48 protein-coding genes and 1 tRNA gene (2 of these 49 only partly in view) are annotated in these 57,671 nt (G+C 70.1%); 13 read left to right on the top strand and 36 right to left on the bottom strand.

Annotated elements, in window-relative coordinates; all coding sequences use genetic code 11:
* Positions 1–547: the 5' portion of a GTPase Era gene (era, locus tag ACFYPC_RS07755; protein WP_388672437.1), read on the bottom strand. Its footprint begins 413 nt before the window's first position; only the first 547 of its 960 coding nucleotides appear in the window; it begins with the start codon at positions 545–547; its stop codon lies beyond the left edge, outside the window.
* A 219-nt stretch (positions 548–766) separates the two neighbouring features.
* On the opposite strand from era, the gene ACFYPC_RS07750 reads away from it, so the two are divergent.
* Positions 767–1,105, top strand: coding sequence for a P-II family nitrogen regulator (locus ACFYPC_RS07750; RefSeq protein ID WP_388672435.1), 339 nt, complete (start codon positions 767–769; stop codon positions 1,103–1,105).
* A gap of 115 nt (positions 1,106–1,220) precedes the next feature.
* Here ACFYPC_RS07750 and ACFYPC_RS07745 read toward each other — a convergent pair whose 3' ends face one another.
* From ACFYPC_RS07745 to ACFYPC_RS07735, 3 genes are all read right to left on the bottom strand, one after another.
* Positions 1,221–1,697 (bottom strand): hypothetical protein, encoded by a 477-nt coding sequence (locus tag ACFYPC_RS07745; protein ID WP_388672432.1) that lies wholly within the window; start codon positions 1,695–1,697, stop codon positions 1,221–1,223.
* Positions 1,698–1,993: 296 nt separating this feature from the next.
* On the bottom strand, positions 1,994–2,347 hold the full coding sequence (locus ACFYPC_RS07740; RefSeq protein ID WP_388672429.1) for a cytidine deaminase: 354 nt from the start codon (positions 2,345–2,347) through the stop codon (positions 1,994–1,996).
* A 123-nt stretch (positions 2,348–2,470) separates the two neighbouring features.
* Positions 2,471–3,292: a helix-turn-helix transcriptional regulator gene (locus tag ACFYPC_RS07735; protein WP_388673382.1), complete on the bottom strand. Its 822-nt coding sequence runs from the start codon at positions 3,290–3,292 to the stop codon at positions 2,471–2,473.
* Between the two features lie 148 nt (positions 3,293–3,440).
* Between ACFYPC_RS07735 and ACFYPC_RS07730 the strand changes: the two genes are divergently transcribed.
* Entirely contained in the window at positions 3,441–4,892 is a 1,452-nt protein-coding gene (locus ACFYPC_RS07730; RefSeq protein WP_388672426.1) for an MFS transporter, read from the top strand.
* Here the strand turns inward: ACFYPC_RS07730 and ACFYPC_RS07725 are convergent.
* From ACFYPC_RS07725 to ACFYPC_RS07705, 5 genes are all read right to left on the bottom strand, one after another.
* Positions 4,854–5,213, bottom strand: coding sequence for an MmcQ/YjbR family DNA-binding protein (locus tag ACFYPC_RS07725; protein ID WP_388672423.1), 360 nt, complete (start codon positions 5,211–5,213; stop codon positions 4,854–4,856). The two genes, ACFYPC_RS07730 and ACFYPC_RS07725, sit on opposite strands and share 39 nt — an antisense overlap.
* Entirely contained in the window at positions 5,210–6,514 is a 1,305-nt protein-coding gene (locus tag ACFYPC_RS07720) for a hemolysin family protein (RefSeq protein WP_388672420.1), read from the bottom strand. The genes ACFYPC_RS07725 and ACFYPC_RS07720 overlap by 4 nt, the downstream gene beginning before the upstream one ends.
* Positions 6,511–7,008 (bottom strand): rRNA maturation RNase YbeY, encoded by a 498-nt coding sequence (gene ybeY, locus ACFYPC_RS07715; protein ID WP_388672417.1) that lies wholly within the window; start codon positions 7,006–7,008, stop codon positions 6,511–6,513. Before ybeY ends, ACFYPC_RS07720 begins: the two co-directional genes overlap by 4 nt.
* Positions 7,009–7,021: 13 nt before the next feature.
* Positions 7,022–8,080, bottom strand: coding sequence for a PhoH family protein (locus ACFYPC_RS07710; RefSeq protein WP_388672414.1), 1,059 nt, complete (start codon positions 8,078–8,080; stop codon positions 7,022–7,024).
* A 134-nt stretch (positions 8,081–8,214) separates the two neighbouring features.
* On the bottom strand, positions 8,215–9,009 hold the full coding sequence (locus tag ACFYPC_RS07705) for an IclR family transcriptional regulator (protein ID WP_388672411.1): 795 nt from the start codon (positions 9,007–9,009) through the stop codon (positions 8,215–8,217).
* 107 nt (positions 9,010–9,116) lie between these two features.
* Between ACFYPC_RS07705 and ACFYPC_RS07700 the strand changes: the two genes are divergently transcribed.
* From ACFYPC_RS07700 to ACFYPC_RS07690, 3 genes are all read left to right on the top strand, one after another.
* Complete coding sequence (locus tag ACFYPC_RS07700; RefSeq protein ID WP_388672408.1) at positions 9,117–10,085, top strand: 5-dehydro-4-deoxyglucarate dehydratase; 969 nt, start codon at positions 9,117–9,119, stop codon at positions 10,083–10,085.
* On the top strand, positions 10,082–11,377 hold the full coding sequence (locus tag ACFYPC_RS07695; RefSeq protein ID WP_388672405.1) for a glucarate dehydratase family protein: 1,296 nt from the start codon (positions 10,082–10,084) through the stop codon (positions 11,375–11,377). Before ACFYPC_RS07700 ends, ACFYPC_RS07695 begins: the two co-directional genes overlap by 4 nt.
* A 188-nt stretch (positions 11,378–11,565) precedes the next feature.
* Positions 11,566–12,675 (top strand): carbohydrate kinase family protein, encoded by a 1,110-nt coding sequence (locus ACFYPC_RS07690; protein ID WP_388672402.1) that lies wholly within the window; start codon positions 11,566–11,568, stop codon positions 12,673–12,675.
* Between the two features lie 212 nt (positions 12,676–12,887).
* Here the strand turns inward: ACFYPC_RS07690 and ACFYPC_RS07685 are convergent, their stop codons facing one another.
* The 10 genes from ACFYPC_RS07685 to hrcA all read right to left on the bottom strand — a co-directional run bounded on the left by ACFYPC_RS07685 (position 12,888) and on the right by hrcA (position 24,117).
* Positions 12,888–13,880 (bottom strand): adenosine deaminase, encoded by a 993-nt coding sequence (locus ACFYPC_RS07685; protein WP_388672399.1) that lies wholly within the window; start codon positions 13,878–13,880, stop codon positions 12,888–12,890.
* A gap of 55 nt (positions 13,881–13,935) precedes the next feature.
* Positions 13,936–14,841: a ribonuclease Z gene (locus ACFYPC_RS07680; RefSeq protein WP_388672396.1), complete on the bottom strand. Its 906-nt coding sequence runs from the start codon at positions 14,839–14,841 to the stop codon at positions 13,936–13,938.
* Positions 14,842–14,847: 6 nt separating this feature from the next.
* Entirely contained in the window at positions 14,848–15,174 is a 327-nt protein-coding gene (locus ACFYPC_RS07675) for a histidine triad nucleotide-binding protein (RefSeq protein WP_388673380.1), read from the bottom strand.
* Between the two features lie 302 nt (positions 15,175–15,476).
* Positions 15,477–18,689, bottom strand: coding sequence for a S41 family peptidase (locus tag ACFYPC_RS07670; RefSeq protein WP_388672394.1), 3,213 nt, complete (start codon positions 18,687–18,689; stop codon positions 15,477–15,479).
* 97 nt (positions 18,690–18,786) lie between these two features.
* Positions 18,787–19,296, bottom strand: a complete 510-nt coding sequence (locus ACFYPC_RS07665; protein ID WP_388672392.1) for a hypothetical protein — start codon at positions 19,294–19,296, stop codon at positions 18,787–18,789.
* A gap of 238 nt (positions 19,297–19,534) precedes the next feature.
* A complete protein-coding gene (locus ACFYPC_RS07660; RefSeq protein WP_388672389.1) occupies positions 19,535–19,927 on the bottom strand; it encodes a VOC family protein in 393 nt (130 codons plus the stop codon).
* Between the two features lie 70 nt (positions 19,928–19,997).
* Positions 19,998–20,735 carry a 16S rRNA (uracil(1498)-N(3))-methyltransferase gene (locus ACFYPC_RS07655; RefSeq protein WP_388672385.1) on the bottom strand — a complete coding sequence of 246 codons (738 nt, stop codon included), beginning with the start codon at positions 20,733–20,735 and terminating at the stop codon, positions 19,998–20,000.
* Complete coding sequence (locus tag ACFYPC_RS07650) at positions 20,732–21,826, bottom strand: nitronate monooxygenase (protein WP_388672382.1); 1,095 nt, start codon at positions 21,824–21,826, stop codon at positions 20,732–20,734. Before ACFYPC_RS07650 ends, ACFYPC_RS07655 begins: the two co-directional genes overlap by 4 nt.
* A gap of 134 nt (positions 21,827–21,960) precedes the next feature.
* Positions 21,961–23,100: a molecular chaperone DnaJ gene (gene dnaJ / locus ACFYPC_RS07645; RefSeq protein WP_388672379.1), complete on the bottom strand. Its 1,140-nt coding sequence runs from the start codon at positions 23,098–23,100 to the stop codon at positions 21,961–21,963.
* Positions 23,101–24,117 (bottom strand): heat-inducible transcriptional repressor HrcA, encoded by a 1,017-nt coding sequence (gene hrcA, locus ACFYPC_RS07640; RefSeq protein WP_384392481.1) that lies wholly within the window; start codon positions 24,115–24,117, stop codon positions 23,101–23,103.
* A gap of 181 nt (positions 24,118–24,298) precedes the next feature.
* On the opposite strand from hrcA, the gene ACFYPC_RS07635 reads away from it, so the two are divergent.
* Both ACFYPC_RS07635 and ACFYPC_RS07630 read left to right on the top strand, forming a co-directional pair.
* On the top strand, positions 24,299–25,087 hold the full coding sequence (locus ACFYPC_RS07635; protein ID WP_388672376.1) for an MBL fold metallo-hydrolase: 789 nt from the start codon (positions 24,299–24,301) through the stop codon (positions 25,085–25,087).
* 45 nt (positions 25,088–25,132) lie between these two features.
* Positions 25,133–25,933: a DUF3097 domain-containing protein gene (locus tag ACFYPC_RS07630; protein WP_388672373.1), complete on the top strand. Its 801-nt coding sequence runs from the start codon at positions 25,133–25,135 to the stop codon at positions 25,931–25,933.
* Between the two features lie 206 nt (positions 25,934–26,139).
* On the opposite strand, the gene hemW is transcribed toward ACFYPC_RS07630, so the two are convergent.
* Both hemW and ACFYPC_RS07620 read right to left on the bottom strand, forming a co-directional pair.
* Complete coding sequence (gene hemW / locus ACFYPC_RS07625; RefSeq protein WP_388672370.1) at positions 26,140–27,372, bottom strand: radical SAM family heme chaperone HemW; 1,233 nt, start codon at positions 27,370–27,372, stop codon at positions 26,140–26,142.
* Between the two features lie 124 nt (positions 27,373–27,496).
* Positions 27,497–29,554, bottom strand: a complete 2,058-nt coding sequence (locus ACFYPC_RS07620) for a SpoIIE family protein phosphatase (RefSeq protein WP_388672367.1) — start codon at positions 29,552–29,554, stop codon at positions 27,497–27,499.
* A 192-nt stretch (positions 29,555–29,746) separates the two neighbouring features.
* On the opposite strand from ACFYPC_RS07620, the gene ACFYPC_RS07615 reads away from it, so the two are divergent.
* A complete protein-coding gene (locus ACFYPC_RS07615) occupies positions 29,747–33,904 on the top strand; it encodes a HAMP domain-containing protein (protein WP_388673378.1) in 4,158 nt (1,385 codons plus the stop codon).
* Between the two features lie 12 nt (positions 33,905–33,916).
* Positions 33,917–34,501: a two-component system response regulator gene (locus tag ACFYPC_RS07610; protein ID WP_388672364.1), complete on the top strand. Its 585-nt coding sequence runs from the start codon at positions 33,917–33,919 to the stop codon at positions 34,499–34,501.
* A 21-nt stretch (positions 34,502–34,522) separates the two neighbouring features.
* Here the strand turns inward: ACFYPC_RS07610 and ACFYPC_RS07605 are convergent, their stop codons facing one another.
* Positions 34,523–36,397, bottom strand: coding sequence for an AMP-dependent synthetase/ligase (locus ACFYPC_RS07605; protein ID WP_388672361.1), 1,875 nt, complete (start codon positions 36,395–36,397; stop codon positions 34,523–34,525).
* 218 nt (positions 36,398–36,615) lie between these two features.
* Positions 36,616–38,484 carry a translation elongation factor 4 gene (lepA, locus tag ACFYPC_RS07600; RefSeq protein ID WP_388672358.1) on the bottom strand — a complete coding sequence of 623 codons (1,869 nt, stop codon included), beginning with the start codon at positions 38,482–38,484 and terminating at the stop codon, positions 36,616–36,618.
* A gap of 223 nt (positions 38,485–38,707) precedes the next feature.
* Here lepA and rpsT point away from each other — a divergent pair, with 223 nt between their 5' ends.
* Positions 38,708–38,974 carry a 30S ribosomal protein S20 gene (gene rpsT, locus ACFYPC_RS07595; protein WP_121403109.1) on the top strand — a complete coding sequence of 89 codons (267 nt, stop codon included), beginning with the start codon at positions 38,708–38,710 and terminating at the stop codon, positions 38,972–38,974.
* Between the two features lie 421 nt (positions 38,975–39,395).
* Here rpsT and holA read toward each other — a convergent pair whose 3' ends face one another.
* The 8 genes from holA to leuS form a co-directional block, all read right to left on the bottom strand.
* Complete coding sequence (gene holA, locus ACFYPC_RS07590; protein ID WP_388672353.1) at positions 39,396–40,382, bottom strand: DNA polymerase III subunit delta; 987 nt, start codon at positions 40,380–40,382, stop codon at positions 39,396–39,398.
* 105 nt (positions 40,383–40,487) lie between these two features.
* Entirely contained in the window at positions 40,488–40,733 is a 246-nt protein-coding gene (locus ACFYPC_RS07585) for a hypothetical protein (protein ID WP_388672350.1), read from the bottom strand.
* A gap of 122 nt (positions 40,734–40,855) precedes the next feature.
* Positions 40,856–41,716, bottom strand: a complete 861-nt coding sequence (locus tag ACFYPC_RS07580) for an arylamine N-acetyltransferase (RefSeq protein WP_388672347.1) — start codon at positions 41,714–41,716, stop codon at positions 40,856–40,858.
* 4 nt (positions 41,717–41,720) lie between these two features.
* Entirely contained in the window at positions 41,721–44,429 is a 2,709-nt protein-coding gene (locus ACFYPC_RS07575) for a ComEC/Rec2 family competence protein (protein WP_388672343.1), read from the bottom strand.
* A gap of 122 nt (positions 44,430–44,551) precedes the next feature.
* Entirely contained in the window at positions 44,552–45,697 is a 1,146-nt protein-coding gene (locus ACFYPC_RS07570; protein ID WP_388673376.1) for a helix-hairpin-helix domain-containing protein, read from the bottom strand.
* Positions 45,698–46,069: 372 nt separating this feature from the next.
* On the bottom strand, positions 46,070–46,915 hold the full coding sequence (locus ACFYPC_RS07565) for a DegV family protein (RefSeq protein ID WP_388672340.1): 846 nt from the start codon (positions 46,913–46,915) through the stop codon (positions 46,070–46,072).
* Between the two features lie 72 nt (positions 46,916–46,987).
* Positions 46,988–47,719: a hypothetical protein gene (locus ACFYPC_RS07560; RefSeq protein WP_388672337.1), complete on the bottom strand. Its 732-nt coding sequence runs from the start codon at positions 47,717–47,719 to the stop codon at positions 46,988–46,990.
* Between the two features lie 156 nt (positions 47,720–47,875).
* Positions 47,876–50,764, bottom strand: a complete 2,889-nt coding sequence (leuS, locus tag ACFYPC_RS07555; RefSeq protein WP_388672334.1) for a leucine--tRNA ligase — start codon at positions 50,762–50,764, stop codon at positions 47,876–47,878.
* Between the two features lie 417 nt (positions 50,765–51,181).
* Here leuS and ACFYPC_RS07550 point away from each other — a divergent pair, with 417 nt between their 5' ends.
* Both ACFYPC_RS07550 and ACFYPC_RS07545 read left to right on the top strand, forming a co-directional pair.
* Positions 51,182–52,489, top strand: coding sequence for a cytochrome b/b6 domain-containing protein (locus tag ACFYPC_RS07550; protein ID WP_388672331.1), 1,308 nt, complete (start codon positions 51,182–51,184; stop codon positions 52,487–52,489).
* Positions 52,486–54,105: an NADH-ubiquinone oxidoreductase-F iron-sulfur binding region domain-containing protein gene (locus ACFYPC_RS07545; RefSeq protein WP_388672328.1), complete on the top strand. Its 1,620-nt coding sequence runs from the start codon at positions 52,486–52,488 to the stop codon at positions 54,103–54,105. Before ACFYPC_RS07550 ends, ACFYPC_RS07545 begins: the two co-directional genes overlap by 4 nt.
* A 68-nt stretch (positions 54,106–54,173) precedes the next feature.
* On the opposite strand, the gene ACFYPC_RS07540 is transcribed toward ACFYPC_RS07545, so the two are convergent.
* A tRNA-Ala gene (locus tag ACFYPC_RS07540) sits at positions 54,174–54,246 on the bottom strand.
* A gap of 148 nt (positions 54,247–54,394) precedes the next feature.
* Here ACFYPC_RS07540 and ACFYPC_RS07535 point away from each other — a divergent pair.
* Complete coding sequence (locus tag ACFYPC_RS07535) at positions 54,395–55,576, top strand: glycosyltransferase 87 family protein (protein ID WP_388672325.1); 1,182 nt, start codon at positions 54,395–54,397, stop codon at positions 55,574–55,576.
* On the opposite strand, the gene ACFYPC_RS07530 is transcribed toward ACFYPC_RS07535, so the two are convergent.
* From ACFYPC_RS07530 to ACFYPC_RS07515, 4 genes are all read right to left on the bottom strand, one after another.
* Positions 55,545–55,778, bottom strand: coding sequence for a hypothetical protein (locus ACFYPC_RS07530; RefSeq protein ID WP_010986886.1), 234 nt, complete (start codon positions 55,776–55,778; stop codon positions 55,545–55,547). The genes ACFYPC_RS07535 and ACFYPC_RS07530 overlap by 32 nt on opposite strands.
* A 3-nt stretch (positions 55,779–55,781) precedes the next feature.
* The gene (locus tag ACFYPC_RS07525) at positions 55,782–55,955 is read right to left on the bottom strand and encodes a hypothetical protein (protein WP_388672321.1); all 174 of its coding nucleotides are present in this window, start codon (positions 55,953–55,955) and stop codon (positions 55,782–55,784) included.
* Between the two features lie 471 nt (positions 55,956–56,426).
* Entirely contained in the window at positions 56,427–57,560 is a 1,134-nt protein-coding gene (locus tag ACFYPC_RS07520) for a C40 family peptidase (RefSeq protein WP_388672318.1), read from the bottom strand.
* Positions 57,561–57,660: 100 nt separating this feature from the next.
* On the bottom strand, positions 57,661–57,671 hold the 3' end of the coding sequence (locus tag ACFYPC_RS07515; protein WP_388672315.1) for an RNA polymerase sigma factor. Its footprint extends 526 nt past the window's final position; the window shows 11 of its 537 coding nt (coding positions 527–537); the start codon falls outside the window, past its right edge — the gene reads right to left on this strand; the stop codon is at positions 57,661–57,663.

The following is a 57,671-nucleotide window of genomic DNA, read 5'->3' as shown; positions in this document are numbered from 1 at the left end:
CCAGCAGACCCACCTGCTCGTCCGCGACCGCCGACACCGGCACGATCTCCGCCCACTCGAACCCGAGCTCCGTACCGAGCTGGTCGATGGCGATGAGCTGTTCGGCGAGCGTCTTGCCGTCCACCAGGTCGGTCTTCGTGACGATCGCGATCTTCGGCGTCTTCTTGATGGACGCCAGTTCCTTCGCGATGAACCGGTCACCGGGGCCGAGCTTCTCGTTCGCCGGCAGGCAGAAGCCGATGACGTCGACCTCGGCCCAGGTGGTCCGCACGATGTCGTTCAACCGCTCACCGAGCAGCGTGCGCGGCTTGTGGAGCCCGGGGGTGTCCACCAGGATCAGCTGCGCGTCGGCCCGGTGCACGATGCCCCGCACCGTGTGCCGCGTCGTCTGCGGCTGGTTCGCGGTGATCGCCACCTTCTGGCCGACCAGAGCATTCGTGAGCGTGGACTTGCCCGCGTTGGGGCGGCCCACGAAGCAGGCGAAGCCGGCGCGGTGGATGGCCTCGGACGGCTCGGATGACTCGGTACGAACACTCATGGCGCCCATTGTCCCTGATCATCGGAGCCCCGCCGTACGACAGTCGCAAGCGGCGACGGTCAGGGACACCGCCGTGCGGCTCCGGAAAGCCCCACGCCCACCACGAGCACACCCGCCCGGACCTTACGGCGCACGCCCGGGACGGCCTACGATCACGAGGTCCCGGGCCACGGCGCCCCGGTCTCGCCATCTCTCCCCGCCCCACCGCCCAGAAGGTCAAGGCCAGGCATGAAGCTCATCACCGCGATCGTCAAGCCGTACCGCCTCGACGAGGTCAAGACCGCTCTCCAGGAACTCGGCGTGCACGGTCTGACCGTCACTGAGGCCAGCGGATACGGGCGCCAGCGCGGCCACACCGAGGTGTACCGCGGCGCCGAGTACCAGGTCGACCTCGTCCCCAAGATCCGTATCGAGGTCGTCGTCGACGACGCCGACTCCGAGGCGGTCCTCGACGCGGTCGTGCAGGCCGCGCGGACCGGGAAGATCGGCGACGGCAAGGTTTGGGTGGTTCCGGTGGAGACGGTGGTGCGGGTACGGACGGACGAGCGCGGCCCCGACGCGCTCTGAGGCGTCCCCCGACACCTCTGGACGCACCAAGACCGGTGCCGCTGCGCGCGGGCGGCACCGGTCTTTCGCGCACGTGGGGTTACTCGGCTACTCGGTTACTCGTAACTCCTTGGTCCTACTCGAACACGAACGGCCCCGGGGACTGCGGCCCGCCCGCCGTGCAGGAGATGGTGATCCCGAAGACCACGATCTGCAGGGAGCCTCCGTACGCCTCCAGGCTGTCACCGGAGGCGACCGTGCCGTCCAGGGGGCCCACCGTGACCCCGCCGCCCGCCGGGATGGCGGGGTTCTTCGTGCCGGTGAAGACGGTGGTGCCGCCGCTCGCCTTCACCAGGGTCAGCGTGGAGCTGGCCGAGTCCTGGGCCACGGCGAGCGGGGTGGTGATCTCGGTGGAGCTGAGGGTGACTGTCGCCGACGTGCCGGTCTGTGTGGCCGTGAGAGTGGCCGCACCGCTGCCGCCGATACTGCAGGTCGCGGCGATGGTGGCCGTCTGTGGGGTGACGGCCGCGGCGGTCGGCGCGAAGGCCAGACCGGTCGCGGCGAGGGTGCCGGCGGCTATCGCCGCGGCACTTCCGAGTCGCATGCGTGTCATCGGATTCCCTTCCCTTGTACGGGAATTGCCATGTGGGGATGGTGGGACGGTGCCGTTTTGCGCCGGGCACACGGACGCGTCACCGGTACGCCGGTGAGGGTGTGGAGTTGATGAGTGCGGGGGTCGATCCGCGAGCGGCACAACGTATCTGACGGCCCGTTGGAACTAGCGGTTCCATTGAGGCGCGAGCGGCTGGGCAGCGCAAGGGACTCCCCTGGATTTGCTCCAGGGGTCAGCAAAAGTGGCCGAAGTTACCCCGGGTAAGTCTCTTTTTCGCCCCCTGGAGGGACTGATTCTCAGCCCGCCGCAACCCTCACCCGCACAACCCCGTCAAGCCCGGCCACCAGCACCGGCGTCCCGGCCCCGCCGAGATCCCGTACGGCCGCCAGATCCTCCGCGGCCGCCGACTCCGCCTCGGTCACCACCGCCGCCGCCTCCAACGACTTCGCCCCCGACGCCACAGCCATGGCCACGGCCGTCCGCAGCGCGCTCAGCCGCAACGAGGGCAGTTCCACGCTCCCGGCGACATACGTACGCCCCGTCTCGTCCCGCACGGCCGCCCCCTCGGGCACTCCGTTGCGGGCCCGAGCCGAGCGGGCGAGGGTGACGATCTTGCGGTCCTCGGGATCGAGGGCGGAGTTCTCGGTCATGGACGGAGCTTATCGAGCCCCCGACCACCGGTCCCATGCAGCTGCCTGCCGGGGCTTGTCCGGCAGTTCCAAGAGGACCTAAGCCCTGTCGCCAAATTCCCGCCTGCCCCGCGACGACAGGCCCTAGCCCGCCACCGGGTACATCGACCCCCGCCGCCCCTCCGGTGAGGACAGCCACTCCAGCTTCGCCGCGGTGTTCTCCTCCGGCAGCGGTGTGTGCAGGACGACGGTGAGATCAGGCCGCGCGGGCACCTTCATCGCGGTGGACTCGACGGCGAGCAGCCCGACCACCGGATGGTCGAGTTCCTTGCGGATCTGCCCCGCGTCCTGGATGTCCCGCCGCTCCCACAGCGCGACGAACTCGGCACTGGCCGCCTGCAGCCGGGCCAGCAGTTCCTGGAACCCCTCGTCGTCGGGGGCGGCGGCACAGGAGGCGCGGAACTGGGCGACCACCGTGTGAGCATTCCGCTCCCAGGTGCGGGAACGCCCCCGGTAGAGCGAGTCGGTGAAGAAGTCGACGATGCAGTTCTGGGTGTTCTCGGGGCGCATGCCGAGGACCACAGCGGCGGCGTCGTTGTACATCACGCAGTTGTAGTACTGGTCCATGATGTGCGCCGGATACGGCATCCACGTGTCGATCAGCCGCCGCAGCCCGTCGCGCATGTCCCGCACCTCGGGGGCCACTTCGGGCGCGGGCGGGTTCAGCCCGGCGAGCACGTACAGATGGCGCCGCTCGGCGTTGCTCAGCCGCAACACCCGGGACACCGCGTCGAGGACCTGCGGCGAGACGGAGATGTCCCGCCCCTGCTCCAGCCACTGGTACCAGGACGCGCCGACACCCGCGAGCACGGCCACCTCCTCGCGGCGCAGGCCGGGCGTACGGCGCCGGGCCCCGCCGTCCGGCAGACCCGCCTCGGCCGGGGTGACCCGCGCACGGCGGCTCATCAGGAACTCGCGCAACTCACTCAGCCGGTGCGTCTTGAGTGCCGCGTCTTCAGCCACGTACGAATCCCCCTACTGGCGACTGGTGGTGCGACCACCAGCATAAGTTCCCGCTCCCCACGGTTATTCCGGCCGCGGGAAGCTCTGGCCCATGCCGACCGACACCACCTCAAGTCCCGTAAAAAACCCGCAGCAGCCTGCTCGCGACACCCGCCTGTCGACCCGCGACAAGCTTGTCCTCTTCGTCCTCTGCGCGGCCCAGTTCATGGTCGCGCTCGACTTCTCCGTGCTGAACGTGGCGCTGCCCGCGCTCGGTGCGGACCTGGGCATGAGCCAGTCCGCCCTGCAGTGGGCGGTCACCGCCTTCGCGCTGCCGTCAGGCGGATTCCTGCTCCTTTTCGGCCGCATCGGCGATCTGTACGGGCGCCGCAGGCTGTTCCTGACCGGCCTCGCCCTGTTCGGATCGGCCTCGCTGCTCGCGACCGTCGCCTGGGACCCGGCGTCCTTCCTGACCGCGCGGGCGCTGCAAGGTCTTGGCGCGGCGGCGATCGTGCCGACGGGCATGTCGCTGCTGACGACGACGTTCCCGGAGGGCCCGGCGCGCGACCGCGCCCTGGGCATCTCCGGCACGCTCCTCTCGCTCGGCTTCACGGTCGGCATGGTGGCGGGCGGCGTCCTGACCGACGTACTGAGCTGGCGCTCCACGATGGGCCTGCTCACGGTCTTCGCGCTGATCGTGCTGCCGCTGGCGCCCGGCCTGCTGCCGGAGTCCCGCACGCCGGACCGGCCGCGCCTGGACATCCCGGGTGCCGTCACCGTCACCGGCGGCCTGCTGGCCCTGATCTACTCGCTCTCCACGGCGGCCGAGCGCGGCTTCGGCGGCGCCGACGTCATCACGGCCCTCGTCGCGGGCGTCGCGCTGCTCGCCGCCTTCGTCTACGTCGAGTCGCGCGCCGCGGCTCCGCTGGTCAGCCTGCCCATGCTCCGTCGCCGCACGGTGGCGTGGGGCAACCTGGGCGGCCTGGTCACGTTCTCGATGATGTCGACGGTGGTCTTCGTGCTGACCCTGTATCTACAGGAGACCCTGGGGCTCTCGGCGTTCGAGACGGGCCTGGTCTTCGGCGTGCAGGGCATCCTGTCGGTGGTCGCCGGGATGTACGCCCCGAAGGTCATCGGCCGCTACGGCGCCCGCCGTACGCTGGTGGGCTCGCTGGCGGGCCAGGGTGTCCTCACCGGCGCGCTGCTCGGCCTCGGCGCGGGCGGCTGGTCGGTCTGGCTGGCCACCGGGGCGGTCTCGCTGGCCAGCATGTGCCACCTCGGCGCGATCATCTCGTACGGCCTGACCGTCACCTCGGGCGTCCCCGACGAGGAACAGGGCCTGGCCACCGGCCTGGTGACCTCCACCCAGCAGGTAGGCCTCACCCTCGGCATCCCGCTCCTCGGCGTCCTGGCCACCACCTCCACCGACCTCCTGTCCGGCGTCCACACGGTGCTGTACCTGGACACCGCGATCGTGCTGGTGGCGGCCGTGCTGGTGGCGACGGGGCTGCGCCGGCCGCGTACCTCAGGGGCGGTCGAGGCGGAGGCGCTCGGCCTTCGGTAGACCGGCGACGACCAGGTCGTACGAGTCCTCGATGAGCTCCCGGACCAGTCGGTCCGGGAGTTCGCCGTCCACCGTCACCGTGTTCCAGTGCCGCTTGTTCATGTGCCAGCCGGGGACGATCAGCCCCGGATACTCCCCGCGCAGCCGGACCGCGTCGTCCGGATCGCACTTGAGATTGACGGTCAACGGCCGCGCCCCCAGGTTCGTCAGCGCGAACAGCTTCCCCAACACCTTGAAGACCGAGGTGTCCGGATTGAACGGGAAGTCCTCGACGCTCGCGTTGAAGGACAGACAGAAGGCGCGCAGCCGTTGCGGAGTCACTCCGGCTTCTCCTCCTCGGCGGGATCCGCCGGGTCCACCGGCTCGACCAGCACCGTGACGATCTTGTTCCGGCGGCCGGCCGCGGCCTCCGCCGTCAGCCGCAGCTCCCGCCCGTCGGGCAGCTCGACCACTGCCGACGCCCCGGCGATCGGAACGCGCCCGAGGGCTTTCGCGAGCAGCCCGCCGACCGTCTCCACGTCCTCGTCGTCGTACGCCTCGAAGCCGTACAGCTCGCCGAGGTCGCCGATGTCGAGGCGGGCGGTGACGCGGTAGCGGTCGTCGCCGAGCTCCTGGACCGGCGGCAGCTCACGGTCGTACTCGTCGGTGATCTCGCCGACGATCTCCTCAAGGATGTCCTCGATGGTGACGATGCCGGCCGTGCCGCCGTACTCGTCGATGACGACGGCGACGTGGTTGCGCTCCTGCTGCATCTCGCGCAGCAGGTCGCCCGCGTTCTTGGTGTCGGGCACGAAGGTGGCGGGCCGCATGGCCGTCGACACCAGCTCGCTCTCGGCGTCGCGGCTGATGTGCGTCTTGCGGACGAGGTCCTTCAGATACACCATCCCGACGATGTCGTCCTCGCTCTCCCCGGTGACGGGAATGCGCGAGAAACCGGAGCGCAGCGCCAGGGTGAGCGCCTGCCGGATGGTCTTGTACCGCTCGATGACGACGAGGTCCGTCCGCGGCACCATCACTTCCCGTACGAGGGTGTCGCCGAGCTCGAAGACGGAGTGCACCATGCGGCGCTCCTCGTCCTCGATGAGGGACTCCTTCTCCGCGAGGTCGACCAGCGCGCGCAGCTCGGCCTCGGAGGCGAACGGGCCGCGCCTAAAGCCCTTGCCGGGCGTGAGCGCGTTGCCGATGAGGATGAGCAGCGACGGGATCGGGCCCATGATCCGCGCAAGCGGAAGCAGCACGTACGCCGCCGCCGTCGCCGTGTTCAGCGGGTGCTGGCGGCCGATGGTGCGGGGCGAGACGCCGACCGCGACGTACGAGACGAGGACCATCACGCCGATGGCGACCGTCAGGGCCTCCCAGGTCGCGTCGAACTGCTGGAGGCACGCGTACGTGACGAGCGCGGCGGCGGCCATCTCGCAGGCGACGCGCACCAGCAGCGCGACGTTCAGATAGCGCGTCGGATCGGCGGCGATCCGGGCGAGCTTCGCGCTGCCGCGCCGCCCGGACCGTACGGCCTCCTCCGCGCGGAAGCTGGAGACGCGCGCGAGGCCCGCCTCCGCGCAGGCGGCGAGCCAGGCGACGACGACCAACAGGATGGCGCCGGCGACGAGTTGGGGACTCATGACACGGTGGGGGCCGGCGAGGGACCCGACATGCCCTTGTCCGCGCGCCAGCCGTCCACGATGGCCGCCTGGAGACCGAACATCTCGGCCTTCTCGTCGGCCTCCTCATGGTCGTACCCGAGCAGGTGCAGCACTCCGTGGACGGTCAGGAGCTGGAGCTCCTCGTCCATGGAGTGCTGCGTCTCGGCTTCCTTGCCCTGCCGCTCGGCGACCTCCGGGCAGAGCACGATGTCACCGAGCAGACCCTGCGGCGGTTCGTCGTCGTCCTTGGACGGCGGCCGCAGCTCGTCCATGGGGAACGACATGACGTCCGTCGCCCCCGGCAGGTCCATCCACTGGATGTGGAGCTGCTCCATGGCGTCGGCGTCCACGACGATCACCGAGAGCTCGGAGAGCGGGTGGATGCGCATCCGCGCGAGCGCGTAGCGGGCGATGTCGAGGATCGCCTGCTCGTCGACCTCGGTTCCGGACTCGTTGTTGACGTCGATCGACATGGCGCTGTGGTGTCTACTTCCCTCTGTGAGCGCGGCCCTTTTGCGTGCCGTTCTCGGTGCCGTGCTCGCTGTCGTACTTCTCGTACGCGTCGACGATACGGCCGACCAGCTTGTGCCGTACGACATCGCTCGACGTGAGCCGCGAGAAGTGCACCTCCGGGAGACCCTCCAGGATGTCCTGGACCTGCCGGAGCCCGGACTTCGTGCCGCTCGGCAGGTCGACCTGCGTCACGTCACCGGTGATCACGATCTTCGACTCGAACCCGAGCCGGGTAAGGAACATCTTCATCTGCTCGGGGCTCGTGTTCTGGGCCTCGTCCAGGATGATAAAAGCATCATTGAGGGTTCTTCCGCGCATATAAGCCAGCGGCGCGACCTCGATCGTCCCCGCCGCCATCAGGCGCGGGATCGAGTCGGGGTCGAGCATGTCGTGCAGCGCGTCGTACAGGGGGCGCAGGTAGGGGTCGATCTTGTCGTAGAGCGTGCCCGGGAGGAATCCGAGGCGCTCGCCCGCCTCCACCGCGGGGCGGGTGAGGATGATCCGGCTGACCTGCTTGGCCTGGAGCGCCTGGACGGCCTTGGCCATGGCGAGATACGTCTTGCCGGTACCGGCGGGGCCGATGCCGAACACGATCGTGTTCTTGTCGATGGCGTCGACGTAGCGCTTCTGGTTGAGCGTCTTGGGGCGGATGGTGCGGCCGCGCGAGGACAGGATGTTCTGCGTGAGGACATCGGCCGGGGTCTCCGGGCCGTCGCCCTCGCCGTTCTCGCTGGCTCTGAGCATCGCGATCGAGCGTTCCACGGCGTCCTCCGTCATCGGTTGCCCGGTGCGGAGCACCAGCATCATCTCGTCGAACAGGCGCTGGACGAGGGCGACTTCACCGGCGTCGCCGACCGCGTTGATCTCATTGCCCCGGACATGGATGTCGGCCGCCGGGAAGGCCTTCTCGATCACTCGCAGGAGGGCGTCGCCGGATCCCAGCACGGTGACCATGGGGTGGCTCGCGGGGACCGTGAAACGCGCTCGTGCCTGCCCCTGTGTGGGGGTCTGTGCTGTGGGTGTATGAGTCATGGGCCGGCTCTTAGGCCTGCTTTTCCTCCTCGATCGGCACGCTTGCCACGGGGGCAGCCTTGCGATTCCAAGAGTACGACTCCGCACTGACAAGTCCGTAGGAGTTTTCGCCGTGACGTGCGGCGGCGTCGTCGTCAGCGCCAGTGCGGGGCGCCCGCTCCCCCGCCGGGAGCCGCCGCCTCGATCTTGGCCCGGATCTCGCGCATGACCGTGATGATCCGGTCCTCGTGGGCGGGGTTCAGCCGGACGACGGGGACCGAGCAGCTGATGGCGTCCTGGGCGGGGACGTCGTACCGCAGCGCGAAGCCGAAGCCGACGATGCCGAGGACGCCCTCCTCCCGGTCGATCGAGTAGCCACGGGCGCGGGTACCGGCGAGGTCCGCCGCCAGGGCGTCACGGTGGATGTGGGTGTGCGGGGTGGCGGGGGCGTAGGGGCCCTCGGGCAGGTCTTCGTCGGGGCGTTCGGCCAGCAGGGCCTTGCCCAGGGCGCCCACATGGGCGGGGAGCCGGCGGCCGACCCGGCTGATGGTGCGCAGGTACTCGTGCGATTCGCGGGTGGCGAGGTAGGCGACGTCCGTGCCGTCGAGGCGTCCCATGTGGATCGTCTCGCCGAGTGCCTGCGAGGCCTCGTCGAGGTAGGGGCGTACGGCGCGCACGCGCGGGTCCGAGTCCAGGTAGCTGGTGCCCGTCAGCAGGGCGTGGATCCCGATTCCGTACAGCGAGCCGGTGACGTCGGTGCGCACCCAGCCCCGGCCGATCAGGGTCTGGAGCAGCGCGTACATCGAGCTGCGGGGCACCCCGAGTGCGTCCGCGAGCTCCTGAAGACGCGCCGGGCGGTCGCCGCGCTGGGCCAGTAGTTCCAGCAACCCGACCGTGCGCGCGGCGGACTTCACCTCGCGTACTCCGCGCTCGTCAGTGGGTTCGGGCATGTGCAGATCGTAAGCGTGTGGGCCGGAACCATTGACGGCACTGGTTCGCGTACCTAATCTCCATCTTCATACGTAGACAACATCTACATACGGAGATGGTGGCCCGGATGACCCCGGACTTGCAGAGAGAGGCCGTCGTGGAGCGGCTGCGCGACGGGATGGCACGCGGTGTGCTGTCGTTCCCGCTCACCAGCTTCCACCGCGACGGCTCCCTGGACCTCGACGGCTTCCGGACGCATGTGGCGGCGCAGATCGACGCCGGTCCCGGCGCGGTCTTCCCGGCCTGCGGCACCGGCGAGTTCTTCTCGCTGGACGAGGACGAGTACCGGGAGGTCGTCACCGCGACGGTCGAGGTGGCGGCGGGACGCGTGCCCGTCGTCGCGGGGATCGGGTACGGCTGGGCCCAGGCCGCCCGGTTCGCGCGCATCGCGGAGGAGGCCGGCGCCGACGCGCTGCTCGTCCTGCCGCACTACCTTGTCGCGGCACCGCAGGAGGGCCTCGTCGCGCAGGTGGAGCAGATCGCCGTACGTACCCGGCTGCCGCTCATCGTCTACCAGCGCGGCCAGGTCGCCTTCAGCGTCGAGTCGTTGAAGCGCCTCACCGGCGTCCCCGGCGTCATCGGGCTCAAGGACGGCCACAGCGACCTCGACCGGCTGCAGCGCATCACGCTCTCCGCACCCGAGGGGTTCCTGTTCTTCAACGGGGCGGCCACCGCGGAGATCCAGGCCCGCGCGTACGCCGCCGTCGGCGTGCCTGCGTACTCGTCGGCCGTGCACGCGTTCGCGCCCGAGATCGCCGACGCGTTCTTCGCGGCTCACCGGGACGGTGACGACGACGCCATGAACCGGCTGCTGCGCGACTTCTACATCCCCTTCGTGGAACTCCGCGACCGCCGGACGGGATACGCCGTCTCACTGGTGAAGGCGGCCGCCCGACTGCGCGGCCGTCCGGTGGGCCCGGTCCGCGCCCCGCTCACCGACCCGTCGTCGGCAGACCTGGCCGACCTGGAGAAGCTGCTCGCCACCGGACTGGCCCTCGTCCCCACCCCCGCTGCCTCCGCAGGAGCCGCTCTGTGACCCACGACCTCACCATCACAGACGTCCGGCTGACGCCCATCCTGGTAGCCGACCCGCCGCTGCTCAACACGCAGGGCGTGCACCAGCCGTACACCCCCCGGCTGATCGTGGAGGTCGTCACGGCGGACGGCGTGACGGGTGTCGGCGAGACCTACGGCGACAGCAAGTACCTGGAACTCGCCCGCCCCTTCGCCGGGAAACTGGTGGGCCGCCAAGTCTCCGACCTGAACGGGCTGTTCACCGTCGCCGACGAGGTGGCCGTCGACCAGGGGCGGGTCGACCACCAGATCGACGTCGGCGGGCTGCGCGGCGTCCAGAGCGCCGACAAACTGCGCCTGTCCGTGGTCTCCGGCTTCGAGGTGGCCTGCCTGGACGCGCTCGGCAAGTCGCTCGGGCTGCCGGTGCACGCGCTGCTCGGCGGCAAGGTCCGGGACGCCGTGGAGTACAGCGCCTACCTCTTCTACAAGTGGGCCGAGCACCCCGCGGGGGTCGCGAGCGAGAAGGACGACTGGGGTGCGGCCGTCGACCCGGCGGGAGTCGTCGAGCAGGCGCGGAAGTTCACCGAGCGGTACGGGTTCACCTCGTTCAAGCTCAAGGGCGGTGTCTTCCCGCCCGCCGAGGAGATCGCCGCCGTGCGGGCCCTCGCCGAGGCCTTTCCCGGACACCCGCTCCGCCTGGACCCCAACGGTGCCTGGTCCGTGGAGACTTCACTGAAGGTCGCCGAGGAACTGGGTGACGTACTCGAATACCTGGAGGACCCGGCGCTCGGCACACCCGCCATGGCTGAGGTGGCGGCGCACACTTCCGTCCCCCTCGCCACCAACATGTGTGTGACGACCTTCGCGGAGATCCAGGAAGCCTTCACGAAGGGGGCCGTGCAGGTCGTCCTGTCCGACCACCACTACTGGGGCGGGCTGCGCAACACGCGTGAACTGGCCGCCATCTGCCGCACGTTCGGCGTGAGCGTGTCCATGCACTCCAACACCCACCTGGGGATCAGCCTCGCCGCGATGACCCATGTAGCCGCAACGGTCCCCGACCTCCACCACGCCTGCGACTCGCACTACCCCTGGCAGTCCGAGGATGTACTGACGCAGCGCCTCACCTTCGAGAACGGCTCGGTCGAGGTCTCCGACGCGCCCGGCCTCGGCGTCGAACTCGACCACGACAAGCTGCGGTTCCTGCACCAGCGGTGGCTCGACGACGACGGTACGCTGCGCGACCGCGACGACGCGGCCGCGATGCGGATCGCCGACCCGGAGTGGGTCACACCGGCGGTGCCCCGCTGGTAACGGCCGGATCCGGACGCGCCGCCGACCGGCGGGGTGATCGCGACACGGACGAGCACACCCTCCTCGGACCTGCGAGAACGTCTCCCACCGGATCCTGATGCGACTGGCGGTACGGGCGCGCTCAGGGCCCCTCCGCGCACGGCGTGGTGCAGACTGGCGTGAATCCGCACCACGTCAGGGAGCGCACCGTGATCGCATTCAACGGAGAGCGACCGTACTGCCACGCGCACGTCGACCCGCTCGCCGGGCTGCGCACGCCCAAGGATCCGCCCTGGGACATCTACCTCACGGGCACCGTGTTCCTCGACATCATCTTCACCGGGCTCGACTCCGCCCCGGTACGCGGGACCGAGTCCTGGGCGCGCGGGATGGGGTCGAGCCCCGGCGGCGTGGCGAACATGGCGACGGCGCTGGCCCGGCTCGGCCTGAAGACCTCGCTGGCGGCGGCCTTCGGGGACGACCACTACGGGGAGTACTGCTGGGACGCTCTGGAGCAGGGCGAGCACATCGACCTCTCCACGTCCCGCACCGTGCCCGGCTGGCACTCGCCGGTCACCGTGTCGATGGCGTACGAGGGGGAGCGCACGATGGTCTCCCACGGCCACGAGCCTCCCCCGGAGGAACCGGCCCCCGACTGCCCCCCGAGCGCGCGTGCCGCCGTCGCCGCCCTCACACCCGGCAGACCCGCGCCCTGGATCGCGCAGGCCGCGAGCAAGGGCACCCGGATCTTCGCGGACGTCGGCTGGGACGACACGGGCGCCTGGGACCTGGCGGGGCTGCCTGACCTCACATATTGCGAGGCGTTCCTGCCCAACGCCGAGGAGGCGATGCGCTACACCGGCGCCTCCTCCCCTCGCGCCGCGGCCCACGCGCTCACCGAGCACGTGCCGCTCGCCGTGGTCACCCTCGGCGCGGAGGGTGCGTACGCCGTGGACGGCCGCACCGGCCAGAGCGCCGAGGTGCCCGCCATCGCCGTCGAGGCCCTGGACCCCACCGGCGCGGGGGACGTCTTCGTCGCCGGATTCGTCATGGGCACCCTTGCCGACTGGCCCCTCGACGACCGCCTCGCCTTCGCCGGGCTCACCGCCGCCCTCTCCGTCCAGGACTTCGGCGGGTCCCTGTCGGCCCCCGGCTGGTCCGAGATCGCCGCCTGGTGGCGCCGCGTCCAGTCCGTCGACGACCAGGACCCCGCCGCGCTCCAGCGATACGCCTTCCTGGAGTCCCTGCTCCCCGAAGCCTCCCGTCCCTGGCCCCTCCGCCGGGCCATCCCCACCATCGGCTTCGGCCGCACGACCTGACCCCGCCGCGGGACGACAAAAACCCTCTTTCGCCCCCTCCGTCCCTGCCCGTCCCGTACCTGGGGACTGCCGCCCCCAGCCCCCCGCGCCCCCACCATCGCGCTGAACGCGCTCGTCCTCAAACGCCGGACGGGCTGAACATCTCTCCCGGGCCCGCACCCGAAAGACGGCGCCCCGACCCACCCACTCACGGTGGGCGAACCGGCACCCGCCTACTCGAACTCGTACGCCTCGACCTCCGCGACGTACCGAGCCCGCCGCTCCTCGTCATGCTCCAGGAACGACGCCTCGAACGAGTTGCGGGCCAGCTCACGCAACCGCTCCTGACCGACCCCCAGCGCCTCGCGCACCGCGTGGAAGGTGTCTCCGACGTACCCCCCGAAGTAGGCAGGGTCGTCGGAGTTCACCGTGCACAGCAACCCCGCGTCCATCATCGCGACCAGCGGATGGTCCTCCAGCACGTCCACGGCGCGCAGCCGCACGTTCGACAGCGGGCACAGAGTCAACGGAACCCGCTCACGCACGAGCCGCTCGACCAGCGCGTCGTCCTCCATACACCGCAGCCCATGGTCGATCCGCTCGGCACCGAGCACGTCCAACGCCTCGGTGATGTACGACGGGGGCCCCTCCTCACCCGCGTGCGCGACCCGCCGCAGCCCCAGCGCGGCAGCCGCCTCGTACACCGCACGGAACTTGCCCGGCGGATGCCCGACCTCGGCGGAGTCGAGACCGACGCCGACGATCCGGTCGAGGTACGGCTCCGCGGCAGACAGGGTCGCCATCGCCGACTCGGCGGACCGGTCACGCAGGAAGCACATGATCAGCTGCGTCGAGACCCCGTGCGTGTCCTCGCTGCGCGCGAGGGCGCGGGAGAGCCCCTCGACGACGGTCCCCATGCCGACGCCCCGCGCGATGTGCGCCTGCGGATCGAAGAAGATCTCGGCGTGCCGCACCCCCTGCGCGGCGGCGCGTGCGAGATACGCGTCAGCGAGGTCGGTGAAGTCCTGTTCCGTCCGCAGTACGGCCATGAGCTCGTAGTACAGGTTCAGGAACGTCTGGAGATCGTCGAAGAGATACGCCTTGCGCAGCTCTTCGGTGTCCGCGTACGGCAGGCTCACGCCGTTGCGCGCGGCCAGCACGAAAGCCAGCTCGGGTTCGAGGGTGCCTTCGATATGGAGGTGCAGCTCAGCTTTGGGGAGGGGCATCAAATCATCGTAAAGCCGATCCACCACCGCTCCGGAACCGGCAATCGAACGACCGTCACCGCCGCTTGGGCACAGGTACCCGCACCAAGTCGTGCGCCACGGTCAGCTCCCCCTCGAACCCCGCAGCCCGGGCCTGCCGCTCGAACTCGTCCGGCTCGGAGTACCGCTGGCTGAAGTGCGTGAGCACGAGATGCCGTACGCCGGCGTCCTTCGCGACAGCCCCTGCCTGACCAGCCGTCAAATGACCATGATCGGACGCAAGTTGAAGATCCTCGTCAAGGAACGTCGACTCGATGACAAGCATGTCGCACCCCTCGGCCAGCGCGTACACGCCGTCGCACAGCCGGGTGTCCATGACGAACGCGAACCGCTGCCCCCGCCGCACTTCACTCACGTCGTCGAGGGAGATCCCGGAAAGGGAGCCCTCCCGCTGCAGCCGCCCGACATCGGGTCCCTTGACGCCTCGCTCGGCAAGGAGTTCGGGCAACATCCGCCGCCCGTCGGGCTCGACGAGCCGGTAGCCGTACGACTCGACGGGATGAGAGAGCTGACGGGCCTCCAGCGTGTACGAGGCACTCACGGCGAGCACCCCGTCGGCGTCGACCGGCGCCTCGGTCAGCGCGACGGTCTCGCGGTAGGCCGTCGCGTACCGCAGGCGGTCGAAGAACCGCTGCCCGGAGAGGGGATAGTGGGCGGTCACCTCGTGCGGCACCCGGTCGAGGTTGATGCGCTGGATCACCCCGGCGAGCCCGAGCGAGTGGTCGCCGTGGAAGTGGGTGACACAGATCCGGTGCAGATCATGGGCCGCGACCCCGGCACGCAGCATCTGCCGCTGGGTGCCCTCGCCGGGATCGAACAGCAGCCCCTCGCCGTCCCAGCGCAGCAGGTAGCCGTTGTGGTTGCGGTGGCGGGTGGGGACCTGGCTGGCGGTGCCGAGGACCACCAATTCACGTACGGACAAGGTCGGTTACCCCGGCGGCCACTGCATACCGCGGCCGCCCATGACATGGGCGTGCGCGTGGAAGACGGTCTGTCCGGCGCCGCTGCCCGTGTTGAACACGATGCGGTAGCTCTCGAGCTTCTCCTCGCCCGCGACCTGCCCGGCCTCGCGCAGCAGGTCCGCGGCGATGCCGGGCTCGGCGGCGGCCAGCGACGCCGCGTCCGGGTGGTGCACCTTGGGGATGACCAGGACGTGGGTGGGCGCCTGGGGGTTGATGTCCCGGAACGCGACGGTCGTCCCGGTCTCCCGGACCACGTCCGCCGGGATCTGCCCCGCGGCGATCTTGCAGAACAGGCAGTCGTCCTGCGGCGCACCGCCCTCTTCTCGCCTCCGGGGCGCCTCAGCCGGTGTCGAGGGCGCGACCGTGCTCGACCCTTCGGGCCTCCGCGCGCTCACTCCCTCGACACCGGCGCGCCCCTCTGGCTCCTGCACCATGCGTGTGCCTCCTCGACGCAGCTCCGGTCAGTACGCGAGCATCGTATCGGCCCTGTTGATCGCCGCAGGCGGGTTCCCACCGCAACCCACCCGCAGATGCAGCCGCAGCCGCAGCCAGGATCAAAGCGCCCACCCACCCCCGACCGGCCGACCCGCCGGGGTCAAAGCGGCGGCAGAGCGGGCGCAGCCTTCGCCGGGTTCTCGGCCAGTGCGGCCAGCGCGATCCGGATCGCCTCGTCCAGTTGGGTGTCCCGCCCGGCGGCGTGGTCCTGCGGGGCCTGCACGACCTCGACGTCCGGATCGACGCCGTGGTTCTCCACGCCCCACCCGTAACCCTCCAGCCAGAAGGCGTACTTGGGCTGGGTGATGAGGGTGCCGTCGACGAGCCGGTAGCGGCTGTCGATGCCGATGACTCCGCCCCACGTCCGGGTGCCGACCACGGGGCCGATGCCCAGCGCCTTGATCGCCGCGTTCACGATGTCGCCGTCGGAGCCGGAGAACTCGTTGGCGACGGCGACGACGGGCCCGCGGGGCGCGTCCTCGGGGTAGCTGCTGGGCCGCATGCCGCGCGGCAGGTCCCAGCCCACGATCCGGCGCGCGAGCTTTTCGATGACCAGTTGCGAGGTGTGGCCGCCGCGGTTCTCGCGGACGTCCACGACCAGTCCCTCACGGGCCACCTCGACGCGCAGGTCGCGGTGGATCTGGGCCCAGCCGGGCGCCTGCATGTCGGGCACGTGCAGATACCCGAGCCGTCCGCCGGACCGCTCGTGGACGTAGGCCCGCCGGTCGGCGACCCACGCGTGGTAGCGCAGCGGCTCCTCGTCGGACACCGGCACCACGACGGCGTGGCGCGGATCGCCGCCGCCGGCCGGGGAGACGGTCAGCTCGACCGGCTTGCCCGCGGTGCCCACGAGCAGCGGTCCTGGCCCGGCCACCGGGTCCACCGGCCGCCCCGCGACCGCGACGATCGCGTCCCCGGCGCGCACGGCGACCCCGGGCGCGGCGAGCGGCGCGTGCGCGTCGGGGTCGGAGATCTCCGACGGAAGGATTCGGTCGATGCGCCAACTGCCGTCCTCGTGACGGGAGATGTCGGCCCCGAGCAGCCCTTGCGCACGGTCGCCGCCGCCCCAGCCACCGCGCGGCATGACGTACGCGTGGGAGGTGCCGAGCTCGCCGTGCACCTCCCACAGGAGGTCCACGAGGTCGTCGTGGGTGGCGACGCGTTCGAGGACCGGCCGGTACCGCTCCAGGATGCCGTCCCAGTCGATGCCGCCGAGGTCGGGCCGCCAGAAGTTGTCCCGCATGATGCGGCCGGTCTCGTCGTACATCTGCCGCCATTCGGCGGTCGGGTCGATGATCTGCCGTACGCGCGAGAGGTCGACGGTGATGTTCGTGTCGCTCTCGTCGTCGTGCGAGGCGCGCCGGTCACTGGGGACGACCTTGAGCTTGCCGTCGGTCCACAGCAGGACGCGCTTGCCGTCACCGCTGACGGCGAAGTGGTCGGCGTCGGCGGCGAGGTGCTCGATGCGCTGCTGGACGAGGTCGTACCGCTCCAGCTCCGTCTTCGGATCCGGGTCGTCGGGGGTGGCGCGGGAGGAGCCGAGCACGCCGCGAACCGGGTGCCGCAGCCACAGGAGTCCGTCCTTGGCCGCGCGGAGCCCGGTGTAACGGGCGGCCTCGACGGGGAACGGCACGATCCGGTCGGCGAGTCCGTCGAGGTCGATCCGGGTCGCGGGGGTGCCCTCGCTGTCGGGTGTCTCGTCCTTGTCCGGCGCTTCGAAGGGGCGGCCGTGGCGCTGCGGTCCGAAGGGGGACGGGGTGGTGGCGGCGAGCGTGATGAGGTGCGGCCGGGAGCCGCCCACGAAGGCGAGGTCGAAGACGTGTTCGTCGTAGACCGGGTCGAAGGACCGGGCCGACAGGAACCCCAGGTGCTTGCCGTCGAGGGTGAACGCGGGCGCGTAGTCGCGGAAGCGCAGCGGGGTCGCCTCGGTCACCGACAGGTCGGTGGTGTTGGCGAGCTTGAGCTGGCGCAGCGGGCGCGGACCGGGGTGCGACCAGGCGAGCCACGCGGAGTCGGGTGAGAAGGCGAGGCCGCTGACCTCGCCGTCCTCGCTGCGGTCGACCTCGCGCACCTCGCCGGTCTCCCGCTCGACGAGCAGGACGCGTCCGTCGTGCGAGGCGACGGCGGCGCGGCTGCCGTCGGGCGCCATGGCGAGCCCGAGCACCCGACCGAGCTGTCCGGCGGCGAGCCGGCGGGGTGTCGCTCCGGGTGCGACCCCCGTCGCGGGGGCGAACTCCAGGGCGTCGTCGCCCTCGGCGTCCGTCACCCACACCACGTACTCCTCGCCCTCCGCCCGGAAGGTGCGGGGCAGCCGGGCGCGTACGCCGGGCTCGGCGGCGAGTGCGCGGGCCGGGCCCGAGCGGTGGGTGACCCAGTGGACGGAGCCGCGTACGGCGATCGCGCTGCCGCGTCCGGTGTGGTCGGGCGCGGCGGCCCCGAACCAGCGGGACGCGCTGACGGAGTGCGGCTGGAGGTCGACGCGCTGTCCGCCGAGCCGCAGGTCGAGCCGGCGCGGCTCGGTGCCGTCCAGGTCGTCGAGGAGCCACAACTCCCCGGCGGACGCGTACACGACGCGGGTGCCGTCGCTCGCCGCGTGCCGGGCGTAGAAGCCGTCGATCGGTGTGTGCCGCCGCAGGTCGGACCCGTCCGAGAGGGAGGAGTAGATGGCCCCGACGCCCTCGTGGTCGGACAGGAACGCGACCCGCTCCCCCACCCACAAGGGGTACTCGATGTTCCCGTCGAGCTCTTCATGCAGCCGTACGAATTCTCCCGACCCGTCCCGGTCGATCCACAGCTTGCCCGCCGTACCGCCCCGGTACCGCTTCCACCAGGCGGCCTCGCGCCCCATGGGAGCGGAGAGCAGCAGCACGCCCGGGTCGCCGTGGGCGACGTCGCCGACGGGCCCGTACGGGAGGGTGGTCGCCGGGCCGCCGTCGAGCGGGACGGCCCGCGCCCAGCTGCGCCGCAGGCTCGCCTGCCCCTGCGTACTGAGCGCGAGGACCTTGCCGTCGGGGGTCCAGCCGCGTACCTGGGTCTTCGAACTGCCCCAGTACGTCAGCCGTTTGGAGGGGCCGCCGTCCAGCGAGGCGGCATGCACCTCGGGGGCGCCGTCACGGGTGGACGTCCAGGCGACGGTCGTGCCGTCCGGGGAGATGCGCGGATGGTTCACCGGAACGTTGTCCGCGCTGACCCGCCAGGCGCGGCCGCCACCGTCCAGCGGGGCGACCCAGATGTCGTCCTCGGCGGTGAACGCGACCAGATCGCCGTGCAGATGTGGAAACCGGAGATACGCGGAGGGTACGGGCTCTGTCACCCGATCACCTTAGGCAGCGATCACGGCCCCGGACAGGGGTTTCGATCACTTACCTGTCCCTTACCTCCCCCGTCTCCGCTTCCCCGCACGGCACGGGTCACTTGCCCTGGGGCCAGCAGGTCGGGTCTCCCTGGCACCAGATGGTTTTGGTGACGGTCACGGTGACGGTGGGGCCGGGCTGCTGGGGCTCGTTGTTGACGGGCGGGGTGTTGCCGGGCGTGCTGGGTGCGTCGCAGTTGCCGAGACCGGTCACGTGGAACCACTGCTTGCCGTCGATTCGGGCGGTCAGATCACCGCGTACGCACCGGCCGTCCACAGCCCGGGTGACCTTGCCCGTGACGGAGATGTCCTTCCCGTCCGAGGTCTCCCCCGTGCAGTCGACGTCCGCCACGGTGTCCTCGGTCGGCGAGGGCGTCCTCCCGGGTGTGTAGACCTGGTTGCCGCCGTCGAACGACGCCGTGCAGCTGAGCCACGCGACATCCGCGTTCTGCCGATCGAGCTCCTTCGTCACGGTCTGGTCGGTCGTGTACGCCACGGAGGCGGAGCTCAGCCCGCTCGGGTCACACGCGACGACCCCGCCCACGGCGACGGCCGCGAACCCAGTCATCACCACTGTCCGCCGCTGTCCGGCCCGTCGCTGAATCCGTCTCAAAGCCCCCATGGACGGCAGCGTGCCACCGTCCCGGGTGGCGCGGAAGACCGCATGCGGCCACTTGGGCACTCTCGCGCCGCACAGTCGAACGCACACGCAGGGATCGCGCGCCCAGGCGCACGGAAAGGCGAAACTGCTCCCGAAGTCCCCGGAGTTGTCAGCGACTGGGGAGTTGTCAGCGACTCCGGAGTTGTCAGCCGCGCAGCAGCAGCCACTCCTGCAGTTCCACCAGGTTCCCTTCGGGGTCCTTGAGGTGGGCGGCACGCATCCGGTCGGTCATGGGAGCCGGTTCGTGCAGGAGGGTCGCACCGCGGGCCGTGATCTGCTCGCAGTACGTGTCCAGGTCGTCCACCCGCAGCACCACCAGCGAGCGGTGTCCCGCCACCGAGTCGCCCAGTTCGCCCAGGACCTGTGCCATCATCGCGCGGTCCTGGAGAGCGATGCCCGCCGAGCCGGTGACGGGACTGAACTTCTCGTACGGCCCCCCGGTCGCGCCCGACTGCGGCTTGAGGCCGAGGACCTCGGCGTAGAACCGGTAGCAGGCCGGGAAGTCGGAGACGAGCAGACGTACTTGGGCGAGCTCCAAGGCGATCTCCAGTGATCTAGGGGGTGTCGTTTGGGTCACTCCGGGTCCGCGACGCCTGGCACGGCACCCCCTAGGCCCAGCGACCGGTACGGCCGAGCAACAGCGCCGCCGCCGCGGTCCCGGCGGTCGAGGTGCGCAGCACGCTGCGCCCCAGGCGGTACGCGCGGGCGCCCGCCTCGGTGAAGAGCGCCAACTCCTCCGGAGAGACGCCTCCTTCGGGGCCGATCACGAGCACGATCTCGCCCTGCGCGGGCAGTTCGGCGGTGGCGAGGGGTTCGTCGCCGCTCTCGTGCAGTACGGCCGCGAGATCGGATTTGGCGAGAAGTGCGGCAACCTGCCTGCTCGTCATGGCGTCCGCGACTTCGGGGAAGCGGACTCGGCGGGACTGCTTGCCGGCCTCCCGGGCCGTGGCCCGCCACTTGGCGAGCGCCTTCGCGCCCCGCTCGCCCTTCCACTGCGTGATGCAGCGGGAGGCCGCCCAGGGGACGATGGCGTCGACGCCGGTCTCCGTCATGGTCTCGACGGCGAGTTCACCGCGGTCACCCTTGGGCAGGGCTTGCACGACGGTGATACGGGGAGACTCGGGGGGCTCTTCGTGGACGGACTCCAAGTCCATGACCACCAGGCGGTCCTTGCCTTCGGCCGCCTTCACCACGCCTTCCGTCCAGCGCCCGCGCCCGTCCGTGAGCACGACGTCCTCGCCGGGCCGCAGCCGCTTCACTGAGACGGCGTGCCGCCCTTCGGGACCGTCGAGCACGAACTGGGAGGCGCTGGGCATCTGCTCCACCACGAACACCGGAGCCGTCATCGGACCGCACCCCCCGCTCCGTTCTCCGGAGACTGCGACAACGCTGTCTTCGCAGCCGCGAGTTCGGCACACAGCACCTCGACCAGCTCCGCCGCGGGCAGTTCACGGGCCATCCGGTGTCCCTGGCCGGCCCACAGCGCCATGCCCTGCGCGTCGCCCGCCTTGGCCGCCGCCTTGCGCAGCGGCGAGGTGAGGTGGTGGACCTCGGGATAGGCGGCGGGCGCGTACGGGCCGTGCTCGCGCAGGAAGCGGTTGACGAGTGAGCGCGCCGGTCGCCCGGTGAAGGCCCGCGTCAACTCAGTACGAGCGAACAGCGGGTTGGTCAGTGCCTGCTTGTGCACGGCGTGCGCGCCGGACTCGGGGGTGGCGAGGAACGCCGTGCCGAGCTGGGCCGCGTTCGCGCCCGCCGAGAGTACCGCGGCGATCTGGCTGCCGCGCATGATGCCGCCGGCCGCGACGATCGGTATCTGCACGCTTTCGCGGACCTGCGCGATCAGCGAGAGCAGTCCGATGCCACTGCCGTCCGTCTCCGGGTTGTCGCGGTGGGTGCCCTGGTGGCCGCCCGCCTCGACGCCCTGCACGACGACCGCGGCGGCGCCGGCCCGCTGCACGGCGAGTGCTTCCTCGGCCGTGGTCGCGGTCACCAGGGTGAGCGTGCCGGCCTTGGCGAGGGACTCCAGGATTTCACGGCTGGGGATGCCGAAGTGGAAGGAGACCACCGGCACCGGATTGTCGTGGAGGACCGCGAGCTTGGCGTCGTAGCCGTCGTCGCGGCCGCTGTCCGGTTCGCCGAGGTCGGTCTCGTACCAGGCGGCCTCACCGGCGAGCTGGTGGGCGTACACCTCGACCGCTGCCTTGTCCGCGTACTCGGGCTGCGGCATGAAGAGGTTCACGCCGAAGGGGCGGCTCGTGATCCCACGCAGCTGCTTGATCTCCTGGTACATGCCGTCGGCAGTCTTGTACCCGGCGGCGAGGAATCCGAGCGCGCCGGCCTCGGACACGGCGGCCGCGAGATGCGGAACGGATACTCCGCCCGCCATGGGGGCCTGCACGATCGGATGTGGGAAGAGATCGGTCAGTGCGGAGGACATGACGGCATGTTGTCACGTCCTCCGAACAAGTCCGAATCGAGTCATCCGCGTGGCATAGGCCACCCGCACCCTCTCGCCACGGCCGGTCCGGGCCAGGGCGAGAAGGCCCACTTCAGAGGTCCGGCGGACGGTCCTCAGCGACCGTTGAACGCGTCCTTGAGCCGCGAGAAGAGCCCCTGCTGTCCCGGCTGGAACTGCCCGATGGGCCGCTCCTCGCCACGCAGCACGGCCAGCTCACGCAGCAGACGCTCCTGCTCGGCGTCGAGCTTCGAGGGCGTCATCACCTCGACGTGCACGATGAGGTCACCGCGGCCGCCGCCCCGCAGGTGCGTGATACCGCGCCCGTGCAGCGGGACCGACTGCCCGGACTGCGTGCCCGGGCGGATGTCGATCTCCTCCATGCCGTCGAGCGTCTCCAGCGGCACCTTCGTGCCGAGGGCCGCCGCGGTCATCGGGATGGTGACCGTGCAGTGCAGGTCGTCACCGCGCCGCTGGAAGGTGGAGTGCGGGAGCTCGTGGATCTCGACGTACAGATCGCCGGCGGGGCCGCCACCGGGGCCGACCTCGCCCTCGCCCGCGAGCTGGATCCGGGTGCCGTTGTCGACACCGGCCGGGATCTTGACGGTCAGCGTGCGACGCGACCGCACGCGGCCGTCGCCCGCGCACTCCGGACACGGCGTCGGGACGACGGTCCCGAAGCCCTGGCACTGCGGGCAGGGCCGCGAGGTCATGACCTGGCCGAGGAAGGACCGCGTGACCTGCGACACCTCACCGCGACCGCGGCACATGTCACAGGTCTGCGCCGAGGTCCCCGGCGCCGCGCCCTCACCGTTGCAGGTGCCGCACACGACGGCCGTGTCGACCTGGATGTCCTTCGTGGTGCCGAAGGCCGCCTCGTCGAGCTCGATCTCCAGCCGGATCATGGCGTCCTGGCCACGGCGCGTACGCGACCGGGGGCCACGCTGTGACGCCGTACCGAAGAAGGCGTCCATGATGTCCGAGAAGTTCCCGAAGCCGCCGGCACCGAAGCCACCGGCGCCGCCCGCGCCGCCCGCCTGGGACAGCGGGTCGCCGCCGAGGTCGTAGACCTGCTTCTTCTGCGGGTCCGACAACACCTCGTACGCGGCGTTGATCTCCTTGAACCGCTCCTGCGTCTTCGGATCAGGATTGACGTCCGGGTGCAGCTCGCGCGCGAGCCGCCTGAACGCCTTCTTGATCTCGTCCTGGGACGCGTCGCGGCGCACGCCGAGTACGGCGTAGTAGTCCGTGGCCACTTAGGACTCCGCCAGGATCTGTCCGACGTACCGTGCCACCGCTCGTACCGCTCCCATCGTGCCGGGGTAATCCATGCGGGTCGGTCCGACCACGCCGAGTTTCGCTACTGCTTCGTCGCCCGAACCGTAGCCGACGGAGACGACGGACGTGGAGTTGAGTCCCTCATAGGCGTTCTCGTGACCGATCCGTACGGTCATGCCCGAATCCCCGGCCTCACCAAGCAACTTGAGGAGCACGACCTGCTCCTCCAGCGCTTCGAGTACGGGCCGGATGGTGAGAGGGAAGTCATGTCCGAAGCGGGTGAGGTTGGCGGTGCCGCCGATCATCAGCCGCTCCTCGGTCTGCTCGACGAGCGCCTCCAGCAGGGTGGAGAGCACCGTCGTGACCGTGCCGCGGTCCTCCGCCTCGAAGGCGTCGGGCAGGTCCTGCACCAGTTGCGGAACGTCCGAAAAACGACGCCCCGCGACCCGGCTGTTGAGCCGCGCACGCAGATCCGCGAGCGACGTCTCCCCGAACGGTGCCGGGCAGTCGATCAGACGCTGCTCGACCCGGCCGGTGTCCGTGATCAGGACGAGCATGACGCGGGCCGGAGCCAGCGACAGCAGCTCGACGTGCCGCACGGTCGACCGCGTGAGGGACGGGTACTGCACGACGGCGACCTGCCGCGTGAGCTGCGCGAGGAGCCGCACCGTCCGCCCCACCACATCGTCGAGATCGACGGCGCCGTCCAGGAAGTTCTGGATGGCCCGCCGCTCGGGCGCGGTCATCGGCTTGACGCCGGCGAGCTTGTCGACGAAGAGCCGGTAGCCCTTGTCGGTGGGGATGCGCCCGGCGCTGGTGTGCGGCTGGGCGATGTACCCCTCGTCCTCCAGGGCGGCCATGTCGTTGCGGACCGTCGCCGGCGAGACCCCGAGCCGGTGCCGCTCGGTGAGGGCCTTGGAACCGACCGGCTCCTCCGTCCCCACGTAGTCCTGGACGATGGCGCGCAGCACTTCGAGCCTGCGTTCGCTGAGCATCGCGCACACCTCCAGATGTCGTCGCCGTGGTCTCCCGGACTCGCCCCGGACTCTCCCCCTGGCACTCAGCGCGTGCGAGTGCCAGCGTTCCCCGGTCAGTGTACGGCGGGGAGGTACGCCCGCGGCAAGGGCGGGCCCCGCGCGGTCGTGCCGACAGTGTGCTCGCCGTTAGCGTCTGCCCATGAACGTGACATGGGAAGAGGCGGGGTGGGAGAGGGTGGCGCCGCGGGTCGGACGGCGGCGGCTGCCGGGCTGGGACTGCACGGTCGGGCTCGTGGTCGGCGCGGGGGCCGCCCTGATGATCGACGCGGGATCGAGCCTGCGGGAGGGCGCGCAGTTGCGTGCCGAGGCACGACGACTGCTCGACGCGACCGACAAGGGCACGCGGCCGACTCCCGGGATCGGGGGGCTACCCGGTAGCGACCGCCGGGTGACGCACCTCGCGCTGACCCACGCCCACTTCGACCACGTTTTCGGCGCGGCCGCCTTCGCCGGGGTCGAGGTGTTCGCGGCGGTCGGCCTGGACACGGTCCTCGCGCACGGCCGTGAGGAACTGCGCGCGGACGCCGTACGCAACGGCCTGGACCCGCTGGAGGCAGCCGAGGCCGCCGATCTACTGGTCCGCCCCCGGCACCAGGTGTCCGGCGAGTGGACCCTGGACCTGGGCGGCGGCACCCAGGTCCTGCTCGCGAACGTCGGCCCCGGCCACACCGCCCACGACCTGGCGGTCCTGGTCCCGGGATCGCCGTCGGGGCCCGAGACCGTCTTCTGCGGCGACCTGGTGGAGGAGTCCGGCGAACCCCAGGCGGGCACCGACGCCGTCCCCTCCGGGTGGCCGGCGGCACTGGACCGGCTGCTCGACCTGGGCGGTGAGGACGCGGTGTACGTTCCCGGCCACGGAGCGGTGGTGAATGCGGCGTTTGTCCGGGCCCAACGGGACACGCTGGCGGCCCGCTTCGGCGTGTCGTAGGAGGCCGTACGACATGGGGGCCGGGCTTCTCCTATCGTCATCCGAATGCGCCAGTACTCTCCGGACCTGACCCCGCCGTGGAAGAAGCCCAAGCCCGTGCCGGAGGTCCCCGCGGACCCCGGTCTGGTGGTCGAGGAGCCCGGCACCGGCTTCTGCGGCGCGGTGATCCGCTGCGAGGCGGGCACGGTGACGCTGGAGGACCGCTTCGGCAAGCACCGGGTGTTCCCGCTGGAGCCGCGCGGCTTCCTCCTGGAGGGCAAGGTGGTGACGCTGGTCCGCCCGGCGGCCGCTGCGCCCGTACGTCCCTCCCGCACCGCCTCCGGTTCGGTCGCGGTGCCGGGTGCGCGGGCGCGGGTGGCGCGGGCCGGGCGGATCTACGTGGAGGGCCGGCACGACGCCGAGCTCGTCGAACGTGTCTGGGGCGACGACCTGCGCATCGAGGGCGTGGTCGTCGAGTACCTGGAGGGCATCGACGACCTGCCCGCGATCGTCGCCGACTTCGCCCCGGGCCCGGACGCCCGCCTCGGCGTCCTGGTCGACCACCTGGTCCCCGGCACCAAGGAATCCCGCATCGCCGACTCGGTCACCAGCGACCACGCCCTGGTCGTCGGCCACCCGTACATCGACATCTGGGAGGCCGTGAAGCCGTCCTCCGTGGGCATCACGGCCTGGCCCCGCGTCCCGCACGGCCAGGACTGGAAAACAGGCGTCTGCCGCGCCCTGGGCTGGCCCGAGAACACCGGCGCGGCCTGGCAGCACATCCTGTCCCACGTACGTTCCTACAAGGATCTGGAGCCGGAACTCCTGGGCAGGGTGGAGGAGTTGATCGACTTCGTGACGGAATAGCCCGTCCGACGCTGGAGATCTTTCAGCCCGTCCGGCGTTTGAGGACGAGGTGATGCCATCCCGATCCCCCACCCACCCTCGGGGCGGCGTGCTCAGCCCGTCCGGCGTTTGAGGACGAGCGCGTTCAGCGCGACGCGGGGGTCTGGGGGCGGCAGCCCCCAAGAACAACGGACGGGTAGGGGCGGAGGGGGCGAAACAAACCCACCTCAGTCCACCAGGTCCCGCACCACCGCGTCCGCCAGCAACCGCCCCCGCAGCGTGAGAACGGCACGACCGTCGTCGTACGCCCCGTTCTCCAGAAGCCCCTCGGACAGCGCCCGCCGCGAGGCGGACAGCCCCTCCGGCCGGAGCAGCGACAACGGGCATCCCTCCCGAAGCCGCAGCTCAAGAAGAATCCGCTCCACCCGCCGGTCCTCCCCGGACAGCAGCTCCCGCCCCGCCCCGGGAGACCTCCCCGCCGCCAGCGCCCCGGCATACGCCCCCGGATGCTTCACGTTCCACCAGCGCACTCCGCCCACGTGGCTGTGGGCGCCAGGACCGGCACCCCACCAGTCGGCACCCCGCCAGTACAGCTCGTTGTGCAGACAGCGCCCGGCGTCGGAGGTGGCCCAGTTGGACACCTCGTACCAGTCGAACCCCGCCCTCGCGAGCGCCTCGTCAGCGATCAGATACCGGTCCGCGTGGACGTCGTCGTCCGTCATCGGCACCTCCCCGCGCCGGATCCGCCGCGCGAGCTGCGTACCCTCCTCGACGATGAGGGCGTACGCGGAGATGTGATCGGGCCCGGCCCCGAGTGCCGCTTCCAGCGAGGCGCGCCAGTCGTCGTCGGACTCCCCCGGCGTGCCGTAGATCAGGTCGAGGTTCACATGGTCGAAGCCGGCCGCGCGGGCCTCGGCGACACAGGCCTCGGGCCGCCCGGGGGTGTGCGTGCGGTCCAGCACCTTCAGGACGTGCTGCCGGGCACTCTGCATGCCGAAGGAGATCCGGTTGAAGCCGCCGGCCCGCAGGGTCGCGAGGTACCCGGGGTCGACGGACTCCGGATTCGCCTCGGTGGTGATCTCGGCGTCGTCCGCGAGCCCGAACTCGGCACGGATCGAGGCGAGCATCCGTACGAGATCGTCGGCGGGCAGGAGGGTGGGCGTACCGCCGCCGACGAACACCGTACGGACGGCACGCGGGTCGTCGCCGAGCACCTTGCGGGCGAGACGGACCTCGTCGATCAGCGTCTCGGCGTAGTTGTCGCGGGAGGCGAGTACGCCTCCGGTGCCCCGCAGCTCGGTCGCCGTGTAGGTGTTGAAGTCGCAGTAGCCGCAGCGGGTCGCGCAGTACGGCACGTGCAGGTAGAACCCGAGGGGGCGGTCGGCGGCCCCGGCCAGGGCGTGCGCGGGCAGCGCCCCGTCGTCGGGGACGGGCTCACCGTCGGGGAGTGCGGAAGGCATGCCTTCCATTGTCCCGTACGCCCGCCGGAACTCCGCACGGCTGTCCCGTACGCCCGCCGGAACTCCGTATTACGCCCGCCGGAACTCCGTACGGCCCGATGGTCCGCGTTCCCCCCAGCCGCGGCTATTCCGCCTGGAGCACCAGCAGTGCCATGTCGTCCTCCGGTGCCTTGGCGCCGAACTCGTGGACCAGCCTGCGGATCCGTTCCGCGACGAGTTCGGCGCTCAGGCCGGTGCAGCCGGCCAGGGCCCTGGCGAGGCCGTCGTCGTCATCGAACTGGCGGGGCCCACTGCGGCGCTCGGTCACGCCGTCCGTGACACACAGCAGGGTGTCGCCCGGGTACAGGTCGAAGGTCTCGGAGACGTAGGTCGCGTCCTCGAAGACGCCGAGGAGGGTCTGGGGGCAGGCCACCTCGCGTACGTCGCCGGCGGGGCCGAGGAGCAGCGGCAGCGGATGCCCGGCGGAAGCGAGGGTGCAGCGCACTCCGCCGTCGAAGGGCACCAGTTCGCCGTACAGCATGGACAGGAAGCGGGTCTGCGGTCCGGGGTCCGTGCCGAGCCCGGGTCCGCCCGCCGCCACGAGCGCGCGGGCCGCCGCGTCGGCCGCCTCCGTCGCGTCGTCGAGCAGGAGTCTGTTGAGGCGGTCGAGGACGTCGGAGACCTCGTACGCCTCGCGGGCCAGCAGCCGCAGCCAGGGCCGGGCCAGTCCGATCACCACGGCGGCCTCGGGCCCCTTGCCCTGTACGTCGCCCACGACGAAGCACCAGCGACCGTCACCGGCCGGGAACAGGTCGTAGAAGTCGCCGCTGGGCCCGCCCTTGTCGAGCGGCTCGTAGACGAGGGCGCTGCGCACGCCGGGGATCTCGGCGACCGCGCCGGGCAGCAGGCCACGCTGGAGGACCCGGCTGATGGTGGCCTGGCGCGCGTACTGGCGGGCCGCGCCGATGGCGAGGGCGATACGGCGGCTGAGATCCTCGACCAGCCCGGTGATCTCGTCCGGGAAGCCGGCCGCCCCGGCCCTCCCGAGGACGAGCGTGCCCAGCGGCCGCCCACCCGCGATCAGCCGATACGCGAGCGCAGCCCCACTCACACCGGGACCACTCGCACCGGACCCACTCATACCGGACCCACTCGCCCCCTCCGCGCCGTCGGCCCCACCGCTCCCCCGGTGCACCCCTCCCGAGGTCAGCGCCTCCCCCGGCCAGGGCACGGGCACGGCCCGGGAGCGCACCGAGTCGGGCAGCCTGGGCGGGTCCTTCTCCAAGGCGCGCCGCAGGTCCTCGATGCGGTTCTCGCTGCTGTGCCAGACACGGGCCAGGCGCGGCCCCAGGGCGAGGCCGAGACCGCCCGCGCGGTCGGTGGCCTCGTCCTCCAGCCACACCGCGCACCAGTCGGCGAGGCGCGGCACGATCAGCTGTCCGGCAAGCGCGGCGACAAGGTCCTCGTCGAGCTGCCCGGCGAGCAGGTCGGAGGCCTCGGCGAGGAAGGAGAGGGCGCCGCGGTCGAGCCAGTCGTAGTCGTGCGGGGCTGTGCGCCTCGGCTCGGGGTCGCGTATTTCGGCCATCCACGGCTCGCGTTCCCGGGCCTGCTCGCCGGCGTACGCCGCTAATCTCTCGCCGACTTCCACGATCCTGTCGACGCCCGAGATCACCTCGCCGCCCGTGCCGAGGCCGCTTCCGCCCACGGGCAGCCGTGCCCAGACGGTCTTGATTCCGGTGCGGTACGTGATCCCCCAGGCGTCGGAGAGCGCGGAGACGAGCCGCAGACCGCGCCCGTACTCCGGTGTGCCGTAGGGCCGTTCGACGCTGTCGTCGTGTATCGGGCGGGCGGCGTGGTGGTCGGACACCTCGATGACCAGCCGGCCCGGCGAACCCTCGTCCGTGCTCTCGAGGCCGCATGCCAGCTCAACGTCGGTGCCGGCGTGCACAACGGCGTTGGTGACGAGTTCGCTGACGACCACGACGGCGTCATCGGTGAGCCGGTCGTCGATCATCCCGGCGCCGTGCGGGGCGAGTTCGGCCCACTCGGCGAGTGCGGCGCGCACGAAGTCGCGGGCGGCTCCGGGCGCGAGCGGGGTGCCCGCCAGTGAGGTGCGGGCGACCGATTCGTGGCCGGCGCGGGGGTGCGCGGGCGCATCGGGCGCACGCGCCTTGGACTCCCGTTGCGTCGGAATGGCCCCCACGGTGCGGCTCCCTGAGCAGTTCGGACATTAGGCCTCAGCCGATGCCGACACAGTGACAGACTGGCCGTGCCCATATGCGCCGAGTTACCGAAGTGGGCCACCATGGCTGAGAAGAGTGGTATGCGTGTGCTTGAAGACGGCCGGATCGACGGTCTGATTCGGGCATCGGAGCTGCGCCCGCTGCTCGCCGCGATGACCGCCGCCCGGGATGGTGACTTCAGCAAGGTGCCGGAGACCGGCGACGGTGTGGTGGCCGATCTCTGCGCGCTGTTCAACCAGATCATGGACCGCGGCTCCCATTTCAACTCCGAGGTCCAGCGCGTCCGCCGGGACCTGGTGCGGCACGGCCGTCTCGACGAGCGCCTCTCGGCGAGCCCGGGGCAGGGCAGTTGGACGACTCGGGTAAACGACGTGAACCAGTTGCTCGACGCCCTGGTCGCGCCCGCGGCGAACGCGACACGGGTGCTCGACGCGGTGGCCGGGGGCGACCTGACCCAGCGGGTCGACCTGCACGACGGCAACCGTCAGCTCCGGGGCGATTTACGCCGGTTGGGGCGGGCCGTCAACAAGATGGTGGATCAGTTGTCCCTGTTCACCGGCGAGGTGACCCGGGTCGCGCGCGAGGTCGGCACGGAGGGACGGCTCGGTGGCCGCGCCAAGGTGACGGGACTGTCCGGGAGTTGGCGTGATGTGACCGAGGCGGTCAACACCATGGCGGCCCGGCTTACCGCCCAGGTCCGGGACATCGCCCTGGTGACGACGGCGGTGGCCCGCGGCGACCTGACCCGCACGGTGACCGTCGAGGCGACCGGCGAGCTGCTCGAACTGAAGCTCACCGTGAACACGATGGTCGACCAGCTCTCCGCCTTCGCCGACGAAGTGACGCGCGTCGCCCGCGAGGTCGGCACAGAAGGGCAGTTGGGCGGCCGGGCGCAGGTGCGCGGCGTGTCGGGGGTCTGGAAGGACCTCACCGACAACGTCAACTTCATGGCCTCGAACCTGACCTCCCAGGTCCGCAACATCGCCCAGGTCACCACGGCCGTGGCCAACGGCGACCTGAGCCAGAAGATCACCGTCGACGCGCAGGGCGAGATCCTGGAGCTGAAGTCGACGATCAACACCATGGTCGACCAGCTCTCCGCCTTCGCCGACGAGGTCACCCGCGTCGCCCGCGAGGTCGGCACCGAAGGAAACCTCGGCGGCAGGGCGCAGGTCCGCGGAGTGTCGGGGGTCTGGAAAGACCTCACCGACAACGTCAACTTCATGGCGGACAACCTGACTTCGCAGGTCCGCAACATCGCCCTGGTGTCCACGGCGGTGGCCCAGGGCGACCTCGGCAAGAAGATCACCGTCGAGGCGAAGGGCGAGATCTTGGAGCTCAAGTCGACCATCAACACCATGGTCGACCAGCTCTCCGCCTTCGCCGACGAGGTCACCCGCGTCGCCCGCGAGGTCGGCACCGAAGGAAACCTCGGCGGCCAGGCGCAGGTCCGCGGAGTGTCAGGAGTCTGGAAAGACCTCACCGACAACGTCAACTTCATGGCCTCGAACCTGACCTCCCAGGTCCGCAACATCGCCCAGGTCACCACGGCCGTCGCGAACGGCAACCTCTCCAAGAAGATCACCGTCGACGCCCGCGGCGAGATCCTGGAGCTGAAGGACACCGTCAACACGATGGTGGAGCAGCTGCGCGCCTTCGCCGACGAGGTCACCCGGGTGGCCCGCGAGGTCGGCACAGACGGCCGGCTGGGCGGTCGCGCCCAGGTACTGGGCGTTTCCGGTGTCTGGCGCGACCTGACCGACAACGTCAACTACATGGCCGACAACCTGACTTCCCAGGTCCGCAACATCGCGCAGGTCGCCACCGCCGTGGCCCAGGGCGACCTCTCCAAGAAGATCGACGTGGACGCCCGCGGGGAGATCCTGGAGCTGAAGACGACCATCAACACGATGGTCGACACCCTCTCCTCCTTCTCCTCCGAGGTCACCCGGGTCGCCCGCGAGGTCGGCTCCGAAGGCCAACTCGGCGGCCAGGCAAGGGTCGAGGGTGTGTACGGCACCTGGAAGCGCCTGACGACGAACGTGAACGAGCTGGCGCTGAACCTGACCACGCAGGTCCGCGCCATCGCCGAGGTGGCCTCCGCGGTGGCCCAGGGTGACATGTCCCGCTCCATCACGGTGGAGACCCAGGGCGAGGTCACCGAGCTCAAGGACAACATCAACCTGATGGTGGCCAACCTCCGCGAGACCACCCGGGCCAAGGACTGGCTGGAGTCGAACCTCGCCCGCCTCGCCGCGCTGATGCAGGGTCACCGCGACCTGATGGAGGTCGCCGACCTGATCCTGCGCGAGCTGACGCCGCTGGTGAACGCGCAGTACGGCGCCTTCTTCCTGGCCGACCCGGAGGAGGAGACCCTGCGGACCGCCATCCCCGCCAAGGGGCTGGCCTTCATCGCCGGGTACGGCTCGGCACAGGGCGCGACCGTCGACACGGGCGGCATGCCGGTGCACGGGCTGGTCCGGCAGGCCGCGCGCGAGAAGAAGCGGATCCTGGTGGAGGAGGCCCCGCCGGACTACATCAAGATCAACAGCGGTCTGGGGGAGGCCGCCCCCACGAGCGTCGTCATCATCCCGATCCTCTTCGAGGACAAGCTCCTCGGCGTGATCGAACTGGCCTCGTTCTCCCGCTTCTCCGACGTCCACCTGGCCTTCTTCGACCAGTTCGTGAACACCATCGGCGTCGCCATCAACACCATCATCGCCAACTCCCGCACGGAGTCCCTGCTCGGCGAGTCCCAGCGCCTCGCCATCCAGCTTCAGGACCGATCCGACGAACTCCAGTCGCAGCAGGCGGAGTTGCGGCGCTCGAACGCGGAACTGGAAGAAAAAGCAGCCCTCTTGGCGACGTCATCGCAGTACAAGTCGGAGTTCCTGGCGAACATGTCGCACGAACTGCGGACCCCGCTCAACTCGCTGCTGATCCTCGCCCGCCTGCTGTCGGACAATCCGGACGGCCATCTCTCCGACCAGGAGGTGCAGTTCGCGACCACGATCCACCGATCGGGCTCCGACCTGCTCCAGCTCATCAACGACATCCTCGACCTCTCGAAGATCGAGGCCGGCCGGATGGACGTACGCCCCAAGAAGCTCCCCCTCATCAAGCTGCTCGACTACGTCCACGCCACCTTCCGCCCCCTCACCCTCGACCGGGGGCTCTCCTTCGAGGTGTCCGTCAGTGAGGACGTACCGCGCGAGGTGTGGTCGGACGAGCAGCGGCTCCAGCAGGTCCTGCGCAACCTGCTCTCCAACGCGATCAAGTTCACCGCGACCGGCCGGGTCGAACTGCGCGTCAATCGCCTCAAGGACCCCGACCACGTCCACACCCGCGAGAAGAGCGACGACGTGATCGCCTTCGCCGTATCCGACACCGGCATCGGCATCGCCCCGGAGAAACTCCCGGTGATCTTCGAGGCGTTCCAGCAGGCCGACGGCACCACCAACCGCAAGTACGGCGGCACGGGCCTCGGCCTGTCCATCAGCCGGGAGATCGCCGGACTGCTCGGCGGCCGGATCGTCGCCGAGAGCAAGCCCGGCCAGGGTTCCACCTTCACGCTGTACGTCCCTGTCGTCAGCCCCGGGCACGGGGCGACCGGACCCGCCCACGAGGACCACGACCTGCCCGTACCGGAGCTGTCCACCGAGCCGTACACCACCCACGACACGGACGACAGCTGGCCCACGCCCACCAAACTGGAGGCGTGGAAGGCCGGCCGGGCGGGACAGGTCCTGCCGGGGCGGCGGGTGCTGATCGTGGACGACGACATCCGCAACGTCTTCGCACTCACCCATGTACTGGGCCGAGTCGGCATGCCCGTCCTGTACGCGGAGAACGGCCGCGAGGGCATCGAGACGCTGGAGCGCAACCCCGACGTCGAACTCGTCCTGATGGACATCATGATGCCGGAGATGGACGGCTACGAAACGATCTCCGCCATCCGCCGCACCCCCCGCTGGACGGGCCTGCCCATCGTCGCCCTCACTGCGAAGGCGATGCCGGGAGACCGCGACAAGTCCATCGCGCAGGGCGCCAACGACTACGTACCCAAACCGGTGGACGTCGACCAACTGCTCACCGTCGTCTGCGCACTCCTCGACCCTCGGACCACGGCGGACACCGGATCCCCGGTCATCCCGGATGTGCCGGATGTGCCGGAGAGCGTGGAGAGCGTGGAGAACCCGGAGCGCGCGAACGAGGACCCGCGGCCGGACGCCGCCACAGAGACCGCTGTACCCGTTGTACCGGGACCGAGCACATCAGGGGAGCCCGCGATCCCGCCGACGACTGAGTGAGGCACAGTCACCATGAGCGCTGAGGAAACAACCGACGAGCGCGCCAGCATCCTCCTGGTGGACGACATGGAGGACAACCTGATCGCCCTTGAGGCCGTCCTGGGGTCTCTCAACGAGCCGCTGGTCCGCGCGCGTTCGGGCGAGGAGGCGATGAAGGCCCTGCTGCGTCAGCGGTTCGCCGTCGTGCTGCTCGACATCCGGATGCCGGGCATGGACGGCTTCGAGACCGCCGCGAACATCAAGCGGCTCGACCAGACCAAGGACGTCCCCATCATCTTCCTGACCGGCACCGACGCCGACGCGGGCTACGCCTTCCGCGGATACGCGACCGGAGCCGCCGACTACCTCACGAAGCCCTTCGACCCTTGGGTACTGCGCGCCAAGGTCACCGTCTTCCTCGACCTCCACCGCAAGAACCAGCAGCTGGAACGCATGCTCGCCCGCGAACAGGAACAGTTCGACGAACTCGCGGGCCGCCTCAAGAAGATCGAGACGCACATGTCGGCCGGCAGCCTGCAGGACGCGTCCGAATTGCGCCGGCAGATACGGCAGGTGGGGGAGCTGTTGCGAGAGATGCGCAGGGGGCGAGGCATGTGACTCCCCGCCCCCTCGGGCGACCTACGCCTCGCGCGACCCCGCGTACATCTCCTCGATCAGGTGCTTGTACTCGCGCTCGACAACCGGACGCTTCAGCTTCAGGCTCGGCGTGACCTCACCGTGCTCGACGTCGAGGTCACGGGGCAGCAGCCGGAACTTCTTGATGGTCTGCCAGCGCTGCAGTCCCCCGTTGAGCTCCTTGACGTAACCCTCGATGAGGCTGACCGTGGCGGGTGCGGCGACGACTTCGGCGTACGACTTGCCCTCCAGGCCGTTCTCCTTGGCCCAGACGAGAATTGACGGCTCGTCGAGTGCGATCAGCGCGGTGCAGAAGTTCCGGTCGGCGCCGTGCACGAGGATGTTGGAGACGTACGGGCACACGGCCTTGAACTGACCCTCGACCTCGGCCGGCGAAATGTACTTGCCGCCGGACGTCTTGATGAGGTCCTTCTTGCGGTCGGTGATGCTGAGGTAGCCGTCGGGGGACAGCTCGCCGATGTCACCGGTGTGGAACCAGCCGTCGGGCTCAAGGACCTCGGCGGTCTTCTCGGGCAGCCCGTGGTAGCCCTCCATGATGCCGGGACCGCGCAGCAGGACCTCGCCGTCGTCCGCGATGCGCACCTCGGTGCCGGGCAGCGGCTTGCCGACGGTGCCGGTGCGGTAGGCCTCGCCGGGGTTCACGAAGGAGGCGGCGGAGGACTCCGTGAGGCCGTACCCCTCCAGGATGTGGATGCCGGCGCCGGCGAAGAAGTAGCCGATCTCGGGCGCGAGCGCCGCACTCCCCGAGACGCAGGCGCGCAGCTTGCCGCCGAAGGCTTCGCGGATCTTGACGTAGACGAGCGCGTCGGCGACCTTGTGCTTGGCGCCGAGCGCGAAGGGCACGGAGGCGGTGCCGGTGCGGCGGAAGTTGTCCTGACTGGCCTTCGCATACTCGCGCGCGACTCCGGCCGCCCACTGGAAGATCTTGTACTTCGCGCCGCCTCCGGCCCGCGCTTTGGCCGCGACCCCGTTGTAGACCTTCTCGAAGATGCGGGGCACGGCCGCCATGTACGTCGGCTGCACCGCCGGAAGGTTCTCGATGATCTTGTCCACGCGACCGTCGACGGCGGTGACGTGCCCGATCTCGATATGGCCGGAGGTGAGCACCTTGCCGAAGACATGCGCGAGCGGCAGCCAGAGGTACTGCACGTCGTCGGGACCGAGCAGCCCGGTCGCGGCGATGGCCTTCGCCATGTACGACCAGTTGTCCTGCGGGAGACGGACGCCCTTGGGGCGGCCCGTGGTCCCGGAGGTGTAGATCAGCGTCGCGAGCTGGCCGGAGGTGATCGCGCCGACCTTCTCCTTGATCAGGTCGGGGTTCTTCTCCAGGTACGCGGCGCCGCGGGTCTCCAGCTCGGCGAGGGTGAGAACCCAGTCGTTGCTCTCCACGCCCTCGGGATCGATCACCACGACATGTGTCAGCTCGGGCAGGTCGGCGCGCTTCTCCACCGCCTTGGCGAGCTGCGCCGCGTCCTCCGCGATCAGGATCTTGCTCCCGGAGTCCGAGAGGATGAACGCCGACTCCTCGGCGTTCGTCTGCGGGTACACGGTCGTGGTGGCCGCGCCCGCGCACAGGATGCCGAGGTCGGCGAGGATCCACTCGACCCGGGTGGAGGAGGCGAGCGCGACGCGCTGCTCGGGCTGCACGCCCAGTTCGATCAAACCGGCCGCCACGGCGAAGACCCGCTCGGCGGCCTGGGCCCAGTTCAGCGACTTCCAGTCGTCCGGGCCCTCGCCCGAGGCGGCGGGCACCGGGTAGCGGTAGGCCTCTGCGTCCGGCGTGGCCGCCACACGCTCCAGGAAGAGCGCCGCCACGGACGGCGGACGGTTCTCGATCAGGGTCTGTGTGTCGCTCACGACATCCTCCGGGGCCCGCGACAGTGCGGCTGGCTCAATGATGCGGCTGTTGTTTAACTCGCGAGTAACTATCGAGCAGTGATCAGACTAAAGCCCACCAGGCCACTGCGTAAGGGTCGGCGGCCTGTCACTTCCTACAGAGCGCGACCGGACGCTTGCGCAGAGGCCCGCCGCGCCGGAGCGCAGCGGGCCCTTGAGAACAACGGCGTACCGCAGGGCTACTTCTTCCCCTTGCCCGAGTTGCTGTCCTCGTCGCTGGAGAGCACGGCGATGAAGGCCTCCTGCGGAACCTCCACAGAGCCCACCATCTTCATCCGCTTCTTGCCTTCCTTCTGCTTCTCCAGCAGCTTCCGCTTACGGGAGATGTCACCGCCGTAGCACTTGGCGAGGACGTCCTTGCGGATGGCGCGGATGGTCTCGCGGGAGATGACCCGCGACCCGATGGCCGCCTGGATCGGCACCTCGAAGGCCTGCCGCGGGATCAGCTCACGCAGCTTGGCCACAAGCCGCACTCCGTACGCGTACGCCGCGTCCTTGTGGGTGACCGCCGAGAAGGCGTCGACCTTGTCGCCGTGCAGCAGGATGTCGACCTTGACCAGGCTGGAGGCCTGCTCACCGGTGGGCTCGTAGTCGAGCGAGGCATAGCCGCGGGTCTTGGACTTCAACTGGTCGAAGAAGTCGAAGACGATCTCCGCGAGCGGCAGCGTGTAACGGATCTCGACCCGGTCCTCGGAGAGGTAGTCCATGCCGAGCAGGGTGCCGCGCCGGGTCTGGCACAGCTCCATGATCGAGCCGATGAACTCGGAGGGCGCGAGGATCGTCGCCCGCACGACCGGCTCGAAGACCTTGTCGATCTTCCCCTCGGGGAACTCGCTCGGGTTGGTGACGATGTGCTCGGTGCCGTCCTCCATGTCGACGCGGTAGACCACGTTCGGCGCGGTGGCGATGAGGTCGAGCCCGAACTCGCGCTCGAGCCGCTCACGGATCACATCGAGGTGCAGCAGCCCGAGGAACCCGACACGGAACCCGAAGCCGAGCGCGGCGGAGGTCTCCGGCTCATAGACGAGCGCGGCGTCGTTGAGCTGCAGCTTGTCGAGGGCCTCGCGCAGCTCGGGGTAGTCGGACCCGTCGAGCGGATACAGCCCGGAGAAGACCATGGGCTTGGGGTCCTTGTACCCTCCGAGCGCCTCGGTCGCCCCCTTGTGCAGGGTGGTGATGGTGTCACCGACCTTGGACTGCCGGACGTCCTTCACCCCGGTGATGATGTAGCCCACCTCACCGACGCCCAGACCGTCGGCCGCGGTCATCTCGGGGGACGAGACCCCGATCTCCAGCAGCTCGTGGGTCGCGCCGGTGGACATCATCCGGATCCGCTCACGCTTGTTGAGTTGCCCGTCGATCACACGGACATACGTCACGACACCGCGGTAGGAGTCATAGACGGAGTCGAAGATCATCGCGCGAGCGGGGGCGTCCACGACACCGATCGGGGCGGGGACCTCGGCGACCACCTTGTCCAGCAGCGCCTCGACACCGAGCCCGGTCTTCGCGGAGACCTTCAGCACGTCCTCGGGATCACAGCCGATGAGGTTGGCGAGCTCCTCGCCGAACTTCTCCGGCTGCGCGGCCGGCAGGTCGATCTTGTTGAGTACGGGGATGATCTTGAGGTCGTTCTCCATCGCCAGGTAGAGGTTGGCGAGAGTCTGCGCCTCGATGCCCTGGGCGGCGTCGACGAGGAGCACGGTCCCCTCGCAGGCGGCGAGCGACCGGGACACCTCGTACGTGAAGTCCACGTGCCCGGGGGTGTCGATCATGTTGAGGATATGGGTCTTGCCCGGATCCTCGGACGGTGCCCACGGCAGCCGGACCGCCTGGGACTTGATCGTGATGCCACGCTCGCGCTCGATGTCCATACGGTCGAGGTACTGGGCGCGCATCTGCCGCTGCTCGACCACCCCGGTCAACTGGAGCATGCGGTCGGCGAGCGTGGACTTGCCGTGGTCGATGTGCGCGATGATGCAGAAATTGCGGAGCAGCGCCGGGGCGGTACGGCTCGGCTCGGGCACATTGTTAGGGGTCGCGGGCACGCAGGGTCCTGTCTCTTGAGGCGCCTGTCGCCTCGGGTCGGATCGATACGTAGGTTCCATGGTCCCACGGGCGGAGAGCTGCGACCGGTTTGGGCCGCTCGCACGAGCACTGGTAGCCTGGGTAGCTGTGTCTCATGCCCTCTCTGCAGGAGACACACCCAAGGAAATCAAACGGCGTGCGAGACGTGCTGTCTCGCGTGCCTGAACCTGTAGAGGCTCATTCGTGGCGAACATCAAGTCCCAGATCAAGCGGATCAAGACCAACGAGAAGGCTCGGCTGCGCAACAAGGCCGTCAAGTCCTCCCTGAAGACCGCGATCCGCAAGGCCCGCGAGGCCGCTGCCGCCGGTGACGTCGAGAAAGCCACCGAGTACACGCGCGATGCTTCGCGTGCGCTCGACAAGGCCGTCTCGAAGGGCGTCATCCACAAGAACCAGGCCGCCAACAAGAAGTCGGCGCTTGCTTCCAAGGTCGCTTCCCTCAAGGGCTGATCCAACCCGACTTAACCGCCGGAAAGGACCCAGCGGGCCCTCTCTTCCGCTCCTGCCCGGCACCCCGGACCCACGCACGATCTGCGTTCGCCACGCGGGCGTGGTTCCAACAACGTGATCCAGGACCCCGCTTTCCCTCCCTTCCCCGGGAGGGAGCGGGGCTTTTGGCGTTTCAGCCCACTTGGTGCTGGAGGTCTTTCAGCCGGTCCGGCGTTCGAGGACGAGGCAGTGCCGGTCCCGATCCCTAACCCACCTGAGGGCGCTCCGCTGTTCGCCCGTGCAGGCATGTTCAGCCCGTCCGGCGTTTGAGGACGAGCGCGTTCGGCGCGATGCGGGGGCCTGGGGGCGGAGCCCCCAGGTACAAGGGACGGGCAGGGGCGGAGGGGGCGAACAACCCCAGGCCGCCACCAACGCCGGGCACCTACCCCTGTCGGGACCGCGCAGCCCGAGCAATCACGACAACAGCCTTTTCCAGGGCGTACTCAGGATCGTCCCCACCGCCCTTGACCCCGGCGTCAGCCTCGGCGACCGCCCGCAGGGCAACGGAAACCCCATCCGGAGTCCACCCCCGCATCTGCTGCCGAACCCGGTCGATCTTCCACGGTGGCATACCGAGCTCACGGGCAAGGTCAGCCGGCCGCCCACCCCGCGCGGACGACAACTTCCCGATCGCCCGCACCCCTTGCGCCAACGCACTGGTGATCAGCACCGGCGCAACCCCGGTCGACAGCGACCACCGCAACGCCTCCAACGCCTCCGCGGCCCGCCCCTCCACGGCCCGATCGGCCACGGTGAAACTCGACGCCTCGGCCCGCCCGGTGTAGTACCGCCCGACAACGGCCTCGTCGATCGTCCCCTCGATGTCCGCGGTGAGCTGCGACACCGCGGAAGCCAACTCCCGCAGATCACTCCCGATGGAGTCCACGAGCGCCTGACAGGCCTCAGGCGTGGCGGACCTCCCCACCGCCCGGAACTCACTGCGCACGAACGCCAGCCGATCCGCCGGCTTCGTCATCTTGGGGCACGCCACCTCCCGCGCCCCCGCCTTGCGCGCGGCATCGAGCAGCCCCTTGCCCTTGGCCCCACCCGCGTGCAACAGCACCAGGGTGATCTCCTCGGCGGGCGCCCCCAGATACGCCTTCACGTCCTTGACCGTGTCGGCCGACAGGTCCTGCGCATTGCGTACGACCACGACCTTCCGCTCGGAGAAGAGCGACGGACTCGTCAGTTCGGCAAGCGTGCCGGGCTGCAACCGGTCCGGGCTGAGGTCCCGTACATCCGTGTCGGCGTCGGCAGCCCTGGCAGCGGCCACCACCTCCTGCACGGCACGGTCGAGCAGGAGGTCCTCCTGGCCCACCGCAAGCGTGAGGGGGGCGAGAGGGTCGTCATCAGCAGTCTTCCTGGCCATCGCGCCAAGCATCCCACGGGCCACTGACAATGCGGTGCGAGTGGGCACCCAGGAAGCCTGGGGCCGGGCGCTGTCCTCGCGGTGTGTTCTCTCCCGAGCGGAGCGCTACGGCTCCTCGCGCCACCCGTCCCACTCCGCCACGAACTCCTCCAGTTCCTTCGGGTCGAGCCGCTCCTCGGTATCCCGTAGCACCACCAGCCACTGCGCGTCCTCGGCGTCATCCTCACCGGCCAGGGCATCCCGCACGAGCTGTGGTTCCTCATCCAGCCCGAACCTGTCACCGAGTGCCTGCGCGGCCTCTTCGGCGGCGTCACGGTCGGGCAGTACCAGCACATGTCTCACATCGCTCACGCAGACATTTTCCGGTACGCCGACCAAGACGGACGCCAATCCCGACCGACGCCAAACCCGACGGGCACCAATCCCGACCGACGCCAGACCGACGGACACCGGACCCGACCGACGCCAAGCACTCAGCCCACCTCCCCCGCCTCGCCTGCCTCCTCCGCCGCGTCCCGAACCTCCGGCACCTGCCCCAACTCGATCCCGAATTGGTCGCGATAGGTCGCCAGCACCTCCTCGTCCATGGCCAGTTCCGACACTTTCTTCGTCCCGTCGGCCGCCGTCACCGTGAAGCTCCGACCGCTGAGCGTGATCCTGCCGCCGTCCCCGGTGACCCGCGAACAGACCAGCGACCGCGCGAAATGCGACATCGGCGAGGTGCTGTGCCACCAAACGCCGGTCACGAAGTCCTTGAGCACCCGCGGCCGTACCTCCAAGCGGTACTGCACCTTGCCGTTCCGGATGACATCGAGATCCTCCCTTTCACGCGACCCTCCGGCGCCCCGCACCCCCGCGGCGTCCGGCCCCGCCTCGACGACCCGGAACGTGCCGCCGGGCTCCTCCTGCTCCCCTCGCTCCCCGAATGCCAGCGGATAGAGGCTGAGCGCCCCGAACCCGACGTCGGACAGCCAGTCACCCCCGTCGACCGTCCGCACACGCAGCGCGAGATGGTCGTACGGAATCCCGAGCCGCCCCTCGTCGTCGTACACCCGCCCCGCCAGCAGCGTCACATCGAAGCCCAGCGCTCCCAGCAACGCCCCGAACGCACCGTTCAGTTCGTAGCAGAAGCCACCTCTGCGCGCCCCCACCAGCTTGTCCAACAGCCTCTTCTCCTCCAGCACGATCTCCTCACCGAGGTGAATCGACAGGTTCTCGAACGGCACCGTCTCCAGATGGCGGCGATGGAGCTCACGCAGCGCATCGGAGGTGGGCCACGCGGGGTACTGAGCCCCGATCCTGCGGAGGTAGGCGTCGGCCTGTGCGGAATTCATGGGTTCAGTGTCTCGCCACGCTCAGCCCTCCGCTCGCGGCCACGACCGCCAGCGCCCCGTCCTCGTCGGTCCGCAGCACCACGGCGCCGCCGGCCCGCAACGCAGCGACCGTGCTGGGCGCTGGATGCCCGTACGGGTTGTCCTCGCCGCACGAGATGAGGGCGAGCCGCGGCGCGACCCTGCGTATGAGGTCCGGGTCCTGGTAGGCCGAGCCATGGTGGGCCACCTTGAGTACGTCCACAGCTCCCAGCTCAGCGGCCGCCGGCGATCTCAACAGCGCCTGCTGAGACGGAGGTTCGAGATCGCCGAGCAGCAGCATCCTCAGCCCCGCCGACCGTACGAGCAGGGTGACACTGGCGTCGTTCGGGCCGTCCTGCGTGGATGCCGAGCTCGGCGGCGGCCACAGCACCTGCCAGTCGAGACCGCCCGTGCGCCGCCGCTCCCCCGACACAGCCCGCGTCACCGGGATGTGCCGTGCCGCGGCCTCCCGTCGCACGAACTCGGCCTGGTCCGGCGGCTCTTCGAGGCCGGTCGTCTCGATCGCACCCACCGAACGTCCGCGCAGCACGCCCGCCAGCCCCGCCACATGATCGGCATGGAAGTGCGTGAGTACGACGAGCGGAATGCGGGTGATGCCGAGCGCGCCCAGGCACCGGTCCACCAGTACCGGGTCCGGCCCGGCGTCCACCACCACAGCGGTACCGTCACCCGCAGCGAGCACCGTCGCGTCCCCCTGACCCACGTCGCACATCACCATCCGCCACCCGGGCGGCGGCCATCCTGTGATCACCCTGGTGAGCGGCGGCGGCTGCACCACGACCAACAGGAACAGCACCCCGCAGAAACCGGTCAGCCACGGATGTCTCAGGAGCCGTCGGCCGACGAACACCACGGCCACCACCGCAAGGGCGAGCAGCAGCGCCCCCGTCCAACTGCCCGGCCAGTCCACTCCCCCTCCGGGCAGCGCCGCCCCGGTACGAGCGATGTCCGCGATCCACTGGACGGGCCAACTCGCGGACCACGCCAAGGCCTTGGCGACGGGCATCGCGACCGAGGCCGTCGCCAGCGTCGCGAAGCCCAGCACCGTGGCCGGTGCGACCGCGAACTCCGCGAGCAGATTGCACGGCACCGCCACCAGACTCACCCGGGCCGAGAGGACCGCGACGACCGGCGCGCACACGGCCTGCGCCGCGCCGGCGGCGGCGAGCGCCTCGGCCAGGCGCGGCGGCACCCGACGCCTCTGGAGCGCCGCGCTCCACCTTGGCGCCAGGGTGAGCAGTGCACCGGTGGCCAGGACGGAGAGCACAAAGCCGTAGCTACGGGACAGCCAGGGGTCGTACAGCACCAGTAGCAGGACGGCCGTGGCCAGCGCGGGGATCAGCGATCTGCGGCGCCCGGTCGCAATGGCGAGCAGCGCGATCGATCCGCAGGCCGCGGCCCGCAGCACACTCGGGTCAGGGCGGCACACGATCACGAAGCCGAGGGTGAGCGCGCCGACGAACAACGCGGTGGCCCGTAGCGGTACACCGAGCCGCGGTGCGAGGCCGCGCCGCTCGGCACGCTGAGCGAGGCCGGGTGGTCCGATGAAGAGAGCGAGCAAGATCGTGAAGTTGCCGCCACTGACCGCCAGAAGGTGCGTGAGATCCGTCGCCTTGAACGCTTCGTCCAGCTCCGGTGTGACCCGTGACGTGTCACCCACGACCAGCCCCGGGAGCAGCGCCCGCGCGTCCGCGTCCAATCCGTCGGTCGCCTCCCGCAGGCCCTCGCGCAGCCCGCCTGCGAACCGCTGCGGGCCGGACGGCTCCCCCACGACCTCCGGTGGAGCACTCCCCCGCACCCGCAGGACCGCCGCGATCTCGTCCCCACCCGACAGGGCGGGCGCGAGCCGCGCGGCCACCCGCAACCGCGTGGACGGCAACAGCGCCAGCCAGGGCGAACGCTCCCCGGACAGCCGAGGCGAGCCCCTTGCCGAGCCGGCGTCGACGATCATCAGCACCGGAGTACGCGTCACCACGTCGGTGCCGTCCGCCCGCATCAGCCTCCGGATCTCGGCGTCGAGCAGCACTGCCGTCGGAGCCGCGTGATCTCCCTTGACCCGTGGCCGGGTGAGCCGTGGATCGGAGGTGACCTCGACCTCGACGGTCACCTGCGCGTACTGCTTCGCCAAGGCGGGAACGGGCCCTCGCCGCAGATCCGCCCCGTGCAACCCGGCAGAAGCAGCGGCCGCGGCGACACAGAGCAGCACGGCGGCAACAGACGCCCGCGGCCATATACGCGACCGTTCTCGCCGGAGCCCGTCGGCGAACGGGACCTTCTCCCGCCGTTCACCGAGTCGACGCACCTCCGCCCCTCCCGGAAGTCGCCGTAACTCCGCCCCTTCCCGGAGTCGACGGCCTTCCGGACCCTCCGGGAGCCGACGCACCTCCGCCGCCGCCCCGACTCGACGTCCGTGTCGGCCTTCGCCGAAGCGGAACCGTGGCCCCGCGGGCCCCGCCTCGCTGTCGCTGTGCACCCCCCTTCGTTCCGCAACCAACAGCGCCCCACCCACGACCAGGCAGACCACCGCCACGCCCGCGACCCACCCCGGCGGACCGCCAAGCGTCACCGCCGCCGTAATCCAGGCAGCCAGCGCGGGTGGCACGAGCCGTAAGTCCGCCGGCCCCTCCTCCCGGGGATTCGAGGCTCCCAGCCGCCTGCCCGAGGCAGCATGCACAGCCCGCCGGTTCGAGGCGCCGACATCAGGCTCACCGGCATCAGCACCACCCCGGGACCCCGCACCCGCACCAGCACCAGCACCAGCACCAGCACCAGCGGAGCGCGTAACCCTCTGCCCGTTCACGGCCGCACCAGATTCCGCAGATCGGCGAACCGGCGGTCTCCGATCCCGTTGACCTCACGAAGCTCGTCCACCGAGCGGAAGCCCCCGTTCTGAGTGCGGTAATCGACGATGTGCTGGGCCAGGACAGGGCCGACGCCCGGGAGGCCGTCGAGCTGCTCCACAGTGGCTGTGCTGAGTGAGACGGGAGCGGCGGGAACGCCACCGCCGCCGGATGCGACGCTGCCGGCCGCACCCGAGCCTGGTCCCCCGGCGAGCGCGGGCACACCGACGGCGACCTGTTCGCCGTCCACCAGGAGGCGAGCGCGGTTGAGTCCTTCGGTGTTCGTGCCCGGACGCACTCCGCCCGCGGCTCGCAGCGCGTCCTCCACGCGAGAACCGGCCGGCAGGCGTTGGAGCCCGGGACTGCGCACCTTGCCGCTGACATCCACCACGATCACGGTCCCGGCCGCACCGACCGGGCTGGAAGTCCCGACCGACGCGCCCGGCGCCAACTCCTGTTGCTGTCCTGCCGTTTCGCCAAACGGAGCCGCCGCCCGTACCACCTCGGGAGCCCGCACCGGCTGGGTCCGGCCGGCCCAGAAATGCTGCACGGCGAAGACCGCAGCAACGACGAGCAGAGCGGTAAGGGCGATCACGCTCCTGCGTTCAAGCCCGCATCTCGACTGCAACCACAACGGCATCCGCTCCCGCACAGCGGGCCCGACCCGATCCCGCCACGCCCCCGCCACCCCGCCGGGGCCAACGTCGCCACGCACACCCGCATCAACGGCCACCCCGTCACCTGAAGCATCACGGTCGACCGCCCACCTCACACGGGAGGATTCACGGTCTTCCGCGCCGCTCCCCTGCAAACCACCAGGGTCAACTGCCCTGCGCCTGCGGAGACCACCCTCGCCCCCGACTCCCCGTACCCCGGGCCCGGGCTCACCCTCACCCCGGTCCAAACCCCCACCGCCACGCCTCTGAATCCCCCACACATCAGCGACGCCCACCCCCACCGCGGTTCTCGCCCGCGGACTGTCCCCTACGTCCCAATCCCCCGCCCCCGGAGGCCGAATCCCGTGCCCGTGCCCGTGCCCATGCCCGTTCCCGAACTCCCGCCGCTCTCCAGCCCTTTCGGCAAAGAGCGCCTCCGCGCGCAGTCGGAGTGCCTCGGCCGAGGCCTCCCGGCGCCGTGCACGGCTTCGGGCACGATGGCGGTCATGGTGACGGCGATGGCGACTGCGGCCGTCGGAGACGGGCCCGCGGCCCGGGCCGCTGGTCGGAGTGGCTGCGTGTGAACGTGATCGAAGTGCCATGCGGCGAGGATCCAGCACCTCGGCAACTCCGCGATGATCTTGCTCAATTTCCGGGGACTACTGCCCAGTTGTGGATAACTCCTTCACCCACACGAGCTACACCCGCTGAACCCGCCACACCCGCCGACACCCACCGAACCCATTACACCCACCGCACCCACCGCACCCACCGCACCCACCGCCAGAAAACCCCACACACGCCCCTGGCCTCACCCTTCACCGGGGTGAGACAACCGCCCCCAGCAGCCCAGGCCCCGTGTGCGCACCGATCACCGCGCCGACCTCACTGACATGCAGATCCACGAGACCGGGCACCCTCGCCCGCAGCCGGTCCGCGAGAGCCGAGGCCCGATCGGGAGCGGCAAGGTGGTGGACGGCGATGTCGACCCGGGCGCTACCCGCGCGGTCGGCGACGATCTCCTCCAGGCGGGCGATGGCCTTGGACGCCGTCCGTACCTTCTCCAGGAGTTCGATACGACCGCCGTCCAGCTGCAACAGCGGCTTGACCGCGAGCGCGGAGCCCAGCAGCGCCTGCGCGGCTCCGATCCGGCCGCCGCGGCGCAGATAGTCGAGGGTGTCGACGTAGAAGTACGCGGAGGTACCCGCGGCTCGTTTCTCCGCGGCCGTGACGGCCTCGTCGATCGTGCCTCCCGCCTCCGCTGACTCCGCCGCGGCCAGCGCACAGAAGCCGAGCGCCATCGCGACCATCCCGGTGTCCACCACACGCACGGGTACCGGAGCCTCCCGCGCGGCGAGGACCGCGGCGTCGTACGTACCCGAGAACTCGGACGACAGATGGAGGGAGACAATGCCGGTGGCGCCCGACTCGGCGACCTTGCGGTAGGTCGCGGCGAATACTTCGGGGCTGGGCCGTGACGTGGTGACGGAGCGCCGCTTCTGCAACGCCAAGGCCAGGGAGCGGGCCGAGATCTCAGTGCCCTCTTCGAGGGCCCGGTCGCCGAGGACCACGGTCAGGGGCACCGCTGTGATGCCGTGGCGCTCCATCGTCCGGGGCGGCAGGTAGGCCGTTGAATCGGTGACGATCGCGACATGGCGGGACATGAGCTGGAGGTTACCTGCCGGGGCACGTGGTCGGCAGCCCGGCCCCTCCCACCTGCGGCTGGTGCGGCCGGATCAAGTCGTGCTCTCGGGGCGGGGCTTCTTCTGCCAGGGGTAGACGGGCCGCTGTCCGGGCGGGGTGATGGCGGGCCGTGTCGGCTCCTCGGCCGTGCGGGCTTCAGGACTGTCGGGCCAGGTCTGTCCGTCGGAGGAGGCCGCGTCCGGAGCCGGTGCTTCGGGCCAGGAAGCCGCAGGCTCCGGCTCGGTGGTCCAGTGCCGCAGCGCGCCGGCCTCGACGTCTATCTGCGCGCTCAGCGAGTCCAGGTCGTCGTCCGCGAACCGGTGGGCCCGGTCCCGCGCCGCCCAGCGCAGCGAGTCCGCCGAGTGTGTGATGCGCTCGGTGCGCTCGCGCAGTCCGGGCAGCAACGTGATGAGCGTGCGTCGGTCGGGCTCGCTCTCCAGGCGCTTGAGGTCGGCGTCCAGTTCGTGTCCGTGCACAGTGAGCCGGCCGAAGAGGCCCAGGGACTCCTTCAGGGACTCGTCCTCCGTCACGCCCGCGTGCAGCGCGTCCTGCGTGGCCCGCATGGAAGTGCGCAGCTTGAGGCGGAGCTGGGCCAGCTCGCCGACCGGGCCGGGCTGGGCGTAGGTCTTGGCGCGCAAGGTGGTGTCCTCCACGGTCCGTCGGGCCTGCGCGACGGTGCGGTCCACACCGCGCTTGGCGGCACCGACCACCTTGACCGTGGCATACACGCCCAGGCCCACGAACAGCACGAAGAGCAGGGCGATAACTGCGATCACGGCTTCCACCACGCTCCTCCTCCGGACAGGTCGCGGCAGTCGCCACGGCTCTCTTCAACGGTAAACGCTACGGGCAGACCCGGAGTTCCAGAAGAACCCCGAACCTGCCCGTAGGGGACTACCCCGACAGCCGCGCTCGAAGCGGGCGACTGCCGTCTTTCCGGGTTACGCCGGAACGATGTTCACCAGCTTCGGCGCCCGCACGATCACCTTGCGGATCCCCGCACCATCCAGCGCGGCGACGACCTTCTCGTCGGCCAGTGCCACCTTCTCCAGTTCCTCGTCGGAGATCGACGGGGAGACCTCCAGGCGCGCCTTGACCTTGCCCTTGATCTGCACGACGCAGGTCACGGCCTCGTCCACGACGTACGCCGGGTCGGCCACGGGGAAGTCCTGGTGGACGACCGAGTCGGTGTGGCCCAGCTTGCGCCACAGCTCTTCGGCGATGTGCGGGGCCAGCGGTGCGATCAGCAGCACCAGCGGCTCGGCGACCGTGCGCGGCACGGGGGCGCCCGCCTTGGTGAGGTAGTTGTTCAGCTCGGTGACCTTGGCGATGGCGGTGTTGAACCGCATGCCCTCCAGGTCCTGGCGTACGCCGTCGATGGCCTTGTGCAGGGCGCGCAGGGTGTCCTCGTCGGCCTCGGAGTCGACGACCGTGACCTCGCCGGAGACCTCGTCCACGACGTTGCGCCACAGCCGCTGCAGCAGCCGGTACTGGCCCACCACGGCGCGCGTGTCCCACGGCCGCGACACGTCCAGGGGGCCCATCGCCATCTCGTACAGGCGCAGCGTGTCCGCCCCGTACTCGGCGCAGATCTCGTCCGGAGTGACCGCGTTCTTCAGGGACTTGCCCATCTTGCCCAGCAGTCGGGAGACCTTTTCGCCCTGGTGGTAGTAGGCGCCGTCGCGCTCCTCCACCTCGGCGGCGGGCACCGCGATGCCCCGGCTGTCGCGGTACACGTAGGCCTGGATCATGCCCTGGTTGAACAGCTTGTGGAACGGTTCGGCCGAGGAGATGTGACCCAGGTCGAACAGCACCTTCGACCAGAAACGCGCGTACAGCAGGTGCAGCACGGCGTGTTCGGCGCCGCCGACGTACAGGTCGACGCCGCCGGTCGGCTGTCCCTCGCGCGGGCCCATCCAGTACTGCTCGATGGCCGGATCGACCAGCTTCTGGTCGTTGTGCGGGTCCAGATAGCGCAGCTCGTACCAGCAGGAACCGGCCCAGTTGGGCATGGTGTTGGTCTCGCGGCGGTAGCGCTGCGGACCACGGCCGTCACCCAGGTCCAGCGTGACGTCGACCCAGTCCTGGTTGCGGGACAGCGGGGTCTCCGGGGACGTGTTCGCGTCGTGCGGGTCGAAGGTGCGCGGCGAGTAGTCGTCGACCTCGGGCAGCTCCAGCGGCAGCATCGACTCGGGCAGCGGGTGGGCGATGCCGTCCTCGTCGTAGACGATCGGGAAGGGCTCTCCCCAGTAGCGCTGGCGGCTGAACAGCCAGTCACGCAGCCGGAAGTTGACCGTGCCCTCGCCGGTGCCCCGGGTCGCCAGCCACTCGGTGATGCGCGCCTTGGCCTCGACGACGCCCAGGCCGTCCAGTGAGATCTCTTCGTTGGTGGAGTTGATGATCTTCGCGTCGTAGGACACGAAGGCCTCGTCCCACGCGGAGGGGTCCGTGCCACGACCGTCTGTCGGCTCGACCACGCAGTTGATCGGCAGCTCAAAGGCGCGCGCGAACTCGAAGTCGCGGCCGTCGTGCGCAGGCACGGCCATGATCGCGCCGGTGCCGTAACCCATCAGGACATAGTCGGCGATGAACACCGGGACCTGTTCGCCGTTGACCGGGTTGGTCGCGTACGCGCCGATGAAGACACCGGTCTTGTCCTTGGCCTCGGCCTGGCGCTCGACGTCCGACTTGGAGGCGGCCTGCGCGCGGTACGCGGCGACGGCCTCGGCCGGGCTCGCGTGACCGCCGGTCCACACCTCGTGCGTGCCCTCGGGCCATGCGCCCGGGGTGAACTTCTCGACCAGCGGGTGCTCGGGCGCCAGCACCATGTAGGTCGCACCGAACAGGGTGTCCGGGCGCGTGGTGAAGACGGTGATGCGCTCGCCGTCGATCGGGAAGTCGACACGGGCGCCCTCGGAGCGGCCGATCCAGTTGCGCTGCTGCAGCTTGATGGCCTCGGGCCAGTCCAGTGCGTCCAGGTCTGCCAGCAGTCGGTCGGCGTACGCGGTGATGCGCATGTTCCACTGGCGCAGCTTGGCCTTGAAAACCGGGAAGTTGCCGCGCTCGGAGCGGCCGTCGGCGGTGACTTCCTCGTTGGCCAGTACGGTGCCCAGCCCTGGAGACCAGTTGACGGGCGCGTCGGAGGCGTACGCCAGGCGGTACTCGCTCAGGACGTCGGCGCGCTCGACGGCCGTCAGCTCGCTCCACACGCGCGCGTGGCCGTCAGTTGCCGGTACGGAACGCTCGCCGCTTTCGAACTGGGCGACCAGTTCGGCGATCGGGCGGGCCTTGTCCGCCTCGTCGTCGTACCAGGAGTTGAAGATCTGCAGGAAGATCCACTGGGTCCACTTGTAGTACTCCGGGTCGATCGTGGCGAACGACCGGCGCTTGTCGTGGCCCAGGCCCAGCGCGCGCAGCTGGGACTTCATGTTGTTGATGGCCGCCTCGGTGGTGATCCGAGGGTGCTCGCCCGTCGACACGGCGTGCTGCTCCGCGGGCAGTCCGAAGGCGTCGAAGCCCAGGGTGTGCAGGACGTTGTGGCCCGTCATGCGCTGGTACCGGGCAGTGACATCGGTGGCGATGTATCCCAGGGGGTGGCCGACGTGCAGGCCCGTACCGGAGGGGTACGGGAACATGTCCATGATGAACTTCTTGGGCTTGGCGACCAGCTCGGGGTCGCCCGCCAGGTCCCCGCTCGGGTTCGGGGCCTCGTACGTCCCCTCGGCGTCCCAGAAGTCCTGCCAGCGTGCCTCGATCTCAGCGGCCAGCGCGGCCGTGTAGCGGTGCGGCGCGGCCACCTCGGAGGCGGCAGCGGTATTCGTCTCGCTCATGATCCTCAAAGCTCCATCGATCGTCTCTGCCAGCGGCTCAGGAAATGAAAAAACCCCTCGCACAGGAGGGGACGCCGCGCCGATGCCGACCACGATTCGTCAGTGGCCGGGACTGGTCAGCGCGGCTCGCTAAGCAGAAGGCGTACGGCACGCATGGCGTCAGGGTACCGCAGCCTCCGCGTGGGCCGCGACGGGCTTCCGAGGACGAGCTGACACTCCGTGCCACCACACAAAATCGTCACAAAAAATTGAACCATGTTCAAATATTACTTCGCGTAACGGAACCTAAGGGACAACACAAGGGCCTCAGGACCCTTAGATAACAACGCAATAACTCAAACGTCGCACTCATAGGTATGGCTCGACTTAGAGTGCGGCTTCGGGACCGCTTCCCCGAACTGTTTGGGAGTAACCCCCATGACCCCACTTCGCAAGAACAGCTCGCTCCCTCAACCGGGCCGCTCGGCCTACGGGGCGCTGACGGCTGCCGCGCTGTTGCTCATACCCATGCTCGTGCTGGTCGGAGGTGACGGCCTGCGCGATTTCCTCAACTTCGGCGCCGGTGTGCTGTCGCTGGTCGCCCTCACCTGCTCCGTGGTGTGGGGAATCGTCGCCACCGACCGGCTGTTCCTCAACGCGCGCCAGCGGCTGATCGCGCAGGCCGTGCACCGAACGACCGCGGTGTCCTCGGTCGCCTTCCTCCTGTTGCACGTCTCGGTCAAACTGGTGCTGGACCACACCACACTGGTCGCCGCGGTGGTCCCCTTCGGGCTCGGCATCACGGGCACCAACGGGCTCATCGGCTTCGGCTCCCTGGCCGGCCTGCTCATGATCTTCACCGCCCTCACCGGCGCGCTGCGCAGCGCCTTCGCGTCGCCCGCGCCGGTCGCGGCACGCTGGCGCGCCGTGCACATGCTGGCGTACCCGGCCTGGTGCTCGGCCCTGGTGCACGGCCTGTACGCGGGGCGTCCCGCCGCGACCTACGTCACGGTGATGTACAGCCTCTGTCTGATCTTCGTCGCGGTCGCCCTGGCGTTGCGCTCGTCCTCCGGCCCCTTCAAGCGCGCCGTCGCCGAGCGGATCCTCGCGATCCTCGGAGAGAACAACCGCACCGGAGCCCGCCTCGCCCGCGAGGATCTGGAGGCATCCCGTGCCGCCGCCTCGGCCTCCTCGATGCCGGGCTTCGCCCCCCGGCCGCGGCAGTCCCCGGAGGACACGTACGCACCCCCTCGGCGCATGGCGTCCCCCGCACAGCCGTACGAGGCCCCGTACGACCCGAACACGGCCACCGGAACCAACGGCTTCGCGGCCGCCTACCGTGCCGTGCAGGGCAGCACGCCCGCCGGAAACCTGCCGGCCCCCGACCCGGCCGAGCGCTTCCAGGCGCCCATGGACATGCAGCCCACGGAGATGTTCCAACGCGACAACGGGAGCACGTCGGGCACCTGGCCCGTTCCGTCCCCGCCGCCCGTCGGCGCCGCGCCTCCGTCCGCGTACGACCCGCTCAACGACACGGGTTACAACATCCCCGTCTATGACAATTCGGCCACCAACGTGTACGGGACAAGTGATGTGTACGACACCGGTGAGTCGAATCAGGCCTCCGGCACGTACAACGCCAACGACACGTACGACAGCGGTCCCACGACTGAAGTACTGCCGGGCGCCTTCGATGCTCCTGGCTCCGGTGAACCATGGAACGCCCCTTCCGGAGGCTTTAAGTGAACGAGGCCCTGCCCGACGTCCCGGAAGTCCGCGTCGTCGGACTTCCGCAGCTCACGTCGGGTTTTGACCTGGTTGAACGACTTGACCTCCCGATGCACCTCAAAGTGCACGGGCCGCTCGAACCCATGGGCGGCGAGCAACTCGCGGGCCTCGCCGAAGCGATCTCCCTGAAGGGCCGCGGCGGCGCGGGCTTCCCCTTCGCCAAGAAACTGCGCTCCGTCGCGGAATCGGCCATCAAGAAGGGCATCCGCCCGGTGGTCGTCGTCAACGGCAGTGAGGACGAACCCGCCTGTCGCAAGGACACGGTGCTCATCAACCGTGCCCCGCACCTCATCCTGGACGGCGCACTGCTGGCCGCGGAGGCCATGGGCGCCCGAACCCTCGTGATCGGCGTGACCCGTGAGTCCACCCAGCGGTCCATGGAGGCCGCGCTGGCCGAGCGCGGGCTGAGCAACCGGCGCGGATCGCCCCTACGCGCGCGCGTGCAGCGCAATCCGGTGCGCATGGTGACCGGGGCTGCCGCATCGCTCATCCGCTCCATCGACGGCGGCCCGGCCATCCCGCCCGGCCGCAAGGTCAGCGCCTCACAGACCGGCGTCGGCGGCGCGCCCACACTGCTGTCCAACGCCGAGACGTTCGCCCAACTGGCCATCGCCGCCCGCATCGGACCCGACCGCTACCGCAACACCGGCCTGTACGACGAGCCCGGCACCGTCATGCTGACCGTCTCCGGCGCCGTCGCCCGCCCCATGGTGATCGAGGTCCCGACGGGAGTGCCGCTGCGCTACGTGCTTCAGCTCGCGGGCGCCCCGCCCATGCCGCAGGGCGTGCTGACCGGCGGATACCACGGCAAGTGGCTGGACGCGGCGACCGTCAACGAGGCGATCGTCTCGCGCAACTCCCTTGACGCGGTGGGCGGTGCGCTCGGCGCCGGCGCGATTCTGCCGATCACCCAGCAGACCTGCCCGCTCGGGGAGTCGCTGCGCGTGGCCCAGTGGCTTGCCGAGGAGAGCGCGGGCCAGTGCGGTCCCTGCTACCTCGGCCTGCCCGCGGCAGCCCGCGGCCTCGAGGACATCCTCAACGGCGGCGGCCCGGCAGCTCTTGAGGCCGTGAAGCAGGTCGCCAAGGCCGTGAAGCGGCGCGGCGCGTGCTCGCACCCGGACGGCTCCGCGATGTTCATCGAGTCGACGCTCAAGGCCTTCACCGACGACCTCGCCGCGCATGTCCTCGGCAACGGCTGTGGAAGGCCCGTGGAGGGCGTTCTGCCGCTCTTCGAGGGCGGCCAGACCCCGACGGGCATCCCGGGCGGCCAGAACCAGCTGGAGGCGGGTCCCCCCCGCCAGAAGATCTACGTCGACTGGACGCTGTGCCGCGGCCACGGCCTGTGCGCGGACATCCTTCCGGAGGTCTTCGAACTGGGCGCCGACGGCTTCCCCACCGTCGCGCAGGCGTCGGTGCCCCGGTATGCGGAGGCGAAGGCCCTGCGCGCCGTACGCCGCTGCCCGGCGCTGGCGCTGCGCCTGGAGGAGGACACCCGGTCCTCCGCTCCGGCGCGCAACAACCTGCCCGTGCTCTCCCAGGGACGCGGCCGCCGGGCGCTCGGCAGCGGTCGCTGAACGCGAAGAAGCGGGCCACCCTGATCGGGTGGCCCGCTTCCAACGTCTGTGGAGCTCTTCAACATCTGTGGAGCTAAGGAGAATTGAACTCCTGACCTCCTGCATGCCATGCAGGCGCTCTACCAACTGAGCTATAGCCCCTCGCGGCCACGCGGCGCTGCCGCATATTGATCGCGTTGCCCCGGTTTCCCTGGGGGCGACGCCAACATTACACGGTCCCGCGGGTGCACCACCAAATCGTTTCCGTGCTGTGCGGACAATACGGATATGCGGGATAGTGTCGGCCTTCGTGACCGTGATCGCCGTGCCCCGTGTCCGCCGGGTGCCCGTTGCCCTGGGGGCGTGCCTCCTGTCGTTCGCGGCCTTCTGGTGTGCGCAGCGGGCCGCGCACGTGTCGATGATCGACCTGATGGTGTACCGGGCGGAGGGCGAGACGGTCCGCGCGGGCGGCGACCTCTACGCACTGCGTACGACCGAGGCCCATCTGCCCACCACCTACCCGCCGTTCGCGGCGCTGCTGTTCACCCCGCTGACGTTGCTGGACACGGCGAGCATGCGAACTCTGGCAACGGCCGGAAACCTGGCCCTTCTTGTGGTGTTCGTGGCCCTCTCACTGCGGCTCGTCGGGCGCGCGCGCGTGGACAGCCTCTGGTGGGTCTCGGCGGCGGCCGTGTGGTGCGAGCCGGTGTGGACGACGCTGCGGTACGGGCAGATCAATCTGCTGCTCGCCGTGCTGGTGCTGTGGGACCTGTCCCGGCGGCCTGGGCACCGGTGGGCCGGGGTGGGCATCGGGATCGCGGCGGCGGTCAAGCTGACTCCCGCGCTGTTCGCGGTGTTCCTGCTGGCCACCGGCCTCGTGGAGTACATGAGGCGGGGCTCCGGAGGACCGTGGTTACGGCACGCGCGCGGAGCGGCCGGCGCGTTCGCCGGGGCGACCTTGCTGGCGGCGGCCGTCCTGCCGTACGACTCATGGCGCTTCTGGACCCGCATGGTCTTCGAGGCGGGTCGCGTGGGACTCGTCGAGGACACCGCGAACCAGTCGTTGCGCGGCGTCCTGGCCCGGCTGCTGCACACCACGGAGCCCGGTGCCTGGTGGGCCGCCACGGCAGCCGTGGCGGGCGCGTCGGGCCTCACCCTCGCCGTGGCCGCCGAACTGCGCGGGCGGCGGAGCTGGGCGGTGGCCGTCTGCGCTGTGACGGCTCTGCTGATCAGCCCGGTGTCGTGGTCGCACCACTGGGTGTGGTGCGTGCCGATGCTCCTGCTCCTCGCGGCGACCAGCCGGCCCGCCGCCCTCTGCACGGCACCGGTCTTCTTCTCGTACGCCCTGTGGTGGGTACCGCACGGCCCCGGCAGGCTCGAACTTCACCAGACCGGCGTCGAGTTGACGCTGTCGGCACTCTACGTAGGTGCCGGTTCAGCCTTCCTGGCCCTCACTGGGCTCAGGCTGTTGCGAACGAATAGAACCGTTTGAGCGTGCAGTGCTCGTCGAGGAGCCGGCCGTAGATCGGCTCGCCCTCCAGTTCGCGGTACGTCTCGATCGGGTCACCTTTTATGATCAGCGCCCGCGCGCACTCCTCGCACCAGTATTGGTAGTCGTGGTTGACCGGTTCCATGTCGCGGACGATGGGCGTACCACTGCCGCACCAATCGCATTTTCGCCTGTGCGCACCCATCGATCAGCTCCAGCTGTGGCCGCAGGCCGTGCACACGTAGGAGATCCCTCCGTTGTCACCGAGAACCTGGGCGACATGGAGCGATCCGCAGGAAGGGCAGTCAAGGAGAGTGACTTTTCTGCGTGTCTGTGCCGCTTCGAGAAGATCGTCGACCTCCTCGAGGATGCTCGCAGGCATCGCTACTCCCTCCCGTCGGGCCGCGCCCCCTTCCGGCCGTTTGATTCTGCCACGGCCGGACCAATACGGTCAGCGACGCCTGCGTACCAGTCCGGACACAGCACCCCGGCGTGGCTGTCCCTGCCAGGGCATACATGGACGCGAGGAGCGCGTCGCAGAGGTATACGCCCCGGGGACCCAAGTGACTCAAGCCGGTTCAGGAAGAGTGCGTTCCGAGCTGGTCGAGCAGTGAACTCCTCACTCGACCAGCCGGAGCGCGCTCAGGGCTGGTTCAGCATCCCGGCCCAAGCGAGCCAGGATCGTGCGCCCAGATCTTGCGAGATTTCGACCCACTTTCTGTACGACCCCGATCGGGCCACATTCCCAGCATTTTGCCGACCGGCGCTGCTCGGCAGCGAGTTGGAGGATTTCCGCAACGCCTTCCGAGCCTGTTCTGTCACCTCCCCGGCGGCCTGTGACCTCTGCTGCGCGTCAGCAGGTCGGCACGTCCAGCCAGGCCGGGCCCGTGATGTAGATGTTGGTCATCCAGGAACCGTCCGTCAGCTTGGACCAGGCGTCGTTGGTGTAGCCCTCGGCGGTGACCTCCTGGGCGTGTGCCTGGCAGACGACGTTGACCGTGGTGGGCTGGGCGAAGTAAGCGACCACGGCGGCGTTGACGTTCGGCTGAGTGTGGGTGCGTACGCCGGTGCCCCAGGTCTGGAAGGGCTTGCTGCCCCCTGAGGGCGGCGGCGTGCTGCTGCCGCCGCAGTCCGGGATGCCGGGCAGCGAGGCCGGGCCCTTGATGTAGATGTTGGTCATCCAGGAACCGTTGGCCAGCTTGGACCAGATGTCGTTGGTGTAGCCCTCGGTGGTGACGGTCTCGGCGTGCTGCTGGCACTGGACGGACACCTGGGTCGGGCCGGCGAAGGTGTTCACCACGGCAGCGCGCACGCTGGGCGTGGCGCGGGTGCGCACCCCCGTGCCCCAGGTCTCGAAGACGGTACCGCCGTTCGCGGGCGGCGGAGTGGGGGTGCCCGACCCGTTGATCCGGATCGCGCCCGCGTAGTCGCCGCCGGTACGGACGGGTGCGACCCGGATGTGGGTGCCCGACTCGTACGCCTCGACCATCTGCCCGTTGCCCAGGTACATGGCCACGTGGTGGACGTGCCCGCTGCCCCAGAACATCAGGTCGCCCGGCAGCAGCGGATCGGTGCCCTGCGAAGCGGAGAAGCGGGCGGAGGCCTGCGAGCTGTTGAACTGGTCGTTCGCCGTGCCGTTGAGCAGGTCCTTACCGGTGGCCTGGTAGTAGGCGTAGCGCATCAGGCCCGAGCAGTCGAAGCCCTTGCGCTCGTTGTCGTGGGCACTGTCGGGGTCCGAGCCGTCGTAGTAGCCGTAGCTGGCGCCCGGCGTGGCCGCGTGTCCACCGCCCCAGCTGTACCAGACACCGATCTGCGAACAGGCGGCGTTCACCGCGGCCTGCGCCGTGGCCGAGGCGCCCGGTGCCAGGACACCGCAGGTGGCGTCCGGCGCGGCGTGCGCCGGGGCGGAGAAGAACGCGGACAGGGCGAGGACCGAGGCCCCCAGAAACGCGCCGCTGGTCCGGCGGTGCGTGCTGCTGGTGTTCAAGGCAGTCTTCCTTCGTCGAGGTGACGTCGCCGGACGGGCCGGGGACGGCGGTGGAGGACGGACATGCCGCTCCTCACCCCCGTGGGAGGAGCGGCACGAGCTAGTTGCTGA

The organism is Streptomyces sp. NPDC005808 (assembly GCF_042871385.1).
Lineage (GTDB): Bacteria > Actinomycetota > Actinomycetes > Streptomycetales > Streptomycetaceae > Streptomyces.
The sequence above is the reverse complement of the archived record's forward strand: the minus strand, read 5'-3'. Positions and strand labels throughout refer to the sequence as shown.

Excerpts from the sequence above, each read along its gene's own strand:
- ACFYPC_RS07710 (WP_388672414.1), bottom strand. The coding sequence starts at position 8,080 with ATGACTCATACACCCACAGCACAGACCCCCACACAGGGGCAGGCACGA.
- ACFYPC_RS07650 (WP_388672382.1), bottom strand. The coding sequence starts at position 21,826 with ATGTCCTCCGCACTGACCGATCTCTTCCCACATCCGATCGTGCAGGCC.
- ACFYPC_RS07565 (WP_388672340.1), bottom strand. The coding sequence starts at position 46,915 with ATGTCCCGCCATGTCGCGATCGTCACCGATTCAACGGCCTACCTGCCG.
- ACFYPC_RS07635 (WP_388672376.1), top strand. The coding sequence starts at position 24,299 with ATGAACGTGACATGGGAAGAGGCGGGGTGGGAGAGGGTGGCGCCGCGG.
- ACFYPC_RS07700 (WP_388672408.1), top strand. The coding sequence starts at position 9,117 with ATGACCCCGGACTTGCAGAGAGAGGCCGTCGTGGAGCGGCTGCGCGAC.
- ACFYPC_RS07630 (WP_388672373.1), top strand. The coding sequence starts at position 25,133 with ATGCGCCAGTACTCTCCGGACCTGACCCCGCCGTGGAAGAAGCCCAAG.
- ACFYPC_RS07655 (WP_388672385.1), bottom strand. The coding sequence starts at position 20,735 with ATGACGGCTCCGGTGTTCGTGGTGGAGCAGATGCCCAGCGCCTCCCAG.
- ACFYPC_RS07665 (WP_388672392.1), bottom strand. The coding sequence starts at position 19,296 with ATGACTGGGTTCGCGGCCGTCGCCGTGGGCGGGGTCGTCGCGTGTGAC.
- ACFYPC_RS07745 (WP_388672432.1), bottom strand. The coding sequence starts at position 1,697 with ATGACACGCATGCGACTCGGAAGTGCCGCGGCGATAGCCGCCGGCACC.
- ACFYPC_RS07685 (WP_388672399.1), bottom strand. The coding sequence starts at position 13,880 with ATGCCCCTCCCCAAAGCTGAGCTGCACCTCCATATCGAAGGCACCCTC.
- hrcA (WP_384392481.1), bottom strand. The coding sequence starts at position 24,117 with ATGCTCAGCGAACGCAGGCTCGAAGTGCTGCGCGCCATCGTCCAGGAC.
- ACFYPC_RS07740 (WP_388672429.1), bottom strand. The coding sequence starts at position 2,347 with ATGACCGAGAACTCCGCCCTCGATCCCGAGGACCGCAAGATCGTCACC.
- leuS (WP_388672334.1), bottom strand. The coding sequence starts at position 50,764 with ATGAGCGAGACGAATACCGCTGCCGCCTCCGAGGTGGCCGCGCCGCAC.
- ACFYPC_RS07615 (WP_388673378.1), top strand. The coding sequence starts at position 29,747 with ATGACCGCCGCCCGGGATGGTGACTTCAGCAAGGTGCCGGAGACCGGC.
- ACFYPC_RS07720 (WP_388672420.1), bottom strand. The coding sequence starts at position 6,514 with ATGAGTCCCCAACTCGTCGCCGGCGCCATCCTGTTGGTCGTCGTCGCC.
- ybeY (WP_388672417.1), bottom strand. The coding sequence starts at position 7,008 with ATGTCGATCGACGTCAACAACGAGTCCGGAACCGAGGTCGACGAGCAG.
- ACFYPC_RS07550 (WP_388672331.1), top strand. The coding sequence starts at position 51,182 with ATGACCCCACTTCGCAAGAACAGCTCGCTCCCTCAACCGGGCCGCTCG.
- ACFYPC_RS07730 (WP_388672426.1), top strand. The coding sequence starts at position 3,441 with ATGCCGACCGACACCACCTCAAGTCCCGTAAAAAACCCGCAGCAGCCT.
- ACFYPC_RS07530 (WP_010986886.1), bottom strand. The coding sequence starts at position 55,778 with ATGGGTGCGCACAGGCGAAAATGCGATTGGTGCGGCAGTGGTACGCCC.
- ACFYPC_RS07580 (WP_388672347.1), bottom strand. The coding sequence starts at position 41,716 with ATGAATTCCGCACAGGCCGACGCCTACCTCCGCAGGATCGGGGCTCAG.
- ACFYPC_RS07735 (WP_388673382.1), bottom strand. The coding sequence starts at position 3,292 with ATGAGCCGCCGTGCGCGGGTCACCCCGGCCGAGGCGGGTCTGCCGGAC.
- holA (WP_388672353.1), bottom strand. The coding sequence starts at position 40,382 with ATGGCCAGGAAGACTGCTGATGACGACCCTCTCGCCCCCCTCACGCTT.
- ACFYPC_RS07705 (WP_388672411.1), bottom strand. The coding sequence starts at position 9,009 with ATGCCCGAACCCACTGACGAGCGCGGAGTACGCGAGGTGAAGTCCGCC.
- ACFYPC_RS07750 (WP_388672435.1), top strand. The coding sequence starts at position 767 with ATGAAGCTCATCACCGCGATCGTCAAGCCGTACCGCCTCGACGAGGTC.
- ACFYPC_RS07610 (WP_388672364.1), top strand. The coding sequence starts at position 33,917 with ATGAGCGCTGAGGAAACAACCGACGAGCGCGCCAGCATCCTCCTGGTG.
- ACFYPC_RS07525 (WP_388672321.1), bottom strand. The coding sequence starts at position 55,955 with ATGCCTGCGAGCATCCTCGAGGAGGTCGACGATCTTCTCGAAGCGGCA.
- hemW (WP_388672370.1), bottom strand. The coding sequence starts at position 27,372 with ATGCCTTCCGCACTCCCCGACGGTGAGCCCGTCCCCGACGACGGGGCG.